Genomic DNA, 57,671 nt, shown 5'->3' with positions numbered 1-57,671 from the left:
GGACCAAGCTCGGACAGCATCGGCAGCTTGCCCAGCGCCGTCTCGACCTCATCCGGATAGACGATCACGCCGATATCCGGCAGCCCCGGTCCGGCTTTGCCGAGCGTGACGCGAATTGGTTCGACGGTTGCCGCAGCCGCCGGCACTTTCCCGCGACCCTCTATCCGCAAGCTGATGGTCTGACGGAAGGTCTTGCCGGCGGGCAGCACATAGGGCCACGGCAGCGCCAGCGGCCGAACATAGGTCTTGTAGGAGGCATCCGACCAGTTGCGCTGGTCCTCCATCTCGAAAGTATCGCCTTGCATACGGCATTCGGCGGTGACGCCCGGCCGGACCTCATGGGTGATCGACCGCAGATCCTTGAAAGGCTGCCAGGGATCGATCAGCTCTGGAAGCCGCGTCGCGACCACGCTGCCATCGGTATGCTCGACCGTGACCGGGCTGCCGGCCAGGCCGGCAATCGGATGCAGGATGCAGAAGCCGCAGCGATTGGTCTCGAAATCGTTGTCGGGAAGAGCGCTCACGTCGAAGATCAGCTGGCCATCGGCCGAGCCCTTGATGGTCGCACGGAAGTCGAGCCGGCTTCCCTCTGGTCCGAAACAACCTGCCGAATAGCTGACGAAGAAAGCGTCATCGCCCTGGTCGATGATTAAATCGGTGAGCGTCGGCTCGTAGGTGCCCCAGTCGCGATCCCTGACGATGTAGGCGATGGCACGCAGAACTTCGGTGTCGCCGTGCCGGATGGTGCGCAGATTGCCGTTGACGAAGTCCGCCGTCAGCGCGCCGGCGCGCAGCCTGACCGGTTCGGCTTCAACGGCACGTGTGCCGTAGAGGAGGAAGGCGTCGGCTGTCATTTCAGCAAGGCGTCGAGTTGCACCGGCTCCCGGCTTGCGGCGCCGGCGTAGGCTGCCTCGACCAGCGCTAATGTCTTGAGGTTGTCCGCGCCCGAGGTCGCGGGCTCGGTTCCGTTGGTCAGGCAATCGACCCAGTGCTTTTGAATGGCGACGACGCTTTCCTGGATGTTGTGCCACGGCCGTGATGCCCAGGCCAGCAGCGGTGGCGAGACGTTGCTCACGGCTGTCCCGCTCCTGCCGGTGACGGTGAGCCGGTAGCCCTGCGCCAGCCGGATCGTGCCGTCGCTGCCGTCGATCTCGATCAGCGTCTCCGGAAACGGCTCGGTAGCGAGCTTGCTCGCGTAGCTGCAGTCGACCACGGAAGTGGCGCCGCTCGTGTGGTCCAACAGCATCGTCGCAACGTCCTCGCCGGCAATGCCGGGATTGATGCGCGCCGTTCGCGCAGTGACGGTCGAGACGTCGCCCAGCAGGAAGCGGGCGATGTCGAGGATGTGGATACCCAGATCCTCGATGATGAAGCGCTTTCCCGTCGACAGATAAGGCTGGCCGGAAAACACGTCATAGGCAGAGCGGAACGAGATCCGTCCGAAAAAGGGGGTGCCGATTTCGCCGCTGTCGAGCACGGTACGCACCGCCTGGATCGGCGACTGCCAGCGAAAATTCTCATGCACCATCAGCGGCACGCCGGCGTCAGCACAGGCCTTTACCATCGCCTTGGCATCGGCAAGCGTCGGCGCAAACGGTTTTTGGCAGATTGCCGGAACGCCGTGCTGCGCTGCCATCTCCACGAGCATTCTGTGGCTTGGTGCGGTGGTGGCGATGTCGACGAAATCCAGCCTTTCGCCGGCAAACAGCGCGGCCGCATCGGTATAGCGCCGCGCGACCCCGAACTGGTCACCGACGACCCTCAACCGGTCCGGATTGCGGTCGCAGATGGCGGCGATCGAGGCGCCCTCTATGTCGCGCCAGGCATGCATTTGGTTGACGGCGAAGAAGCCGCAGCCGATCAGCGCTCCCCGCAGCTCCGCCATGTCAGCCGGCCTTTGCCATCTGCATCAGCGTGACACGGCTCTGCAGCCGGCGCTGTGCCTGATCGACGACGACGGCGACGATGATGACGAGGCCCTTGATCACCATCTGCCAGAACGAGCTCACTCCCATCATCACCAGCCCGTCGGAAAGGATGCCGATTACGAAGGCGCCGACAATGGTACCGCCGATGGTACCGCGTCCGCCCGACATCGAGGTGCCGCCGAGCACTGCCGCGGCAATGGCGTTGAGCTCGAAGCTCTCTCCGGTCGCCGGATGCGAGGCCATCAGTTCGGACGAGATGATCAGCCCGACGATCGCCGCGCAGAAGCCGGAGAACATGTAGACGAACATCTTCACCATGTTGACGCGGACGCCTGAAATCCGCGCCGCCCGCTCATTGCCGCCGACGGCGAAGATGTGGCGGCCGAGCGGGGTGTATTTGGCGAGATAGGCCGCCCCTACCGCAACAACGAACAGAATCCAGAGCGCGACCGGCAGGCCGAGCAACCGGCCGGCGCCGAGAAAGCCGAATCCGGTGGTGCCGAGCTCCGGCTTGCCGACGAGATTGGGGAAAGTACGGCCGTCCGACGACAGCAGCGCCAGGCCGCGTGCGACATAGAGCACGCCGAGCGTGGCAATGAAAGGCGCAACATTAAGCCTGGTGATCAGCAAGCCGTTGACGGCGCCGATCAATATGCCGACGGCAAGCGTGATCAGCGCGATCTCCAAGACGTTGAAATAGATGGTGTAGCCGACCTGCAGGTCGATGCCGTTGAGCACGAGGTAGCCGGCCACCATGCCGCACAGGCCGACGATCGAGCCGACCGACAGGTCGATCCCGCCGGTGATGATGACGAAGGTCATGCCCATTGCGAGGAATGCGTTCAGCGCCACGTGCTTCGACATCAGGATAAGATTGGCGGCCGATAGGAAATTGGGGGCGGCTATCGAGAAGAATAACAGCACGGCGATCAGCGCGATGAACGTCCTCGCCTTCATCAGCGTCAGCAGGACCGAGCCGCCCGACATGGAGTCGACCGCCGCCTTGGCTGGGATGTCAGTCATGCGCCTTGCTCTCCGTGCGGGACCGGTCCGTGGCCGAAGGCCGAGGCAGCGACGAGCGCGGCCTCCGTCGCCTCGGCGCGATCGAACATGCCGGTCAGTTTTCCATTGCTCATCACTGCGATACGGTCGGACAACGCCATCACTTCGTCGAGATCGGAGGTGGCAAACAGAATCCCCAGGCCGTCGCGCGACAGCTTGCGCATCGTGCGGAACACGTCGGCCTTGGCGCCGACGTCGATGCCGCGGCTGGGCTCGTCCATCAACAGCACCTTCGGGCCGGTGAGCAGCGCCTTGCCGATCACCACCTTCTGCTGGTTGCCGCCTGACAGCGACGAGACTTCCTGCGCCGGATCGGCGACCTTGATGGCCAGTTCGCGCACCGTCTGGGTCACCGCCTGTCGTTCGGCGGCACCACGAATGTGGAACAGGCGCACGAACCGCGACAGGCTGGCCAGCGTCAGATTGCTGGCGACGGAGAGGATCGACACCAGCCCTTCGCGCTGGCGGTCTTCGGGGATCAGCGCCAGGCCGCGCCGGATGCGCCGCGTCGTGTCGCGCTCGTGCACTTTTTTGCCGGCAATGAATATCGTGCCCGTCGAATGGCCGTGGCGGCCCATGATGCAGTCGAACAGCTCGCTGCGTCCGGCGCCCATCAGGCCATAGATGCCGAGAATTTCGCCGGCGCGCAGCGACAGCGAGACGTGATCGACCGCAAGCCCGCCGGTGACGCGCGGCAGGCAGATGTCCTCGGCGCGGAATATTTCCTCGCCCGGCACATGGCCGTCGGCCTTGGCGAAGTCCTTGGCGTCCGAGCCGATCATCTGCCGCACGATCCACTGGGTGTCGACGTCTTTCATCTCCGCCTGGCCGGTGATGCGGCCGTCGCGCAGCACCGTGATGGTGTCGCCGATGCGGATCAGTTCCTCGAGCCGGTGCGAGATGTAGACGATTGCCACGCCGCGTGCCTTGAGGTCGGCAATCACCTTGAACAGGATCTCGACTTCCGCCGCGCTGAGCGCCGAGGTCGGTTCATCCATGATCAGGATGCGCGCATCGAGCGAAACCGCCTTGGCGATCTCGACCAGCTGCTGCTGGCCGATGCGCAGATCCTCGACCAGCATGTCGGGCCGGATGCCGGCTTCCAGCCGTTCAAGGAACTCCGCCGCGCGGCGCTCCTGCTCCTTGCGGTCGATCTTGCGGAAGCGGTTGGTGATCTCGCGGGTGGCGAAAATATTTTCGGCGACAGTCAGATTGCCGAACAGATTCAGCTCCTGGAAAACCATGCCGATGCCGCGATTTACCGCGTCCCCGGATGACGAGAAGGAGACCTCCTCGCCGTCCAGCAGAATGCGCCCGAGCGTCGGCTGCTCGACACCGGCGATGATCTTCATCAGCGTCGATTTGCCGGCTCCGTTTTCGCCGACCAGCACGTTGACCGCGCCTATGCGCACCTCGAAATTCGCCCGCTTGACCGCGACGGTGCCGGAATAGACTTTCGAGACGTCCTCCAGCTTCAGGATGACATCTTGATCGCCGCTCATGGCTTCGGCCCGATCTTTGCCTCCGCCGGCGTCACCAGCGGCAGGTCCTGGCCACTGCCCGGCGTATAGGCGCCAAGTACCTCGACGCTGCGGCCCTCGAGTGCCTCGCGCGGCAGCTTGGAAAGCACGGTCTTGTCGGCATAGGCGTTGAAAGCCTTGCCGAACTGGGCGAAGTCGATCTGGTTGGTGAAATCATTGAACTGGATGAAGTCGAGGCTGTCGCGCAGCGCGGTTCCGCGCATGGCGGGTCCGATCTGCACCCGCGCGTCCGCCTTGCCGTCGCCGTCGGCATCGACGTCCATCGTCGCCGCGCGTGACTGTGTGTTGGCTGAAACGACCTTGCCCTCGAGCCGAACCGCGAAGGTCCATGGCGAATTCGCCTGCTTCTTCGGGTTGCCGTATTTGGCGCCGGCAGCGGCGGGATCGGTCTTGGCCAAGGTGTGAACCTCGGCAAACGGCCCGGCCTTCTGCTGCAGATAGGGTATGACTTTCGCCGCCCAGATGTCCTCGACCATCTTGTCGGGATTGAACGCGGAACCAGTGCCGCCGTTTTCCGCCGACGGCGTCGGCAGGATCTTGCAGGCGGTCAGGCTGCCTATTGCTGCGAGGAACAACGCGACAAAGATCGGCCGGGTCAGCGTGTTGAACATGTCGGCTCGTTCGGCATGGCAGTCAGGAGCACCCAAAGAAATGGAAGCAAGGGCGAAATGGAAGCAAGGGACGAACCGGAGGCTCATCCCTTGCTGCTGATGTTACACCTGCTCAGTTGGTGAGCGCGAACGTCTCCAGCTTGGCGGCATTGTCGCCATTGACCAGGACGCAATCCATCAATTGCTTTTCCTCGGCCGGAGACTTCTTGTTTTTGATGAAGTCGTTGGCCTGCTCGACCGCCATCTGCGCCTGCGCGAAGGCCGGCTGCAGGACTGTCGCCTTGATGCCGCCGGAGGTGATCGAGTCGCGCACGTCGTTCGATCCGTCGAAGCCGACGACGATGACGTCCTTGCGGCCGGCAGCGGCAAGTGCCGCATAAGCGCCCATCGCCATCGTGTCGTTGCCGGAGATCACGCCCTTGATATCGGGATTGGCCTGGAGGATCGATTCCATCTTTGAATAGGCCTCGGTCTGGCTCCAATTGGCCGACTGCTGCGCCACCATCTTCAGGTCCGGATAGTCGTCGATGACGTCGTGGTAACCCTTGGAGCGGATGCCGGCATTGGTGTCGGATTCCTTGCCGACGAGCTCGACGAAATTACCCTTCTCGCCCATCAGCTTGACGAATTCCTGCGCGCCGAGCTGGGCGCCCTGATAATTGTTGGAGACGATCTGCGCGACGGCAACGCCGGTGGCATTGATCTCGCGATCGATCAGGAAGGAAGGAACGCCTGCGTCCTTGGCTTTCTGCACCGCGGCGACGGTGGCGTCGGCGCCGGCATTATCGAGGATGATCGCCTTGGCGCCGCGGCCAATCGCCGTGTCGATCAATTCGGACTGCTTGTTGGCGTCGTCGTCATGGACGAGCACCAACGCCTCGTAACCGAGTTCCTTGGCCTTGGCCTCCGCGCCGACAGCTTCCGCCTTGAAGAACGGATTGTCATGCGAGGGCGTGATGATGGCGATCAAATCCGCCGCATAGGCGGGTGCGGCGGTGCCAAGCGCCAGCATGCCGGCAAAAGCCGCAAGCGTCATTCTGCGTGTCAGTTTCATGTATTCCTCCCGTTGAAAATCCGTGCCTTATCCCAAGGCTATATGCATTCGATTTCGTTAGCCGGCCGTAGGCGGCGGGTCGCGTCAGATTCACAAGCCCTTGGCCGGCTTCACCTCGACGGATCGCTCCCCCTATCCTCCACTCATCCAGCTCCTGATCCTGCTGCGAAGCTTGACGGTCCGATCCATCGAACAGCTAAGCCAACTGGTATAATGAGTCAATGACAATTTCAGGTGACATGTTCCGGAGAACGCGTCGCTGCCCTCAAGTGATGCGCTGAATGCTCGCGGCAATCTCCTCCGGCTCGAACACCCGCTTCCAGTCGTCGCGCATCAGCACCGGCTTGCCGAACTCTATCGCCTTGTTGCAGGCGTCGGAGAACACGCCTTTGGTCTCGCCGAAGATGACGGCGCCAAGCACGTTCATATGACCAAGCAGGAAGTCGAGCGCCGCCTGCTTGTCGACCCCGCGCGCCACCACCTCGTCGACCGCCTCTTTCATGACGACGAGCAGCGAGGCGCATACCGTTTCAGAAAGGCCGGGCTCGAGCAGGGCCATCTGATCGACCGTGACGCGATGCGAGCGCATGACCGGCGCCCAGATGATTTTTGCGATCGCCTCACCCTTGGCGAAATCCTCCTCCGGTCCCTGCATCAAGGCGCTGACCATATGCTGCTTGGCCTTGACGCCGCCGAAATAATCCTTCTTGGCCGCCATGTCGGTCTCGTCGTTGAAGATCGGCGGATGGCACGGGTGGGTGACGAAATAGGTCAGGTCCGGCCGCTTCGGCAAATGCCCGGCGAAAGGTGCCGCGGCGTCGAGCACGACGACCATGGTGCCTGATGCAAGCTTGCTCTCGATACTCGCCGCGACCTTGCCGATGTGCGTGTCCGGCACCGCCAGGATCACCACATCGGCGCCATCAAGCGCCTCATCGGCGCTGACGGCATCGATGCCGAGGCCCGACTTAAGCCGCTCGCGGCCGGCGTCGCTGACCTCGACATGGCGTATCGTATAGGGAGATCCGCGAAAATTGGTCGACAGACGGTAACCCATTTTGCCGCCCGCACCAAACAGCGCAATCGTTGTCATGTGTCCGTTACTCCTGAATTCCAACGACGGCCCTGCCGATCGTCATCCCATTGACTTGTATGCACATTGCCGCCGGTTGGCGGATTAGAAAACGCAGGGGAGCCGCCGCTCAAATGACGATGCCATGGACGATATCTCGGGCGCCCGGATGTCCAGCACAGCGCAGCTACGCGGAGCATGCTACCTTAGGTACACATTATACCAGCATACCAAATTGGCAAGCGGCCATGGCACGGCTCTGACCACTTGCTCGGCCGTCGTTTACCTCCTGTTCAACGGCAAGGAGCGATCATCGCGCTGAACCGCCGATCGGCGGGATGATTCGCAGCCGACAAAGGCCCATGCTCGAAACGTCACTCTACAGCCCGGTCAAGGCCTTCCTCGAAGGCCTGGGATTTATAGTCAAGGGCGAGATCGGCGGCTGCGATCTGCTGGCGCTGAGTGCCGACTCTCCACCGATCGTCGTCATCTGCGAGCTGAAGCTGAAGTTCAATCTCGAGCTCATCCTCCAGGGCATCGACCGTATGGCGGCGAGCGACGAGGTCTGGCTAGCGGCATGCATGTCGGCCCGTGGCAAGGGCCGTGAGAGCGATGTGAGATACCGCAATCTCTGCCGTCGGCTCGGCTTTGGCCTGCTTGGCGTGCGACCGAACGGCGAGGTTCAGGTGCTGCTCAGCCCGACGGCATTGGCTCCGCGTCGCGATCCCCGGCGCCGCTCGAAGCTAATTGACGAACATCGGCGTCGGCAGGGCGATCCTGTCGCCGGCGGCGGCTCGCGTGCGCCGATCATGACCGCTTATCGCCAGCAGGCGCTGGCATGCGCCGCAGCCCTCGCCGACGGCCCAAAGCGGCCGCGTGACTTGAAGCCCAACCTGCCGAACGCGCCTAAGATCCTGCTGCACAATGTGTATCGCTGGTTCGCACGCACCGATCGCGGGATCTACGAACTGACCGCTCAGGGCCGTGAGGCGTTGCAGCGCTGGCCGCAGCCCGATCGCAGCCACACCGCTGCCTGAGACAGGCAACGCCGGATTTCGCGCCCTGCTTTCCGCGACAATCACGGCTTTCGGCAAGACATCACCTCGGTCACGGAACCATATTTCGACACGATGGTTTTGTCGTCACCGAATTGATCGTCCGCTGAGCAAACGGAAGGAACGGCCATGCGCCTATCGACGACAATTGCCACACTTTCGGCACTGGCCCTTGCCTCGCCGGTCTATGCGCAATCCGTGGGACCAGAGCTTGCCCCTGTCCCGCCGACGGCCCCGCAAACCCTGCCGGAGCAAGCCACCCCCGAAGGGACCACTCCCGACCAGGCTACACCTGACCAAGCCTTCTCCGCCCAGAATTTCACCGCAGTGACAATCGTGGCGATGGAGGATCTGCCTCCTGACATCAAGGCACAGGCGGAGGCCGTCGTCACGCAGACCAGCGCCGAGGATTTGCGCATCCTGCAAAGTTCGATCGACGCATCGCCGCAGGCGGCATCGGCGCTGGCGGCGAACGGGCTTAATTCCACGCAGGTCGTGGCGGCCAATATCGACGGCGACGGCACGCTGACGCTGATCATCCAGACGACGACGTGAGCGGCTGAAAGCGGACAAGCCGGCTCCGGCACGGAAACGAAGGCCGCCCGATCGCGGAGGACTGTCATGGCCGAGGCTGCAGTTCGCAACTTCACCATCAATTTCGGGCCACAACATCCCTCCGCTCACGGCGTCCTGCGGCTGGTGCTCGAACTCGACGGCGAGATCGTGGAACGCGCCGATCCCCACATCGGCCTGCTGCATCGCGGCACCGAAAAGCTCATCGAGTACAAGAACTACCTGCAGGCCTTGCCCTATTTCGACCGGCTCGACTACGTCGCGCCGATGAACCAGGAGCATGCATTCTGTCTCGCCGCCGAGAAGCTCCTCGAAATATCGGTTACGAAACGCGGACAGCTCATCCGCGTGCTTTTCTGCGAAATAGGCCGGCTGTTATCGCACCTCCTCAACGTCACCACGCAAGCCATGGACATCGGCGCGTTGACGCCGCCGCTCTGGGGTTTCGCCGAGCGCGAGAAGCTGATGGTCTTTTATGAGCGCGCGTCCGGCGCCCGCATGCACGCGAATTATTTCAGGGTCGGCGGCGTGCATCAGGATCTGCCGCCGGAACTCCTCGACGACATCTGGAAGTTCTGCGATCCGTTCCTCAAGGTCTGCCACAATCTCGAAGAGCTGTTGACCGAGAACCGCATCTTCAAGCAGCGCAATGTCGATGTCGGGGTGATCGGCCTCGATGATGCCTGGGCCTGGGGCTTTTCCGGGGTGATGGTACGCGGATCGGGCGCGTCCTGGGACCTGCGCAAGGCGCAGCCATACGAATGCTATTCGGAGATGGATTTCGATATTCCGGTCGGCAAGCATGGCGACTGCTACGACCGCTATCTCGTACGCATGGAGGAAATGCGCCAGTCGGTCCGGATCATGCGGCAATGCCTGGAAAAGTTGCGCTCACCCGAAGGCCAGGGACCGGTCGCGATTCCGAACCACAAGATCACGCCGCCGCCGCGTGCCACGATGAAGCGCTCGATGGAAGCGACGATCCACCACTTCAAACTTTATACCGAAGGCATTCGCGTGCCGAGCGGTGAAGTCTATGCCGCCGTCGAGGCGCCGAAGGGTGAATTCGGCGTCTACCTCGTGTCCGACGGGGGCAACGTTCCCTACCGATGCAAGATCCGCGCACCTTCCTTCGCCCACCTGCAGGCGATGGATTTCCTGTCCCGAGGCCATATGATCGCCGATGTTGCCGCGATCATCGGCTCGCTCGACATCGTGTTCGGAGAAATCGATCGCTAGTTTAGCCAGGTCGCAGGATCTTCCCCGATCGCAGGATCATTTGTGTCGTTAGTAGCCGCGCAGGCAGGCCTGGACGGCGCTCGGCCGCCGGCCAGACGAAGGCCCTCACCTGCGGCGGGCCAGCTCAAATTCTCACATCAAAGACGGACGCATGGCCGCGACAAGGCGCAGCCAAGCGTCGAGGAGTTTCACAATCTGCGCGGCCCGACGGCGCACGAGCCCTTCCAAGTTCGGAAGCGCTCTCCACGGCGCGGAAAGAACGCGTGTTCCGCCGTTCCTCGTACCGCCTCAATGCACGATCAAGCCCTTCATCCAGGCAACAAATCTGTTGCCGCGAACTATCCCGCGCACCCTGGCAGCGGCCCATCTCGCTTGCATCGTAGCGCCGACATGGCAATGGCAGACGATTTGGTGCAACTGCCGGTCGCTCAGTTCGAAGAAGCGCTTTGCCTCACCATAGGTATCATCGCTGAGGCCCATGGCACGCAGAACCGGATCCTCGAAGGCGACAGTGAGCGGCGTGCCAGCGCCACGCGATCTGTCGCGCGCTTCCCTGTTCATATATTCGGTGCCTGGAAGCGCCCCAAGGCATCGCGTCGGGTTTTGTTCGAGAAGTTCCGCCCAACGTTCAATCCGCTGGGTTCGAGTCATCGCCGGATACGCCGCGAAGGACTCAACTTCCGCGACGGCCTGCAGTTGGTCGAGTGTTTGATGTTTCATGGTCGGCTCCTGTCGACAGGTGAATTCGCCCACGCCTACATGAGCAATTATCGCGCCATGGAGCGCTGACAAGGCCGGACCGCCGCAACATGAGGCGTACGGATCACCTGCCACGTCGAAGCGGCGCTCGAATTCCGACGCGCCCCCGCCTGTGTTCGATGTCGACCCGTTAACCGAACCCGTTTCCGGACAGGAACTTTTGCGGAAGCTTGCCGTTTGGCTTTGCGTCCGCTTCGGCGGCTGCAATATCAATCTTGAAAGCAATTCCGTTGGACACGAAGCCTCAACGCGTCGAGCAAGACGTCGAGCCTGTAAATAAAACCCGGGAGCAACCGGCCCCGGTTCGAGAATCTCATGAGCGATCGGCAGAGCCCCGGCAGGAAAAACCCGACGGGAATGCCTCGCAACGAAAGGCCGGTCTGCTCGGCTTTCCCAGGCGCCATCCCTATGCGGCCGCAGCCATCGCGCTTGCGCTGTTGCTCGTCGCGGCAGGCATCGCGATCTGGTGGCTGAACGCTCGCCAGTACGAATCGACCGACGACGCCTTCCTAGATGCGCGCACAGTGACGATCGGTGCGCAAATAGCCGGCCGCATTACCGAGCTGGCGGTTACCGACAATCAGCATGTACAGGCGGGCGATGTCCTCCTGCGTATCGACGACAGCGACTATCAGGCAAACCTGAAGCAGGCCGACGCCGGCGTCGCCGCGGCCGAGGCCGAAATCGTCAATGTCGCCGCCCAGATCGAGGCTCAAAACGCAAAGGTAAACGCTGCCCAGAGGCAGGTTGCACAGGCCAAGGCAGCGCTGGACTTCGCCAAGGCCGAGGATCAACGCAATCGCGAACTCCTGGCCAGGGGCACAGCAACGCAGCAGCAGGCGCAGCAGGCGGCATCGACGTTGCGTCAGGATCAGGCCGCGCTGGACAGCGCCGAGGCCAATGTAGCCTCCGCAAAAAGCCAGGTTTCGGTCTTGCAGGCACAGGCCAGGAGCGTCGAGGCGCAGCTCGAGCAGGCAAAGGCCAGCCAGGAGCAAGCCCGCACGACGCTGTCGCGCACGACTATCACAGCACCCGCAGCCGGGCGGGCAACGAGCATTTCCGCCGCGAACGGCACCTACGCCCAACCCGGCCAGGTATTGATGATGTTCGTTCCCGACGAGGTCTGGGTGAAGGCCAATTTCAAGGAGACGCAGCTCGATCTGATGCGGCAGGGACAGCCGGTCGACATCGACATCGACGCCTACCCGGACAAGTCCTTTCACGGCCGCGTCGACAGTATTCAGGCCGGCAGCGGCACCGCCTTCAGCCTCCTGCCGGCCGAAAATGCCACCGGCAATTATGTCAAGGTGGTGCAGCGCGTGCCGGTCAAGATCGTCTTCGACAAGCCGCCGGATGTGCTTCTCGGGCCAGGCCTGTCGGTGGTGCCGACGGTCAAGGTGCGATGAACGGCGAAACCGCCAGAAATCAGGGCGAAAGCCGATCCGCCGCCGGGACACACAATCCGTGGCTCATCGCCGTCGTCGTCTCCATAGCCACTTTCATGCTGGTGCTGGACACCTCGATCGCCAATGTCGCCCTGCGCAACATCGCTGGCAGCCTGGCGGCCGGAATGGACGAAAGCACCTGGGTGATTACCACCTATCTCGTTGCCAACTCGGTGATCATTCCGGTCAGCGGCTGGCTGGCAAGCGTCATCGGCCGCAAGCGCTACTACATGCTCTGCGTTGCGACCTTCACCGTCGCGTCGCTGCTGTGCGGACTGGCACCCAACCTGGAACTGCTCATCCTGTTCAGGGTCCTTCAGGGCCTCGGCGGCGGCGGCATGGCGCCAAGCGAGCAATCGATCCTTGCCGACACCTTTCCGCCTGAAAAGCGCTCGCAGGCCTTCGCGCTTTACGGCATTGCCGTCATCGTCGCACCGACGGTCGGGCCGACGATCGGCGGCTGGCTGACCGACCATTTCTCCTGGCACTGGATCTTCTTCATCAACGTGCCGTTCGGCATCCTGTCGCTGGCCCTGGTGCAATGGCTGTTGGTCGAACCGGACGTACTCGAACGCGAACGCAAGGAACGGCTGAAGGGCGGCCTGAAGATCGACGGGATCGGGTTCGTCCTGGTGGCGACGGCCTTGGGGTGCCTGGAGATTTTTCTCGACCGGGGCCAGCGCTACGATTGGTTCGCCTCGGATTTCATCACCACTTTCGCAGTGATTTCCGCGATCGCGTTCCTGCTGCTTATCCCATGGGAGCTCAGTCGCAGCGATCCGGTCGTCGACATGCGTCTGTTGTTCACGCGCCAGTTCGGCACGGCCTTCCTGGTCATGATGGCGGTCGGTGCTATCCTGTTCAGCACCACCCAGATCGTGCCGCAGCTGCAGCAGACGACATTTGCCTACACCGCGACGCTCTCGGGCCTTTCGATGATGCCGGGCGGCATCGCCATGCTGATCTTGATGCCGGTGTCCGGATTTGTAGGCAGCATCGTGCAGCCCAAATACCTGATCATGATGGGCATGTCGGTGGTCGCAGTGGCCCTCTGGCATATGACCTCGCTTACTCCGGACGCCAGCTTCCGCTTCTTTGCCTTTGCCCGTGTTTTCCTGATGGTCGGGCTGCCGTTCCTGTTCATTCCCATCTCGACCGCGGCCTATGTCGGCCTGCCCCCGCAGAAGACCAACCAGGCATCGGCGCTGATCAACGTTGCACGCAATATCGGCGGCAGCATCGGCGTCTCGCTGTCCAACACCGTCATTGCGCAAAGCTCCCAGATCCATCAATCGTATCTGGTCGGCCACACCGTGCAGTCGTCGCCCGCGTATCAGCAGGCGCTTCGGCAGGCGACCGAGCATTTCGTCGCCCAGGGTTCGCCGATGGTCGAGGCGAAGCAGCAGGCGATCGGCTGGCTTGGCCAGTTGATCGCCCGCCAGGCCACGCTGCTCGCCTATGTCGATGTCTTCCGCTACTGCGCGGTGGCAACCGCCCTGCTCGTTCCGCTTGCTCTGCTGCTGCGATCAAGCAAGTCGGGCAGCAGACAGGCGAATCCGGAGATGGGCTGACCAGAAGGCGGGAACCAGCTGACCCATTGCGTTGTTCTGCGCCAAGAGGAGATGATCACGATGGCCACTATTCCCACACCCGAGCCAATGCCGACCCCGGTGCCGCCGCCTCCCATCCCCGATCCCAAGCCCGTGCGTGAGCCGGACCCCGACAGGCTCCCCGACGAGGACCCCATTCCCAATCCGGATGAAAACGATATTCCGCCGAAGCGGGCGTTCAACATCTAGCCTATTAGATTTCGAGCACAGCGTAGGGGCGGCCGGTCGGCTTGGCGACATGCATGGCAACGTTATAGACCGTCGCCCCGCCCGGTGTGCGGCCCTCGTAGGCGCCGCGATGCGCATGGCCATGCACCACCGCGCTGACCTGGAACCGGTCTATTGTCTCGGCCAGGCGTGACGAACCGAGAAACGGGAAGATCTCCAGCGGCTCGCCTTCGACCGTCTCGACGACAGGCGCGTAGTGCAGAACGACAAGCGTGCGTTTGGCGCGGACCTGCCGCATTGCGTTTTCAAGCCGCATCGCTTCGTTCACGCTTTCCGCCACCATTGACTTGATCGCCGGTTCGCCGAAGGAGCCGAGCATGCGCGATCCAAAACCGCCAACGAAACCCTTGACCCCAACGAACCCGACCTCGTGAATCTCCGTCGCCTCGCCGTCGAGCAGGTGAACGCCCGCCTGACGCAGAATGTCGGTGACCTGCTCGACGGCGCCTGACTCATAGTCGTGATTGCCAAGTACGGCGACGACCGGGATCGTGCAGGCACGCAGTTCCTCGGCAAGGATTTCGGCCTCCCGAGGCTTGCCGAGATTGGTAAGGTCGCCCGTCAGCACGAGAACCTGGGCTGCACGCGACATCTCGCCGAAAAGATCGCGGTACGAGGCCTGGTCCTCCTTGCCGACATGCAGATCGCCAATGGCGGCGACTTTGAGTGCGCTGCCGTTTTCCGCCTTCGGCGAAGCAGTTTCGAGCTCGTCAGCCATTGCTATGTTCTCCTTCACCGCCGACGTCGGCAAAACCCCAGTCGTTGACGTCGATCTCATAGTCAGTTCGTGAAAGCATGCGCCCACGGCAGATTTTCATCCGGGAAGGTGGCAATTCGCGCTGCTTGGCCAGCCGGTCAAGCAGCTCGTCGAGCAGCCAGGCGGGCACGCGGCCCCGCTCCGTCGGATAGATCCATCGGAAGTTCAAGAGATGCATCAGCAGAACTTCCCAATGAACTTCCATGTAGGAAAGCAGCCTTTGCCAGTCGATCTGGTCGTGGGCCTTGAGGATGGTGTGCGAGATGTCGGCACCATCGTGGCGACCGCGGTCCTGGATGAAACTTTTGGACCAGATAAGCTCGGTGGGCCCGATGATCCGCACCTGGCTGCCCAGCAATTCGCCCTGACGGGCGTGCTCCAGCCACTGGTCGTCGACAGGCATGGTGCCGTTCATCGAGGCGAAAATGACGTCGAAAAAATGGGTGCCCTTGAACACTTTACCGAGCCACCGGTCGTCCTCGACCACGACGGCGTAGCCGATCTGCTTGAAATGGGCGAGGATGCGCGGGCAGTCGCCGGCCTTGCAGAAAATGTCGAGATCCTTGGTCTGGCGGATGATCCCGGTATAGGCGCTTACGGCATAGGTGCCGGCGACGAGAAAGGGGATGCCGGTCGCGACAAGTTCGCGGATCGCTTCGATATAAAAGACCTCCGCTTCGGCATTGCGAAGCGTCGGGGCGGCTTTTGGATCGACCGACGGAACGGATGCCGGGATCGCGCTTTCCGGTGGGGGATTAATGATCATAGCAATAGCTCCTGGCCCGGCAGACCAGCAGCCGCCTGTATCTAATAGCCAAGCATGCCCGATGGTTCCCGCCGTTACGCGGCACTGCCGCTCTCGCCTGCTGCATCAGGCGGACACGCCGCCGTGGGAGGCCTTCGAAGCGGTCATGGTTGTCGGCTGCGGCGCGGCCCTAAAATGATATGTGAGCGGTCATTTTTGACGTCAAGATCGCAGCGCGGTCAGCCTCAAGCACGTCGAGGCGGAGTGGGCCCGCTATCATCCTCGGGTCCGGAGAGGATTGGCTTCAACATGGTTCCCGAACTGTCGGAGGCGCTGCGCACTCGGCGCAACAGCCACTTGAGCGCCCGTGGCCAGACCGACTCTGTTTGCCGGAAAGCTGCAGGCGGCGTGGCGAAAAGGCCATTCTCCATTTTGTAGTCCCTCACTGTCTCAGTCCAATCAGCGTTCTTCAACGAGCAAAGCTTGTGTTGGTTCCGCGTCGCCATTGGCGGGAGCACGGGCTGGACAGGCGAAGTCATCGTTGGTGGGTTCGAGCGGGCTAGCCCTCTGCAGCGAAATCAGTGGCCTCGGCGATCAAGTCGCGGAATTCAGCCCACTAGCCGGCGGGATTCAGCTCGTATCGTAATGCGCCGGCTCTGGACACGACCCGCGAAGGCTGAAATTGTGATCGGCATTTTCCAGTTGCAAATTTGGTTGGGCTCGGCGGGGATGGCGCTGGTTTCTGAAGACATTGCCAGCCATCCGGCACTGCGTCGCCATGTCCAGGCTCAGTCGCGGACGCTTCTCCAGACCTATGAAGCGAACCCGCGGCTGGCTTCCGTATTCGCCACGCAACAGCGTTGGCTGATGGCCCATATCGGCCTTGGCTTGTATTTCAATCGAGAGCCGGACGATCATCGCAAGGGCCTTACGTCCGCACGGTTCATGGACGACATCTGCCGGCATTCGGTGGCCAGCCGCAACACCGCCGACGCCTTCCTGAAGGAGATGCTGCATTACGGTTTCATCCGGCATCTGCCGATTAAATATGGGCGCGTCCGCCCGTTTGAGCCGGCCGCGGGCACTCTGGAGACGGTTGCCGGCTGGGTCATGGCTCATCTGAAAACGCTGGACAGCCTGGACGGTGGATTTCGACTGCCTGCATTCGTCGCACAACCGGATGTGCTCGCCAAACTGCAGCCACTGGTGGCCGACGGACTGCTTTCGTCGCATGCCGTGCGCGAGCCAAGACAGACTTTTTCCTTGTTCACCTGGCTCGACAATGGCGGCATCGTCATGGATTGGCTGATGTCCGGCGTCGACCCCGATCATGCCGACCTGGACCGAATCCCGACCGGTGTCGTCTCAATCGGGGATTTCGCGAACTGGCTCAAGCTTTCCCCCACTCACCTGTCACGCAAATTGCGCGATGCCGAGGAACTCGGCAGCATCGGCTGGCTGGGCCAGCGCGGTCACTCGGTCATGTGGGTGTCGAGCGAGTTCTATCAGGAATACATGACCGCCCAGGCGGTCAAGCTCGCCATCATCGATGCAGCCTTCGACAATTGTGTTGTAACTTCCGAAGCCAGCTGAACCGCGAGCCGACCGCCGTCGTGGCGGCTTTCGCGCCGCCGCGACGGAGGTCTGGCTTTTCAATCGATGTCGAACGACACGCCCTGCGCAAGCGGCAGCGCCTTGGAATAATTCACCGTATTGGTGGCGCGCCGCATATAGGCCTTCCAGGCATCGGACCCCGACTCGCGGCCGCCGCCGGTCTCCTTCTCGCCACCGAAGGCACCGCCGATCTCGGCCCCTGACGTGCCTATATTGACGTTGGCGATGCCGCAGTCCGATCCGTCGACGCTAAGAAAGCGCTCGGATTCCTGCAGGTCGCGGGTAAAGATCGAGGATGACAGCCCCGCTCCCACCGCATTGTGTTCTTCTAGCACGATGTCGAAGTCCGAATATTTCATCACATAGAGGATGGGCGCGAAGGTTTCCTCCGTCACCGGCGAAACCTGCCGCGGCATTTCGACCAGCGCCGGACGCACATAGTGGGCCTCGGGGTGACCGTTCTCGACCCGCATTCCGCCGGTTATCTTACCGCCATGCGAAGCCGCCTCCTCCAGCGCCTTCTGCATATTCTCGTAGGCAGCCTTGTCGATCAGCGGGCCAACCAGAGCGCTTGTCTCCAGCGGATTACCGACCGAGACGCTCTCATAAGCCTTCTTCAGGCGCGGAACGAGCTGGTCATAGACGCTCTCATGCACGAACAGGCGCCTGAGCGTCGTGCAGCGCTGGCCGGCCGTGCCCATGGCGCCGAAGGCGATAGCGCGGAGCGCCATGTCCAGATCGGCCGTCGGGCAGACGATGCCGGCATTGTTGCCGCCGAGCTCCAGCACCGCACGGGCAAAGCGCTTCGCCAGCCGTGGGCCGACATCCCTGCCCATGCGCGTCGAGCCGGTGGCCGAGACCAGCGGCACCTTCGGATGGTCAACCAGGATCTCGCCGACGGCACGGTCGCCGATCAGCACCGGCGCCAGGCCCTGCGGCGCGTCCGTGCCAAAACGCTTTACCGCGCGTGCAAAAATCGCTTCGCAGGCGAGCGCCGTCAGCGGGGTCTTCTCGGACGGTTTCCACACCACCGCGTCGCCGCAGACCAGCGCAAGTGCCGCGTTCCACGACCATACCGCCACCGGAAAGTTGAAGGCCGAGATGACGCCGACGACGCCCAGCGGATGCCAGGTCTCCATCATGCGATGGCCGGGACGCTCGGTGGCGATGGTCAGGCCGTACAATTGCCGGGAAAGACCGACGGCGAAATCGCAGATGTCGATCATCTCCTGCACTTCGCCAAGACCTTCGGATGGGATCTTGCCGACTTCGATCGATACCAACCGGCCAAGCTCGGCCTTGTGTGTGCGCAATTCCTCGCCGAGCAGCCGCACCAGTTCGCCACGCTTGGGAGCTGGCACCTGCCGCCACGCCAGGAAAGCTTTGTGGGCATTGTCGATGGTCGTTGCCGCATCGGCCGGCGAGATGGTCTTCAGCGCGGCGATCTGCTCGCCGGTTACCGGGCTGCGCACGATGAGGTCGCCGCCCGTAAGCGCGCCCTCGGCAACGCCCAGTTTCGCCAGAAGCCCGGCCGTTTCCTTCGCAATCGTCATTTCGTTCGTCCCTTTCAGATCCCGTCGCTCATATGGCGTCGGTCCAAGCTTTTCGCCATACCGGTTCCCTGCCGGTCGGCATACCAGGCGCTGTCATGGCGTGGCATTACGCGTTTCAGGGAGAAATCGCCACCCCGGCATGGTCCAAGCCGGCGTCCGACTGTTGAACCAGCCAGATAGAGCGAATCAGTGTGCCGTCTTGGCGGTTTCCCGCACGGCGCTTTCTTTCATCAGCTGGTCGATATGCATGCGGATATGCGCTGCCTCGGCGGCCGTATTGGCGAGCGCGATGGCGCGGTCGAAAGCGACACGCGCCTCCTCGCCGCGGCCAAGCTGCATCAGCAGTCCGCCCTTGAGGCCGAAGAAATGGAAATAGCCGGAAAGCCTTCCCTCCAGCGGCTCGATCATGGCGAGTGCGGCTTCCGGTCCACGCACCTTGGAGACCGCGACGGCGCGGTTGAGCGTCACCACCGGCGACGGCTGCATCTGCTCGAGCAGCCCGTAGAGCAGGTCGATCTCGTTCCAGTCCGTATCCTCGGGTTTTTTCGCCCGCGCATGCAGTGCGGCGATCGCCGCTTGCACCTGGTAGGGACCGGGCTTGCGATGGCGCAACGCCTTATCGACCAGCGCCAGGCCTTCATCGATCATCTTGCGGCTCCACAGACTGCGGTCCTGGTCTTCGAGCAGCACGATCTCGCCGTTCTCGTCGAAGCGAGCCGGCGAGCGTGCATGCTGCAGCAGCAACAGCGCCGTCAGCCCCATGATCTCCGGCTCGGTCTGGAACAGCCTGAGCAGCAGCCGGGCCAGCCGGATCGCCTCTTCGCAAAGCGGCGCTCGCGCCGAAGCCTCGCCGCTGTTGCTGGAATAGCCTTCGTTGAAGATCAAGTAGACCATGGCGGCGACGGCGGCGAGCCGTTCGGAGCGCTCGACCGCTCCCGGCGTCTCGAACGGCACCCCGGCGTCGGCGATACGCGCCTTGGCGCGCGTGATACGCTGCTCCATGGCGCTTTCACCGACGAGGAAGGCGCGGGCGATCTGCTTGACCGTCAGGCCGGAGACGATGCGTAACGCCACCGCGATCTGCTGTGTGGCCGGCAGGTCGGGATGGCAGCAGATAAACAGCAGCCGCAAAATATCGTCGCGGTAATGCGCCCCGTCCAGCCGCTCGGCGACGTCGCTCTCGGCATCCTCCAGATCGGAGATCTGGTCCTCCTCCGGCAGCGGCGCCTGCTTGGCGCGCTTGCGCACCGCATCGATGCCGCTGTTGCGGCCGACGAAAATCAGCCAGGCTGCCGGATCGCGCGGAGGACCGTTTTTCGGCCAGTTGTTCAGTGCCCTCAGGCAGGCGTCCTGGAATGCTTCCTCCGCCGCGTCGAGGTCGCGGAAGTAGCGCAGCAATGCCCCCATCGCCTGCGGGCGAGCGGTGCTGATTGCCGTGCTGATCCAGGCGAGTTCGGTCATGCGGAAACCTTGGCGGGATTGAAGAGCGAGACCGGCCGGATTTCATAGGAGCCGCCGCTCGGATTGACCTCGGAAAGCTCGCGCGCGAAGTCGACGGCCTCATCGAGATCGGCGCATTCGAGCGTGTAGAAGCCGAGGAACTGTTCCTTGGTTTCGGCAAACGGGCCGTCGATGACGATCGATTCGCCCTTGACCTTCCTCAGCGTCGTCGCCGCGGTCGTCGGCAAGAGCCGCGCCACCGGACCAAGCCGGCCCGCCTGGGCATATTTTTCCTGCACACCGATAAGCTTTTCCATGACTGCGTCGTCCTGCTCCTTGCTCCAGGAGCAGACGACGTCTTCAGAGGCATAGCAGAGGATCGCGTAGAGCATGGGTCGTCCTTTTCTCTGTCAAAGGACGAAACACTAGGACCGATGCCGACATGGCGTCGACAAAAAAATACGCCCCCGGTCTGGCGTCATTCCCTCGCCTTCAGCCATCTCAAGACCAAGGCCTCCTCGTCGTCGAGCCCGGCGATCGAGCGCTTGCCTTTGTTGGCATCCGCCATTTCGTCCAGCAGCCGTCCTTCGGACCAGGCGCGAAACACTTCCGGATGGATGTAGCATTGGCGACAAACCGCGCGTGTGTTGCCAAGCCGATCGGCAACCTTGTCGATGACACTGTTCATCACCCTCTTTTGCTGCGCCTGGCTTTCCGGACGTTCGGTTTGCGCAAACAGCGACGCTGCATGGATGGTGCCACCCCAGGTTCTGAAGTGCTTGGAGCTGAACTCCGCTCCGGCATTTTCCCTGATATAGCGGTTGACGTCGTCTGAGCGCACCGGATGCCTGTTTCCGTCCTCGTCGAGATACTGGAACAGTTTTTGGCCCGGCAGGTCCTGCGCTCCACGCACGACCTTGGCAATCCGGCGATCGACAAGCTTCAATCTCCATTCCTTGCCGGATTTGCCGATGAAGGCAAAGCGCAGGCTCGAGCCCTTGATGTCGACATGGCGGTCACGCAGCGTGGTCAGCCCAAAACTCTTGTTGTCGCGGGCATAGGCGGCATTGCCGACACGGATCATCGTGTTGTCGAGCAGCCAGACGATAGCCGCAACGACGCGTTCCAGCGGTAGGCCGTGACGGCGCAAATCGACGTCGATCTGCCGCCGCAGTTCGGGCAGGCTTTCGGCGAAGGCGACCAGGCTCGAATATTTGACGCCGTCACGCTCCTCCGCCCAGTACGGGTGATAGCGGTATTGTTTGCGTCCGCGCTGGTCCCGACCGGTCGCCTGGATGTGACCGTCGGCATCCGGCGAGATCCACACATCCGTCCAGGCCGGTGGAATGGCGAGCGCCTTGATGCGTACCAGCGCCTCCCCGTCGACAATCCGCCCGTCGGGTCCTTTGTACGAGAACCCCTTGCCCGAACGCAGCCGGCGAATACCGGGTTCAGTGTCGGTGACATAGTTGAGCGAGGCCCGAACGGCCGAGGCTTGCGCGCCGTTCTCCAGTGCCCCGTTCTGCGGCACCGCGTTTTTTGGTGCAGCTTTCCTTACAGCCGATCGGCCAGACGACCCGGATTTGTCCAGCATGTCCTCTCCACGGAATTTCCGTAGATAAGCCGCTTGCCGGCTGCGGGTTCCAACGCCTCTTGATCTCTTGGTTTCAGAACAGCCTATCGACGTCGCCGTGCAACGAAGACGTGAGTCGTCACGCCTTTTCGAGCACGACCGGAATGACGTCGACCGCCTGCTCGCCGACCTGCCCGCCCGTGGTTTTCAGCACGCCGACGATCGGCGCCACGTCGGAGTAGTCGCGGCCATAGCCGACCGTGATATGGTCGTTGCTTGCCCGCATGCCATTGGTCGGATCGAATTCCTGCCAGCCGGCATCGCGCCCGCACCACACCTTGACCCAGGCGTGCATGGCGTCGGCGCCTTCGAGCCGCGGCTTCCCGCGCGGCGGGATGGTGCGCAGGAACCCGCTGACATAGCCCGCGGGAATACCGAGGCCGCGCAGGCCGGCGATCATGATGTGGGAAAAATCCTGGCAGACGCCGCGCTTCAGGCCGAAGGCGTCGCTGGCCCGCGTCTGCACGGTGGTCGCCTCGCCGTCATAGGTGAAATCGCGGTGAATGCGGTTGCACAGAGCCATGGCCGTGCCGACTGTCGAACTGCCGGCACTGCCTTTCGCATAGGCAGTGATTGCCGCGTCGATGCCGGCATGATCGCTGGCGGCCAGAAAGTGATGCGGCGAAGCCGGCGCCAGCGAGTGCACTGCGCCGAGTTCTTCCCTCAGCCGGCGTATGTCCGGCGATACGTCGAGCCCGGGTTCGGGCCGCGATACCGACACACGCGCGCTCATCCTGATGTCGAGCGCATCATGCGCGTCACGAAAGGCGATCGAGGTGACACTGTTGCCGAAAAAGTCGGAAAAGTCGGAACGTTCGCTGGGCGCCGGCACAAAAGACAGTGAAGCGGCGATGACGCGTTGCACGCCAGGGATGGTCGGCGGCAGCACGCGCACCTGATGGCGGCCACCGCCGGCCGCCGCATCATAGTCGTAACGCAGGTGAAGCCTGATGTCGTAGAGCATGCTGTCTCTACCCGAAATAGGCTTTGGCGAGGCTGTTGTAGAGCCCGCCGATTTCATTGGCGAGATCGCCGAGGGCGTTGGCCGTCATGTCCGAGGGCTCCTTGATGGCGATCGACGTGTTGAGCTGCAGGATTTCCTTGGCCGCCGGCGACATATGGCCTTCAGCGCCGACAGCGGGCAGCAGCGCGATTTCGGCCTTCAGCCGTTCGAGCTGGAAAAGGATTGAGCGCGGGTTGAGCGGATCGAGCGCCAGAAGGTCGACCACCGTGCGCCGTCCCGCTTGCACCGGATATTGCCGACGGTGGGTCATGACGCTGTCGCCGATCTCCAGCATCATGTCGAGCGCACCTTCCGGCGCCTGGGCTCTGGTCAGCCGGGCGAGCGTGCGGGCTATCTGGATGCCGCGTTCGAGCCTGCGGCCGATTTCCAGGAAACGCCAGCCGGCAAAGCGGTACATATTCTCGTGCAGCAGGCCGGAAAACCCGGCCAGCTTGCGCAGGATGACCGTCATTGCCCTTGTCGCGTCGTCGCCCGGCGCCACTGTCGCGGCAAATTGGTGGATGGTCTTCGATAGATCCTTCAATGCCAGCCAGCCATCGGGCGAGAAACGGTCGCGGATCTGCCCGGCGCTGTAAACGGCGCTGTCCAGCGTGCCGATGAGCCCCAATGGGATTGCCGTCTCGACGTCGATGCCGAACGGCGCGAGATAGTCGCTGATATCGGCGAGCAGCGGCATCTCGGGATCGGATGTCTCGGCCAGCCGCACATGGTAGGCGCGCAGGATGCGCACCGTGTCTTCCGATCGCTCGATATAGCGGCCGAGCCATGTCAGGTTCTCAGCCGCGCGGCTCGGCAGGCTGCCCGGCAAGGTTCGGGTGAAGCTGTCGTGCTCCTGCGGCAGCAGCGTCTCGCGCTCGACCGGCCTGTCGCTGACCACCCAGACATCCGCCGCCTGGCCGCCGCGCTGCATGGCGATGGCCGTCGGGTCGAGCGAAAAGCCGACACGGGCAAAACCGCCCGGCATCACCGTCCAGCCTTCCGGCGTCCGCGCCAGATAGACGCGCAGGCTTGCCGGCCGCGGCTCCAGCCAACCGCCGACATAGACAGGCGTGGTCGACAGCGTCACCGCTTCCTGGCCGACGAAGTCGCCGCCGTCCCGTTCGATCCTGGCGACGAGTTCGGCCCGTTCCTCGACCGACAGCGCTGACCCGAGCTTGGTCGAGCCGTCGTCCTCGAAGGCAAGCCGCGTCGACAGCGCCGGGCCGATCACCATGCTATCGATATTGGCGAGCACATGCTCGCGCTCCGCCTCCTGCCCGCACCACCATGTCGCGACCGTCGGCAGCAGCAGTTCCTCGTTGCGCAGGGCGCGCGAAATCTTCGGCAGGAAGGCGAGCAGCGCGCGCGTCTCCATCAGGCCGGAGCCCAGTGCATTGACGGCCGAAACCGCTCCTTGCCGAACCGCCTCGACCAGCCCCGGCGTGCCGATCTGCGAGTCCGGCCGCAATTCAAGCGGATCGGCGAAGGCGGCGTCGAGCCGCCGCCACAAGACGCTCACCGGCATCAGCCCCGAAACCGTGCGCACCATTAGCCTGCCGCCGGAGACGGTCAGGTCCTCGCCCTCGAGCAGCATGATGCCGAGATAGCGGGCGATATAGGCATGTTCGTAATAGGTTTCGTTCAGCGGTCCCGGCGTCAGGATGGCGACACGGCCGCCGGCTTGCCTGGCCATGCCGATCAGCGCGTCGCGGAAGCGACGGAAGAAGCCGGCCAGGCGGTGCACATGCATCTCGCCGTAGATGTCGGACAGCGCCCTCGTGGTGGCGACGCGGTTTTCCAGCGCAAAGCCGGCGCCCGACGGCGCCTGTGTGCGGTCGCCAAGCACCCACCAGCGGCCGTCCGGGCCACGACCGAGCTCGAAGGCGCAGAAATGCAGGAAATGGCCGCTGGCCGGCCTGGTGCCGACGACCGGCCGCAAATATTCCGGGCTGGCCGCGATCAATCCGGCCGGCAGAATGCCTTTCTCGACCAGCCGGTTCGGCCCGTAAATGTCGGCGATGGTCTCCTCGAACAGATCGGCGCGCTGGACCAGGCCGGCGCTGATGTCAGCCCATTCCTGCTCCTCGATCAGCAGCGGCACATGCGCCAGCGGCCATTCCCGCTCGTTGGCGCCGGCCTTGTCATAGACGCGGTAGTAGACGCCGGCGTCGCGCAGGTATTGGTCGGCGCGGGCGAAGCGCTGGGCAAGCTTTTCCGGCCCCAGGTCCTCCAGCGCCTCGATGAAGTGCCGCCAGGCCGGCCGCGGATTGCCCGACGCATCGACCATCTCGTCGACGACGCCGTCGATCGGCTGATAGTGCTCCAGCAGACTGTGAGTCTGCGGCTTGCTGCGCAGCCTTTTGTGATTCCCCTTCGCCATGGCTGATCAGAGTCTTTGCGGCCGCCGAAGGTCAAGGGTCATCGGGAAATCTTCAGAGGCTTCTTCGTTGCGCAGCACATAGCTGGACGGCGTATGGCCACGCGGCTCGAAGCGGGCGAGCCGCCGCGCCTCCGCTTCGTTGCCATTGACCGGGAAGGTGTCATAGCTGCGCCCGCCGGGATGTGCCACATGGTAGACGCAGCCGCCGACTGCGCGGCCCGACCAGCGGTCATAGATGTCGAAGACCAGCGGGGTGTTGACCGGCAGCGCCGGATGCAGGCCCGACGCCGGCTGCCAGGCCTTGAAGCGCACGCCGGCCACCGCGATCTCGCGGTTGTCGGTCACCTTCATCGGCACGACGCGGCTGTTGCAGACGACGGCGTGACGCTCCGGGTTGAGCCCCTCGGTCTTCACCTGCAGCCTTTCGACGGAGGAATCGACAAAGCGTACGGTGCCGCCGATCGCGCCTTGCTCGCCCATCACGTGCCACGGCTCGAGCGCCTGCCTGAGCTCCAGCTTGACGCCGGCATGCTGGACCTCGCCGCAGAACGGGAAGCGGAATTCGAGCTGGGCGTCGAACCATTCCGGACGGAACGCAAAGCCGTTCAGCTTGAGGTCGTCCAGCACATCGAGAAAGTCAGCCCAGACATAATGCGGCAGCATGAAACGGTCGTGCAGCGAAGTGCCCCAGCGCACGAAGCGGCCGTCGAGCGGGTTCTTCCAGGCCCGGGCGATGATGGCGCGCACCAGCAATTGCTGCGCTAGGCTCATGCGCGCGTTGGGCGGCATCTCGAAGCCGCGGAATTCGACCAGCCCGAGCCGGCCGGTCGGCCCGTCCGGCGAAAACAATTTGTCGATGCAAATTTCCGAGCGATGGGTATTGCCGGTCACGTCGGTCAGAAGATTGCGGAACAGCCGGTCGACCAGCCACGGCAGGGGTGCCGCGCCCTTGTCCGGATGCGGCACCTGCGCCATCGCGATTTCGAGTTCGTAAAGCGAATCGTGGCGCGCCTCGTCGAAGCGCGGCGCCTGGCTGGTCGGGCCGATGAACAGGCCGGAGAAAAGGTAGGACAGCGACGGATGCCGCTGCCATTGCAGCACCAGGCTCTTCAACAGGTCGGGGCGGCGCAGGAACGGACTGTCATTGGGCGTTGCGCCGCCGACGACGACATGGTTGCCGCCGCCGGTGCCGGTATGGCGGCCGTCGATCATGAACTTGTCGGCGCCAAGCCGCGTCTGCCGCGCCTCTTCGTAGATCGCCGTGGTCGTCGCCACGCAATCCTGCCAATTCGCGGCGGGGTGGATGTTGACCTCGATGACGCCGGGATCGGGTGCGACACGGATGACGTTGAGGCGCGGATCGTGCGGCGGGCCGTAGCCCTCGATATGCACAGGCAGTCCGATCGCCCTGGCAGCGTTCTCCGCCGCCGCCACCAGTTCGAGATAATCCTCCAGCGCCTCGACCGGCGGCATGAACACACAAAGCCGTCCGTCGCGCGGCTCGACCGAAAGCGCTGTGCGCACGGCGCCGCCGATCTCGGTAATCTCCTGTTCAACGCGGTCCTGCTGGCCGGTAACGGCCGTGAAGGAGACCGCCTGCTGGCGTCGCGCCATTTCGTCGGCGCCTTCCAGTTCGGCCGCAGCCGGCGAAGAAGCAGAACCGGGCAAGATCGCCTCGCGCGCCGGCAATGGTCCGCGCGGCAGCGATGGATCGACCGGGACTATGTAGGGGAACTGCGCCGGCGGCACATAGGGCAGCGTGCCGAGCGGCAGGCGGTAGCCGACCGGCGAATCGCCGGGCACCAGGAACAGCCTGCCGCGCCGCGTCTTCCATTTCTCCGAGCGCCAGCGCGGTCCGGAAGCCTGGCTGTTCCAGCGCTGGACGGGCAGCACATAGCCCGACGGCTTGGTCAGCCCGCGTTCGAACACCCGCGCCATGCGGCTGCGCTCCTCAGGGTCCTCCAGCTTCGAATTGGAAGGATCGACGTTGTCAGGCAGCTTGCCTTCCTTGAGCAGCCATTCGGCGGGATCCTCATAGGCTTCGCTGACCATCGTCTTGTCGATGCCGAGTTCGTCGGCAATCGCCGTCAGCAGGCTTTCGGCCTGCTTCGGTCCGACATCCGCCTCGCTCTTTTCATGTGCGATCAGCGACGGGTCGCTCCACACCGGCTCGCCGTCGGTGCGCCAGTAGAGCGAGAAGGTCCAGCGCGGCAGGCTTTCGCCGGGATACCATTTGCCCTGTCCGTAATGCAGGAAGCCGCCCGGCGCGAAGCGCTCGCGCAACCGGCGGATCAGGGCATCGGCCTTTTCCCGCTTGGTCGGCCCGACGGCTGCCGTGTTCCACTCGGCCGCCTCGAAATCGTCGATCGAGACAAAGGTCGGCTCGCCGCCCATGGTCAGCCGCACGTCGCCGGCCTGAAGCGCTGCATCGACCTCGACGCCCAGCGCGTCGAGCGCCTGCCAGCTCTCGTCGGAGAACGGCTTGGTGATGCGCGGATGCTCGGCGATGCGGTCGACCCGCATGTCGAAACCGAACTCGACATTGGCGAAGCTCGCCATGCCGGAAATCGGCGCGGCATTGCGGAAATGCGGCGTTGCCGCGAGCGGCACATGGCTTTCGCCGGTGAGCAGGCCGGAGGTCGGGTCGAAGCCGATCCAGCCGGCGCCCGGCAGATACACCTCGCACCAGGCATGGAGGTCAGTGAAATCGGTCGCCGTGCCGGGCGGCCCGTCAAGAGCGACGAGGTCGGGCTTCAGCTGGATCAAATAGCCGGAGACGAAGCGCGCAGCGATGCCGAGGTTCCTCAGTATCTGAACCAGGAGCCAGCTCGAATCCCGGCACGACCCCTTGCCGGCGGCCAGCGTTTCCTCGGGCGAGAAGACGCCGGTTTCCATGCGCACGATATACGCGATCTCGCGCTGCAGCCGCGCATTGAGGTCGACGACAAAATTGACGGTGTTGGTCGGGTGGCGCGGGATGGTTTTCAGGAATCCCTCCAACAGCGGCCCCGCCGGTTCCGGCGTTCGATAGATGGTCAGATCGTCCCGGATCTCTTCGGGGTATTCGAATGGAAACGTCTCGGCCAACGGTTCGACGAAGAAATCGAACGGATTGTAGACCGTCATGTCGGCAACGAGATCGACCTCGATCTTCAACTCCGTCACCGGCTCGGGAAAGACGAAGCGGGCAAGGAAATTGCCGTAAGGGTCCTGCTGCAGATTGACGAAGTGATTTGCCGGCCCGACCTTCAGCGAATGGCTGAGCACCTTGGTGCGGGAATGCGGCGCAGGCTGCAACCTTATGACTTGCGGGCCTAATACGACCGGCCGGTCGTATTTGTAATGGGTCAGGTGATAGACGGCTGCCAGAATTGCCATGGTGCCCCTGAAGTCGGCGTTTCAAAAGGAGTTCGCTGAACCCTGACACGAATGCTGACCATTCTCCAAGCAGAGATGTTGCGCTGCACCTAAATTAAGCAGCTTTCACAGCTTCACGAAACGGAGCGCCGACCCTGGAATTCCGGGGCGTGGCGGCAAGACGTTGCAACGGTGCAGAGCCGCAGGCCGGCGGGTCAGCACCGGGCGCTTCCCGCCGACATTGATGTCAGCAGCACGCGCGATGCTTGGTCGAAAAGAGCTGAAAAGAAAAACCCGCCTCGGTGAGCGGGTCGTCGATGCCAATTAGCACCATAGCGAAATTAGTAGCATAGCTGCCGGCACAAAGCAAGAACAAAATGTGGCGCCGGAGGCGAAAATTGCCGATCTCGCGCCTTGCGAGGGGAGATGCCAGGCAGTGGCGCCCTGGCAGCGGAGGGTACCTGCCAATGCTAAAAGAACGCCTGCAACCCCGTCTGCGCCCGTCCGAGGATCAGCGCATGCACGTCATGCGTGCCCTCGTAGGTGTTGACGGTTTCCAGGTTCTGGGCGTGGCGCATGACGTGATAACCGATCTGGATGCCATTGCCGCCATGCATGTCGCGGGCCTGGCGGGCGATGTCGAGCGCCTTGCCGCAATTGTTGCGCTTGACGAGCGAGATCATCTCCGGCGCCATCTTGCCTTCGTCCATCAGCCGCCCGACGCGCAGGCTGCCCTGCAGGCCGAGCGCGATCTCGGTCTGCATGTCGGCGAGCTTCTTCTGGAAAAGCTGCGTACCGGCCAGCGGCTTGCCGAACTGCTTGCGGTCGAGGCCATACTGGCGGGCGCGGTGCCAGCAATCCTCGGCGGCGCCCATGGCGCCCCAGGAAATTCCGTAGCGCGCCCGGTTGAGGCAGCCGAACGGTCCCTTGAGACCCGAGACATTGGGCAGCAACGCGTCCTCGCCGACCTCGACGCCTTCCATCACCACTTCGCCGGTAATCGAGGCTCGCAGCGACAGCTTGCCACCGATCTTCGGCGCCGACAGCCCGTTCATGCCCTTTTCCAGGACAAAGCCGCGAATCTGGTTGTCATGCGCGCCCCCACTTTCGTCGGACAACTTTGCCCAGACGACGAACACGTCTGCGATCGGCGCGTTGGAAATCCACATTTTCGAGCCGGAGATCCTGTAGCCGCTCGCGGTCTTCTCGGCCCGCGTCTTCATGCCGCCCGGATCGGAGCCGGCATCCGGCTCGGTCAGGCCGAAGCAGCCGATCCATTCGCCCGACGCCAGCTTCGGCAGGTATTTCCTGCGCTGCTCTTCCGAGCCATAGGCATGGATCGGATACATCACCAGCGACGACTGCACGCTCATCATCGAGCGATAGCCCGAGTCGATCCGCTCCACTTCCCGCGCGACCAGCCCGTAGGTGACGTAGTTGGCGCCGAGCCCGCCATATTCCTCGGGGATGGTGATGCCGAGCAGACCGGCCTCGCCCATTTCGCGGAAGATCCCGGCGTCGGTCTTCTCCTCGAGATAGGCTTCCTCGATCTTAGGAGCGAGCTTGTCGGCGGCAAACGCCGCGGCGCCATCGCGCACCATGCGCTCGTCCTCCGAAAGCTGGTCCTCGATCAGGAAAGGATCATCCCAGACGAATGCGTTCTTGTCGGCGGCCATGGCTCTCGGTCTCCCAAACTCATGCATGTCGCCCAAAGCTTGCCCGCGGGCCTGACCCGAGGGTGTTCCGCAGCTTGGGGATAACGACATGCATCGAAACAGAAATCTTGAAACGCGCGGCTTATCGGCTCCCGTCCTGAAAAAATCAAACGAAATAGCTTCGCCGATCCATGAGCATTGGTGATGGATCATCAATGTCGAGCGCCGCCGTCTGACCTGCCACAGCCGGCTCGCGAAATTATTTCCGCTTCAACGCATCGGCCAAAGCGGCGCCGAACGCGCCCTGCTGCACCGGCCGCTCCGGCTGGCGTTGGGGCGCGGGCGCGCGCGGCACCGACCTGCCGCCATTGTCGCGCGGCTTCGGTGCGCCACCGTCACCATCCTTGCGCATCGACAGGCCGATGCGCTTGCGCTTGATATCGACGTCGACGACACGCACCTTGACCACGTCGCCGGCCTTGACCACCTCATGCGCGTCCTTGATGAACCGATCGGCCAGTTGCGAGACGTGCACCAGCCCATCCTGGTGCACGCCGATATCGACGAAGGCGCCGAAAGCCGCGACATTGGTGACAGTGCCTTCAAGCTGCATGCCGGGCTTCAGATCCTTGATGTCGTCGATGCCATCGGCAAAGGTCGCGGTCTTGAAGCCGGGGCGCGGATCGCGGCCGGGCTTTTCCAGCTCCGCCAGGATGTCGCGCACCGTCGGCACGCCGAAGCGCTCATCGACGAAGACGCGCGGATCGAGCGCCTTGAGTGCGGCGCTGTCGCCCATCAGCGAGCGGACGTCGCGCCCGCAGGCCGCGACGATCTTCTTGGCAACGCCATAGGCTTCCGGATGCACGGCCGAGGCATCGAGGGGTTCGCTGCCGTTTGGAATGCGCAGGAAGCCGGCGCATTGCTCGAACGCGCGGGGTCCAAGGCGGGAGACCTTCAACAGTTCGCGGCGGCTGGCGAACGGGCCGGAGGCATCGCGATGCGCAACGATCGCCTCGGCCAGCGATGCGCCGAGACCCGAAACCCGCGCCAGAAGCGGTGCGGACGCCGTGTTGAGATCGACGCCGACGGCGTTTACCGCATCCTCGACCACCGCTTCCAGCGAGCGGCCGAGGCGGTACTGATCGACGTCGTGCTGGTACTGGCCGACGCCGATCGACTTGGGCTCTATCTTGACCAATTCGGCGAGCGGATCCTGCAGGCGCCGCGCGATGGACACCGCCCCGCGCAGCGACACGTCGAGGCCGGGAAATTCCGCCGCCGCCGTTGCCGAGGCGGAATAGACCGAGGCGCCGGCCTCGCTGACGATCACCTTGAGCGGCTTCGGCCCGGACCCGGCAGGCATGTCAGCCAGCATGTCGGCCACCAGCCTTTCGGTCTCGCGGCTGCCGGTGCCGTTGCCGATCGAGATCAGCTCGACCTTGTGCAGCCGGATGAGCTTGGCCAGTTCGGCCTGCGTGCCGCGCACGTCGTTCTTCGGCGGGAACGGATAGACCGTTGTCGTCGCCAGCAGCTTGCCGGTGCCGTCCACCACCGCCACCTTGACGCCGGTGCGAATGCCCGGATCGAGCCCCATCGTCGGCCGTGAGCCGGCAGGGGCGGCAAGCAGCAAATCCTTGAGATTGCGGGCGAAGACATGGATGGCTCCTTCTTCGGCCCGCTCGCGCAGATCGCGCATCAGATCGAGCGTCAGGTGCAGCGACAGCTTTATGCGCCAGGTCCAGCCGGCGACGTCCATCAGCCAGCGGTCTCCCGGCAACTGGCGGCCGATGGCGTAGGCGTCGGCAATCATCCGCTCAACCGGTTTCACCGGAGAGGCGTCATCGGCATCGACTTCGATGTCGAGCGACAGAACTTCCTCGTTGCGGCCGCGCAACATGGCCAGCGCGCGATGGCTCGGCACGTTGGCCCAGCGCTCGACATGGTCGAAATAGTCGGAAAATTTCGCGCCGGCCTCCTGCTTGCCGTCGACGACGCGCGAGCGCAGGAAGGCGCGTTCCTTCATGTAGGTCCGCAATCTGCCGACCAGATCGGCATTCTCGGCGAACTGTTCGGACAGGATGTCGCGCGCACCCTCGAGCGCTGCCTTGGCGTCGGCCACGTTTTCGCTGATGTAGGCCAGCGCCAGCTCGGCGGGTACAGCCGTACGGTCGGCGAGAATAGCTTCCGCCAGAGGCCCGAGCCCGCGCTCGCGTGCGATCTCGGCCTTGGTCCGGCGCTTCGGCTTGTAAGGCAGGTAGATGTCTTCGAGTTCGGCCTTGGTGCCGGCCGCAGCGATCTTTGCTTCGAGCTCCTCGGTCAGCTTGCCCTGCTCGCGGATCGAACCAAGGATGGTGTCGCGGCGCGCGTCGAGTTCGCGCAGATAGGCCAGCCGCTCGGCGAGGTCGCGCAGCTGCGTGTCGTCGAGGCCGCCGGTGACCTCCTTGCGGTAGCGCGCCACGAACGGCACGGTCGCACCGTCATCGAGCAAGCCGATCGCTGCCGCGGCCTGCTCGGGCCGGGCGGCGATCTCGGCGGCTATGATAGTTGCGATGCGCTTGATGTCGGATGCCATGTCGTACCTGTCGCTAGTCGAAACGAGCAGCGACCATAGGCGCAGAGCACTGCCGCGCCAACTGCGCCATTTTCAACCCGGCGAGAGGTCCACAGGAAAGGTCGGGGTGTCTGGATGGATCAGACCATCCGGCTCAGCGCCTCGAAGAAAGAAATCATATCCAGATCGAGCGGATCGTCGACCGGTACCGGCTGCGACGACATCTTTGCGATCACAATTTCGGCCTTCGGATTGACGTAAAGCCACTGGCCGTGGATGCCGATGCCGCAGAAGGCGCCGCTTGCCGCGCCCGTCTGGTACCATTTGTTGCGATAACGGCCACGCGGAAACAGGAACGCCATCGTGCCGCGCCGCCAGGCCTCGGCGTCACCGCCAGTTTCGGTCGTGTCGCGCATCCAGGCTTCCGGCACGACGCGGCGGCCATTGGCCACGCCGCCTTGCCGCATCATCTCGCCGACGCGTGCAAGGTCGCGCGGCGTCACCGAAATGCCGCCGGCAGTGCGCGCCGTGCCTTCCACGTCGACTGTCACCGAGGCGTCGCCGACGGCGCCGAGCGGCTCCCATAATTTTTCGCGCATCAGATCGTCGAAGCGCCGGCCCGACGCACGTTCGAGCAGGATGCCAAGCAGGTCGGAATTGGGCGAACGGTAGCGGAACGTCCGGCCATGCGGCTCGGCCAGGCCCTGCAGCGTCGTGAGGAAAGTGGCCAGGCTCTCGATGCCCCCGCCTGGATTCCACAGCATGGCGCGGCGGTAGCGGGCGAAGGCGCTTTCCGGATCGAGATAGGCCTCTTCGAAATCGAGGCTGACACTCATGTCGAGCACGTGCCGCACACGCGCATCGCCATAGGCCGAGCCGGCGGCTTCGGGCAGATAGCGGCTTACCGGAGCCTGCGGATCGAAAATCCCCTCGCCTTCCAATATGCCGGCAACAATGGCGGTCAGCGACTTGCTGATCGAAAAGACGATGTGGCGCGCCCCAAACTCCATATGCGGCGCGAACCAGTCGCCGACGAATTTGCCGCGTTTCATGATCGTCAGCGCGTCGGTATCGGAGCGCGCGAGAAACGCCGCGACAGTCTCCGCGCCGCCTGCAAGAGCGACCTTTTCGCCAAGTAGCCCGCCGAAATCCTGGGCCGACGCTTCGCTGCTGCCCGGCTGTGCCGCCACGGCAGCGCTCGGCACCAGCTCGCCGACATTCTGGAACGACCACCGGCTGAACGGGCTTTCCCGCCAATTGCCGAGCAGCACCTCCTTGCGGGCAAAGCCATACCTGGTCTCGAACGCGGTCTTGCCGGCCATAGCCGCTTCCTTCCGGGTCTTTGGCGTTCTAGGCGAGCGCCGCGGCGATGGCGTGCACGGCTTTCAGTGTCGCCACCGATAGGCGACGTTAAAAAAATGCGGACAAAACGGACCCGGCCGGCGCCTGCCGCCGGGTCCATCACGATGCGGTCACTTCTGCAGTTCGGTCCAGATCTTGCTGTAGATTGCCTGCACGTCCTCGGAACACAATTTTTGCAGCTCGCCATGCGCCTTGACGTCTTCCGGGATGATGACTTCCGGCGCATCCTTCATATCGGCCGGCATGTACTTGTCGGAACCGGCAATGCCGTTGGCGTAGCGGTGGAAGGCGGATAGGCCGGCGGCGTTTTCCGGATCCATGATGAAGTTCTGGAACAGCTTGGCGTTCTCGACGTTCTTGGCTTCCTTCAGGACCATGACGTTGTCGCTCCAGAGGCCAAAACCTTCCTTGGGATAGAAATAGTGGATCTTGGGGTTCGCCAGCCGCTGGCGAAAGGCCGAGCCGTTCCAGTCGCTGGTCGCCTTGAAATCGCCGGCGCCCATTTTCTCGATGGTATTGTATTCCATCGCGATCCAGTTCGGCTTGGCAGCAACCAGCGTGTCACGCACCTTCTTCAGCGTTTCCTTGTCGCTGGCGCATTGCGCGCCGCCGACATATTTGGTCGCCGCGAACATGACGTCGTTCATTTCCGGCACGACGTTGACCTTGCCCTTCAGTTCGTCGGGTGTGTTGAAGATGATGCCCCAACTGTCCGACGGCCCCTTGTAGACATCGGTGTTCACCACGATGCCCACCGTGCCCCAGGCCCATGGCACGGAATATTTGCGGCCCGGATCGAAATCTGGATTGGCCCATTCCGGCGCCACGTTCTTGAAATTCTCCATCTTGCCGGGATCGGTCTCCTGAACGAGGCCTTCCTTGATCCAGATCGGCACGAAGGTTTGCGAAGGCACCGCGATGTCGAAGCCGGTGCCGCCCTGGCGAACCTTGGCCAGCGCCGTATCGTTCGAATCGTAATCGGTGATGGTCACCTTGACGTTGTATTTCTGCTCGAACTTCTTGATCACGTCGGGGCTGGTGTAGTTGCCCCAATTGTAGATGTTGAGTTCACCGTCGGCGCGAGCAAGGCTCGTCGAGGCGAGCAGCGCCAGCCCGATGGCGGTCGCCGATGTCTTCCAGTTCATGGTTTTAGCTCCCATTTTCATGTCTAGTCCCGTTTCCTGCTGATGAAGAAAAACAACGTCACGATGGCGACCGACAAGAGCAGGAACACGGTCGATATCGCGTTGATCTCCGGCGTTATCCCTCGACGTATCTGGCCAAGCATGTAGGTCGGCAGCGTGTCCTGGCCGCCCGATTTCACGAACTCGGTGATGACGACATCGTCGAGCGAGATAACGAAGGCCAGCATCAGTCCGGCCAGAATGCCGGGCCAAAGCAGCGGCAAGGTGATGCGGCGGAACGTCTTCCACGGCGTCGCATAGAGATCGGCGGCGGCCCGTTCCAGCGTCAGGTCCATGTTCTCCAGCCGCGCCCGGATCGGCAGGTAGGCGAACGGAATGCAAAAGGCCGTATGTGCCGCGATCAGGTAGCCGAGCCCGGAATAGCCGGTGAAGATCTTGATGCGCGAGAAAAAGATCAGCAGCGCCACGCCGGTGACGATCTCCGGCACCATCAGAGGCTGGTTGATGGCGGCATATTTGAAGGTCAGGCCGGGATAGGGCGGCGTGCGCGTGGTGGCGAGCGCCGCCATGGTGGCGAAGATCGTGGCCAGGATCGCCGCGATGGCGCCGATCTGAAAGGAGCGCAAGGTGGCGTCGATGACTTGCGTGTTCTGCCACGCCGACTGGAACCATTTGAGCGAGATGCCGCCCCATTCTGACGTCGAGGTCGCGGCGTTGAAGGCATAGACGACCAGCACGACGATGGGCAGATAGAGCACGACAAAGCAGGTCGCGGCGATTGCGGTGAATCCCGGCTGATGCTTGATTGCGAAGCTGCTAGCCATGACGCATCTCCGACCGGCCGGTGTTACGAACATAGGCGAGCAGCGCCACCATGACGATGATCATGACGGCGATGGACAGGGCCGAGCCGAGCGGCCAGTTGCGGCCTTGCCCGAACTGCAGCTCGATCAGGTTGGAGAGCATCATGTTCTTGCCGCCGCCCAATAGGCTCGGTGTGACGTAGGCGCCGAGCGCCGGAATGAATACCAGGATGGAGCCGGCGATGACGCCCGGCTTGACCAGCGGGAAAATGATGCGCCTGAGCACCTGGAAGCGTGTCGCATAAAGATCGTAGCCGGCTTCGACCAGCCGGAAATCGAGTTTTTCCATGCTGGCGTAGATCGGCAGCACCATCAGCGGCAGATAGACATAGGCCATGCCGATCAGGATCGCCGTATCGGTGAACAATATCTGGATCGGCGCCGAGATGATGCCGAGCTTGAGCAGCACCGTGTTGATCAAACCCTCGTTGCGGATAATCTGCAGCACGGCGAAGGTGCGGATCAGCAAGTTGGTCCAGAACGGTATGGTGATCAGGAACAGCCAGAGATCGCGCGTCTTCTCGCTGCGCGTCGCCATGAAATAGGCAGTAGGAAAACCAAGCGCCAAAGTGGCGATCGTGGTCACGATGGCAAGCTTGATCGAGCGCCAGAAAATTGTGACATGGGCGGCAGCAATGGAAAGCGTGTCGTCGAAGATGTCGCGTTCCATGAACACCGATGTCCAGGCCTCGGGCGAGATTTGCCACTTCACGTCGCCATAGGGGCCGGGCGTCAGGAACGAATAGACCAGCACGATCAGCAATGGGCCGGTTGCTGCCAGTAAGATGATCAGCAGGGCCGGCGCCGACAGCAGCCAGCGGTCGCGGATGTCGCGCCGCTCGGCCGCCTTGGCGACTTCTTCCGCGCTCGTCATCAATCCCTCAGCACTTGCGCGGCGTCGTTGCCGATCGAGACACCGACCTTGTCGCCTCGCTCGAAACCGCAGCCTGCGCTGCGCGTGTTCTGCTGGCGCACGGTGAAGGCTTCGCCGCTGTCCAGTTGGACGTGGATATGCGTATCGGTGCCGAAATAGACGATGTTTTCGACGGTTCCCGAAAGGTCGCCCTTGCCGCCGGTCAGCTTTGCGTGTTCCGGCCTGACCACCAGGGTGGCATTCGCCTTCGGCTGGAAGCCCTCAGCCACGGTCGCCTCGATCGTTGCGCCGGATTTGAGGGTCGCGCGAGCCTTGCCGTTGCCGATGTCGGTGATGGCTGCGGTCAGGAAATTGGTTTCGCCGATGAAGTCGGCAACGAAGCGCTCCGCCGGCTTGTCGTAGATGTCCCAGGGCGTGCCGACCTGCAGGATCTTGCCGGCCGACATCACGGCGATGCGGTCGGACATGGTCAGCGCTTCCTCCTGGTCATGGGTGACGAAGATGAAGGTGATGCCGGTCTGGTGCTGCAGCCGTTTCAATTCGATCTGCATTTCCTTGCGCAGCTTGTAGTCGAGTGCCGACAGCGGCTCGTCGAGCAACAGCACTTTCGGCTGCGGCGCCAGCGCGCGCGCCAGTGCGACGCGCTGCTGCTGGCCGCCGGAGATCTGGTTGGTGCGGCGGCCGCTCAGCGCCTCCATCTTGACCAGCTTCAGCATCTCGGCGACGCGCGCCTTGATTTCGGCTTTCGGCTTGCCCAGCATCTCCAGCCCAAAGCCGATATTCTCGGCCACGGTCATGTGCGGGAACAGCGCATAGGACTGGAAGACGGTGTTGACCGGCCGCTTGAACGGCGGCAGCGGCGCGATGTCGTGGCCGTGCAGCAGGATTTCGCCTTCGCTGGGGAAGTCAAAGCCGGCGATCAGCCGCAGCAGCGTCGTCTTTCCGCAACCCGACGGCCCCAGCAGCGTGAAGAACTCGTTCTCGCGGATCGACACCGAAACCGTGTCGAGAGCGGCGACTTGTGCGTCCCCGGTACCGAACACCTTGCGGACGCTGCGGACCTCGATTGCACTCTTACCCGGTTGATCCGGCACGCATTACCCCATTTTCATGTCCGCTCTTAAAGGCGGATCCAGTTCCCATTCGATTGTCAGCATATGCCGGTCGGCTTGGCAACCATGCATCTGGGCCTCGGTTCAGAACGCAAGCTCCGTGCCATGGTCAGCGCCACCATCAACCCTGGTAAGTGATCTTGCCGCCACAGATGGTGCTGACCGGATGCACCTTGTGCAGCAAACCCGGTTCAGTTGCTTCGATATCGGCCGACAGCACCACCAGATCGGCCAGATAGCCTGGTTTCAGCCGGCCCTTACGGTGTTCCATGAATTCGGCATAAGCGCCTTCGACTGTATAGCCGGCAAGCGCTTCCAACAGCGAGAAGCTCTGGTCGGGATTGCCCTCTGCCCAAGGTTTGCGCAGCACCGCCGCCTGAATGCCCAGGATCGGGTCGACCCGCGACACCGGCCAGTCGGAAGCGAAGACGACATGCGCACCCGCCTGCTTCAGCGTCCGCCAGGCATAGCTCAGCGGCCATCTTTCGCGGCCGATGCGCGAGAGCGTCGGCTCCAGCGGGAAGTCCATGGCGCCGGGCGGGTGCGGCGGCTGCATCGAGGCGATGACGCCGAGTTCGGCAAAGCGCGGCACGTCGGCGGCAGTGGTGACCTCGATGTGCTCGACCCGGTGACGGCTGTCGCGCCTGCCGTTCTTCCGCTGCGCCGCCTCGTAACCGTCCAGAACCGCGCGCACCGCGCCGTCGCCTATCGAATGCACGGCGACCTGCAGGCCGCGCCGGTCGGCCTCCAGCGCTACCTCGGCGAGATGCTGCGGCGTAAACAGCGGCTCACCGCGCCAGCCCGGCCGGTCGGCATAGTCGTCGACCATGACCGCGGTCCAGCCTTCCAGCACGCCGTCGTAAAACATCTTGACCATGCCGGACGACAGCCATTCCGATCGGTAGGAGCTGGCCATGCTCGATGCCTTTTCCAGCTTGTCGAGCGTCATGAAGTTTTTGAAATGAAAAGGTATCTTGGTGCGGCAGAGCAGCCGCCCTTCCTGCTCCAGCCCGGCAAGCAGTTCGAGCTGGTAGAGATTGCCGTCCATGTTCTGGATCGAGGTGATGCCGTGGCGGGCGCACCATTGCAGTCCGCGATGCATCAGGTCGCGATCGGCCGCGACTTCGGCTGCGGAAGGGTACGGCTCGGGCTCGCCGCCTGTCGCAAGGCCGAGCCGCACGCGGTTCTGCCCGGAAAGCTCGAGGATCGGCCCAAACGCCTCGCCCTCGCGCAATTCGCCGGCCGCGAGGCCGTCGGCGCCCATGACGATCTCGTTGCCGGGGCCGAGTTGCTTGCCGTGCAGGATGCCAGCCAGCTTCAGCGCCTTGGTGTTGGCCCACATCGTGTGGTGATCGGAAGCCGACATCGCGAACGGCCGGTCGGCGATGATGCGGTCGAGATGATGGCGGGTGACCGGCTCTTCCTTGGAGAGGATAGTGTAGTCGACGCCGGCCCCAAGCAGCAATTTGGCGTTCGGCCGTGCCGCAGCATAGGCGCGGATCGCGTCGCTCAGCGCATCGAAGCCATGCACGCCCTGAAGGTGCAGATTGTCGAGTTCGGCCGCGCCGCCGAAAAGATGCATATGCGCTTCGATGAAGCCCGGCACCACCGAACCGCCTTGCGCATCGATGATCTTCGTGGCCGGCCCTTTCAGCGCCTCTATGGTCCGGCGATCGCCAACCGCCAGGATATTGCCGTCCTTTATCGCCACCGCCTCGGCAGCCGGATTGCCTTCATCCATGGTCAGCACACGGGCATTGGTGACGATCAGGTCGGCATTTGAACTCATGATTACCCGCGGGTCGGTTGCGCTGCCGGCAGGCTAGACGACCGGCTGCCGGGCCAGCAAGCCATGGCTGGTTGGCCCAGCGCCTTGTGAAAGGCAGTGCAGGACGGTTAGGGTCGCCGCGTCTCACCACGGAACAATTTCATGAAGACTGTTTTTTCGCCTTTCCATGCCGGCCATTCCGGCAATGTCGAATTGATCGCCGGCGCCATCGTGCCGGCCTTTGAAAAGCCGTCGCGCGCCGAGTTCATCAGGGCGCGGGTGGAGAGCGAGAAGCTCGGTCCGATCCTGCCGCCGGAAAGCCACGACCTCGCCGCCGCCAGGAAGGTGCATGCCAGCGACTACATCGATTTCCTGCCGACCGTGTGGCCGCTCTGGGAAGCATCGGGCCGCAGCGGTTCGGCCATTCCCTTCACCTGGCCGACGCGCGGCCTGCGCGGCGACGTGCGCCCGAAAGGCATCGATGCGCTGCTCGGCTTCTACTCCTTCGACGGTGGCGCGACGTTCGTCAAAGGCACATGGGATGCGATCAAGTCGTCCTATGATGTCGCGCTGACCGCCGCCGCGCTGGTCAAGGCCGGTGAGCCTTCCGCCTTCGCCCTCTGCCGCCCGCCGGGGCACCATGCAGGGGCGGCCTTCATGGGCGGCTATTGCTTCATCAACAACGCCGCCGTCGCCGCGCAATGGTTCCGCGACCATGGCGCCGGGCGCGTTTCGATCCTCGACGTCGATTATCACCACGGCAACGGCACCCAGGAGATCTTCTATCGCCGCGGTGACGTTCAGGTGCTGAACCTGCATGGCGATCCGATGACCGAATATCCCTTCTTCCTCGGCCATGCCGACGAACGCGGCGAGGGCGACGGCGAAGGCTTCAACGACAATTACCCGATGCCCTTCGGCACCGGCTGGGACGTGTGGAACGCCTCACTCGAGGACGCTTGCACGAGGCTTTCGGCTTATGCTCCTGACGTCGTCGTGGTTTCACTCGGCGTCGACACTTTCGAGAAGGACCCGATCAGCCAGTTCAAGCTGAAGACCCCCGACTATCCCAGGATCGGCCGCCGCATCGCCAGGCTCGGCCTGCCGACGCTGTTCGTCATGGAAGGCGGCTACGCGGTCGAGGAGATCGGCATCAACGCCGTCGGCGTGCTGACCGGCTTCGAGGACCGCTAGAAGCAATTCCAGGAAATAGGGCGGTTCGTCGTTTCCGTGAAACGATGAACCGCTAGAACCGCCGGCGCCTGCAAATCATGTGGCCGCGCTCGGCGCCGCAACCGGCGGAGCCGGCCTGCGCGAGCGGCCGAGGTAATAGACCGCCGCCGCTGCGATGACGCCCGCTGCCAGGATGCCCGCCGCCAGCACCGGCCGGTACCAGAACCAGGCGATGGCCATCGTCGTCGCCCCGACCAGGATCGCCAGGAAGAACGCGATGATGCCGGTACCCATCCGCGCCATGCTGCCGAGCAAAGGAATGACGTCGAGGATGACGCCGATCGGCCCGAGCAGCAGGGCAAAGCCGATGGCCAGGAGCAGCACGCCGGCGGCGCGCAGCAGCCAGGTGATCAGCGTGTTCGCGCTGACCGCTTCGGCGAACATCTTTTCCGCCGGAACATTGCCGGTGTCGACCATCAGCAACTGGTCGCCGGCGATTGTCTGGTATGGCTCGAAGCCGCCCCCCGTCTGGCGCGCGACGACGCTGACCACGCCGAGCGGCGCCAGTTCGTAGCCGATGCGGTAGTCGCCCAGCGCCGGCGACGTGGTGTTGAAACCGAGATAGATTTTTCCGTCGACGATGTTGACCCGCTTGGTGCCGGTATAGGCGGCGTCTATGGCGGCCGACTGATCGGCAGACAGTGAGAACGTCTTGTCGCCGCCGATCAGGTCCAGCACGGGCCGGTCGAGCGTGAAAGCACCAAGCTTGCCGTCCGGAATCTGGAATTGCTTGCTGTGGATCTCCATCGGCGGATTCTCGTGGCCGTCCGGCTTCTTGAACTCCGACGAATTGATCTGGCTGTCGTCCCACACCTTCGAATAGCTGTAGGTCGTCACCGTCTCCTCGCCGCCGCCCAGCTTCTTCGTCGTCTCGGATTTCTCCTCTTCTTTCCACTGGTACATCTCGGCGCCGCGCGACAGCCGCAACCCCTGCGCCGAAATGCCGAAGTCCGGATCGGCAAGGCCGCTGCTCGCCGTCACCGCCCCGGTGACATGGACGAGCTTGCCGTCATTGGCGGCATCGACGCTGTCGGCGCCGACCGAGACCACCGCGCCCGATCCCTCGGCCAGCGAGCGCGCCGTCTGCACGGCCCGGCCCTCGTTCCAGAACAGGCCGATCACCATCAGCACGATCAGGAGCAGCCCGAAGACGACCCCGCCGACCGCGCGTTTGATCCGCCCGAACCACGAGACGGACGTCACTTCCTGAAATGAATCGCTCACTATTTCCCCATCCCCCGAAACCAGTCTCGCGAAATCCGCGCTCTGCCGCGCAGTGGCAAGCAACCGGCGTCACCCCAAACCGGCGGACGCCCATCCGTCCCGGCACCGGGAGCTTATCGCAATCGGCGAGCCGCCGATACGGCACAGTTGCGATCCGACCCGGTTTCGCGGCCGTAAAGCCCATCGCTCACCGCCAATTCATTGAATTCGTTTCCGTCAAATCGCGTTGATGTCAGATTCGTCTGCAGTTGGATTGTAGCCGAATCAGCCGTTCCTTGGGGGGCGCGGCAATCACCAAAGCTTGATGGTCCGCCACTATTCCGGAATCAGATCGGCTAGTGGGCAATGCTCCACCAGCAGGCTCTTGCAGAGTGCGTAGTCTTCGTACGCGAAAACACCTTGGTGCGCCCGTAACCCCGTTGCGTGACGTGGTGCGGCAGACGGCGAACGACAATGCGGGCAAGGCGAGGCATGCGATCAATCCGAACGCAGAGCCTGTCGGTTGGGCAGCAAAAAGTGCACCATCATCGTAGTTCGATTCGGACGGATCTCAGTATAAAAAGGAGAGATATAGGAAAAATAAATAGGACAATAAATCCATATATGCTGCCGGCTATCAAAAATACGTTCTCATATGGGTAAAATGTAGTTATTAGACAAGCGATAATATACAATACTACGTTCTTTTCGTACAATTTGTCACCAAGTATGTTCAACACAAGATATGTGTACAAAATAGCACATGTAAATATTTGTATTAAAGCCAGGTCGCTCATGCTCGCAAGCGGTCTAAAAAATACGTGAGGTATAGCCACTATGAGAATGGCAATCGACATCACCTTGAGAGCTCGCGCTTTCATTTCAGTCCCTCGGTAATTTCCTTCTGGCAATTTTCCTACGTACGGACCGCAGTCAAGTCCGAGCTGTGGAGCCTGAAGGGCCGAATTACCTTCATGCCAGCATCTGAATCGGCGCACGCAGTGGCGTGCGCTGACCGGCTCCGCGATCGCTATCTTGTTGTTGGACCATGATGTTTTTCCAGAATGCGTTCGCCCTTTGCGAAATGATGTTCTATTTTTTGAACCCACGGCTTGCGGGGCCGATGGATCGGAAGAACAAACGCATTTGAGCCCGGGAAAGCATTTATGAACGACGACACACCGGAAAGCGAAAGCGCCTCGGCGCTGGCGCCGTTCCGGCACGGCATCTTCCGGGCGGTGTGGTCCGCCAGCCTCGTCTCCAATTTCGGTGGCCTCATCCAGGGCGTTGGCGCCGCCTGGATGATGACGACGATCGCCACCTCGTCCTACCAGGTGGCATTGGTCCAGGCCTCGACCACCTTGCCAATCATGCTCTTCGCGCTGCTGGCCGGCGCCATCGCCGACAGCTTCAACCGGCGCAAAATCATGCTGATCGCGCAGATCTTCATGCTGGTTGTTTCGGCTCTTCTCACCGTCTTCACCTATCTCGACCTGATGACACCGTGGACGCTGCTCGCCTTCACCTTCCTGATCGACAGCGGCACCGCGCTCAACAGCCCGTCCTGGCAGGCTTCGGTCGGCGACATGGTGCCTCGCACCAAGGTGCCGGCGGCGATCGCGCTCAACTCGATGGGCTTCAACCTGACGCGCAGCGTCGGCCCGGCGATCGGTGGCATCATCGTTGCCGCAGCAGGTGCCGCCGCGGCCTTCGCCGTCAACACGCTGAGCTATGTCGGCCTCATCGTCGTGCTGGCCCGCTGGAAGCCGGAACTGCCGGCATCGACCTTGCCGCGCGAGACGCTGGGCGCCGCAATGGGCGCCGGCCTGCGCTACGTCGCCATGTCGCCTAACATCGGCAAGGTGCTGGTCAGGAGCTCGGCTTTCGGCTTCAGCGCCGGCGCGGTCCTGGCATTGCTGCCGCTGGTCGCGCGTGACGTCGTCAAGGGTGATGCCTTGAGCTACGGCATCATGCTCGGCGCCTTCGGCATCGGGGCCGTCGGCGGCGCGCTGATCAGCGTCAGGCTGCGGCAGCTGCTGTCCAGCGAAACCATGGTGCGCATGGCATTCGCCGGCTTCGCCGTCTGCGCCTTCAACGCCGCCGTCAGCAATCATGCCTGGCAGACGTCGCTCGGCCTGCTGCTCGGCGGCGCCTGCTGGGTGACGGCGCTTTCGCACTTCAACGTCACCGTGCAGATGTCGACGCCGCGCTGGGTGGTCGGCCGCGTGCTTTCGGTCTATCAGACCGCGACCTTCGGCGGCATCGCGCTCGGCAGCTGGGTCTGGGGTGTCGTTGCCGACGCGCATGGCGCCGAAGTCGCCCTGATGGCGGCCAGCGTCGCCATGCTGGCGGGAGGCGCAATCGGCCTGCTGCTGCCGCTGCCGCAGCAGGCGGTGCTCAACCTCGACCCGCTCAACCGTTTTCAGGAGCCGCATCTGGCGCTTGATCTCAAGCCGCGCAGCGGTCCCATCGCCATCATGATCGAATATGTCATCCGCAACGAGGACGTACCGGAATTCCTCGCCACCATGGCCGAGCGCGGCCGCGTCCGCCGCCGTGACGGCGCCCGCAACTGGACATTGGCGCGCGATCTCGAAAATCCGTCGATATGGATCGAGCACTACCACACGCCGACCTGGGTAGAATATATCCGCCACAATCGGCGCGCCACCTACGCCGACGCGGTCATCGGCGAGCGTATAAGGGCGCTGCACAGCGGCAACGAGCCACCGCGCGTCCGCCGCATGATCGAGCGCCCGACGACTGCCGGCACGGCGCTGGTCATGCCGAAGGGACCGATCGAGCATTAAAGCATTTTGCAGCCAAGGGAATCACTTGACGTCGCAGAAATGTGGTTAAAACAAATAGATAAAGCGGGATGCACCGTTCAATTTGAACGCATCCCGCTCCAGCGCAATTCCAGGAAAAGTGTGAAACGGTTTTCCGTCCGGAAGAGACAGAGCGGTTCGCCGTTTCCGTGAAACGATGAACCGCTCCAGCCACCCTGACGCCCTTCCGCTGGCGATTCGACTACATGAGCTCTATGACGAAATAATCGCCCTGCTGTATCCACTTTACCAGGAAGTTGATCGTCAGGTCGGTACCGCTCCAATGCATCTCGACGGTTGATGGAGACGGCTTTATGAGGCCTCCCTCGATAAAGTCACTCGACCTCGTCCCAGATACGCCTGAGATGAAATTGAAATCCTGGAACTGGAATGTGACCTCGCAGCTGAGAGTGAACGGCGTGAACCCGCCGCCGGCCGGCTTGGGCAACGCGAACTGAACCAACGCCGGCTCTGCGTTCGGCTTTTCGGTCTTTGAAAAGCTGCCGGATGGCCCCTGCAGGTGCCAGGTGATTTCAGTGATTTCTTTCTTGCTGGCGTTGAACCAGAGACCCGTTGCTATCGTCAGCATCGCCGGCTTGACGACCGGCGCCGCGGTAAGGGGAATACTGATGGTCTCGGTCTTGTAGCCAACGGCTGCAACTTGCAAGCTGACCGATGCTTGGCCGGTCGGCGGAGATAGCGTGAACGCTGTGTTGGTGGCCCCGACCACCGCGCCCCCTTGCGATATGGTCCCTCCAACCGATTGGGACTTGTTATCGGCGTCGACTGCTTTGATGGTTATCGTCGCCGGCTGGCCCGCTATCAGGGACGGGGGAGCCGCGGAGAGCAGCATTTCCCCGAGGGTGACATTGACGGGAACTCTGGTGAGCGGAGACATCTTCGTGCACAATGTCTGCATCACCGTAATTTGGTCTTCTACCTTGAGCTCGCCCACGTAAATCCCGAAGAAGAGCGTCGTCCAACCAAGTGGCGTATCGCTGGCGCGCCACTTCCCGTTCACGAATACATGCACGCGCGCCCCGGGAATCACGCCTGATATGTAAATTAACCGCTGGAAGACCCGGACGGGCTGTTGAATATCCGGGGTCTTGAGTGGGGTCAGGTCGGACACTTTGATCGGGCCCCCGACCCGAAGCGCGAGGGGCTGACAAGTAAGCTCCAGCTCGGCGTGAATGTGCTCGCCGGCGCGCAACGGCCGAAATGTCTCGACCCAGACGAGGCCGCCAAAACTGAATACGGGCTTGCTGATTACAGGAGAATCTGGCGCATCCGAGTACAAACGTACGACCGCGTTGTCGACGCTGTTGACGAAAGCGCCGCTTGCACATTCAAATGCAGGCTCCATGACGGTCGGCGGAAATACGCTGCCCTGGTAAGACCCTACCACCAGCAACTTATCCGATGTGGCTGTCTTGCCGCATAGCTCCTGGATGACGACGAGCGATGGAAACGGCGGCGAGGCCGGGATCAGGGCCGACACGTCGGGAATCCAGTATTGGCCGGAACTCACATCCTCGCCGACTCCGATTCTCCCGAGCACGGTAGCTGCACCCGAAGTCGGATCGACAAGTTGGATCGTCAATGTCGCGCCGGGCTCGAGATTGGAGATAGGCAAAGCACGGGCTGCCGGGCAGTTGTACTGTGAGGTCCCGATCCCGATTACGGGCTTTCTAACCGGCAAGGTTTCGTCGACGATCACCGGAGGGGCAGATGACGGACTTGATGCATTGCAGCGCTCGAAGTGCTGCGTGGCGCTGAAGACATCCGGATTGTGCGCGGCACGGCCAAGCAGCGCCAGGAGGTTGGCACCGACGAAAGGATATTCCAGCACGTCGCCATTGAAGTGGACCTTCGTGGTGGCGCCTTTAGCCAACCCCCTGACGGGTACTGCTTGCGCGCACCCAGGAACCGGGCCGACTGCTGGTGCCGGCATGGTATTTTCCCGATACGGCGTCTGTTCGGCGGGCAAGCTCGGGGTCTGACTGCTCTTCACCTGTCCGGCAGGCGTCTGAACGGACTGCACTGCGCTAAGCACATCGTTGGCCTGGATCGCCCCGCGAATGCGCACTGGTACGACATTTCCGCGTGCAGTATCGCTGCCAATCAATGCGCCGCCGTTGAAAATCTCGACCGTGGCGCCAGGATAGGCTGCGCCTATCAGCACCCAGTCGACGCACTCGTGCACCTGACTCAAATACACCAATGGGCTTAGCGTCGAGGGATACCCGAGCACGACGATCGGGACCGGGCTTGGATCACTGGTTTCGGCGCCGAGCGTCCAGCGTGCGGTCAATGCATCCCCCACGTTGAGGGAGCCTGCGGCGACCGGCACAAAGGTACTGGTTGTGGCGCCGGCATTTACCGCAGGGACGGGTACGCCATTTACCAGGAGGGAAATGCTCGAGCCGGGAAGCGGCCCATCGATACGGACCGAGGTACTCAAGACCGATACGGGGCCAATCACAATTGGTGCAAGGAGCGTGCTCATGTTCGTTTCCCTCTCTGTACGGCGCAGACATGTCGCCTGGTTCGAAACAGGACATAGAGGGAGCGCACTTACGGATGACTTACGGATGGGTCGGCGCGGTGCTGGACTGCGCGCGCGTCCGCCGCATGATCGAGCGCCCGACGACTGCTGGCACGGCGCTGGTCATGCCGAAGGGACCGATCGAGCATTAGTGGCTGGCGGTGCGTCCAGTGGACGAGCAAAATGAAATTGCGGCGCCTGGCCTAATCCGCGAATGCACGAACAGGATGGCCATTGTGAAGAGACGGTTATATCAGTTGATGTGACTATGACCACTAAGGGGAGACGATGCGCTACATACGTCCGCTTTCAATGGAAGATGCCGTTGGCCAGTTGGCCGGATCAGTCGGCACGGCCGCCATCCTCGCCGGAGGCAGCGACCTCTTGGTGCGAATGAAAGGCGGCTTTATCGAACCCGACCTGATCGTCGACATCAAGGCGATCGACGGGCTTGGCGAGATCAGGGAAACAGCCGAGGGCTTCAGCATCGGCGCGGCGGTCTCCTGCGCATTGCTGGGCGAGAACACGGCCCTGCAGAAGGCATGGCCTGGCGTCGTCGAAGCGGCCAAGCTGATCGGCTCGAAGCAGGTGCAGGGACGCTGCACCATCGTCGGCAATCTGTGCAACGCCTCGCCGGCCGCTGACAGCGTGCCGGCGCTGGTGGCTGCTGGCGCCAAGGCGGTGGTCGTCGGCCCGGGAACCAGGCGCACGATTGCCGTCGAAGCGGTGCCGACCGGGCCGGGCAAGACGTCGCTGGCCAAGGGCGAGATCATCGAGGCAATCCTGCTCGACCAACGTCTGCCGCATTCGAGCGATGCCTATCTGCGTTTCATTCCGCGCACAGAGATGGACATCGCGGTGGTAAGCGCCGGCGTGAACTTGATGCTCGATGAGCAAGGTCGCGTCAAATCCGCCCGTCTGGCATTGGGCGCCGTGGCGCCGACGGTGATTCTGGTCGAGGAGGCCGCCGAGGTTCTCATCGGCTCCAAGCTGGACGAAGCCACGCTGGAGAGGCTCGCCAAGGTCTGCTCGGGCGCCTGCCGTCCGATCGACGACAAGCGCGGCACTATCGAATTCAGACGCAAAGTCGCGGGTGTGCTGGCCAAGCGGGCCGCCACGACCGCCTATGCACGCGCAGGAGGCAAATGATGGCTGGTGTGGCAGTATCAACGACAATCAACGGCGACAATGTCGAGTTCCTTTGCCAGCCGGACGAGACGCTGCTTGATGTCCTGCGCGATCGCCTGGGGCTGACGGGCGCCAAGGAAGGCTGCGGCACCGGCGACTGCGGGGCCTGCAGCATCATCCTCGACGATCGGCTGGTGTGCTCGTGCCTGGTGCTCGGCGCGGAGGCCGAGGGCCGGCACGTCGAGACCATCGAGGGCATGGCGCATGGCGACAGGCTGCATCCGCTGCAGCAGAAATTTCTGGAACACGCCGCACTCCAATGCGGCGTCTGCACGCCGGGCTTCCTCATGGCTGCCAAGGACCTTTTGGCCAAGAATCCCGATCCGACCGAGGAGGAGATCCGCTTCGGCCTCGCCGGGAACCTCTGCCGCTGCACCGGCTATGACAAGATCGTGCGTGCCGTTCAGGACGCCGCCAGCGTGATGAAGGGATCATGACGATGAATTTCGATCCGCGTTACTCCGGACGCAATTTCACCTCTGTCGGCACGCGTCCCATCCGTCCAGACGGCGTCGACAAGGTGACGGGCCGCGCACGCTATGGCGCCGACTTCAACATGGCCGGGCAACTGGTCGGGCGCGTTCTCAGAAGCCCCCATGCGCATGCCACGATCAGGAAGATCGACACGTCGAAGGCGGAGAGGCTCGCCGGCGTCAAGGCCGTGATCACCGCGGCCGACCTGCCCGACCTCACCGACGGCGATGCCGCCATGTACGACATCCTCGACAACTGCATGGCGCGCAAGAAAGCGCTCTATGACGGCCATGCCGTGGCCGCGGTGGCTGCGGTCGATGCCCGCACGGCGAGGCAGGCACTGAAGCTGATCGAGGTCGACTACGAGGTGCTGCCGCATGTCACCGACGTCGACGAGGCGATGAAGCACTCCGCACCTCTGGTCAACGACGCCATCTTCACCGAGGGCCTCGAGCAAAAGCCGGTCAAGCCTTCCAATGTCACCAAGCGCACCCAGTACGGCCATGGCGACATCCATGTAGGTTTCGGCCAGGCCGATTTCGTTGTCGAACGCTCCTTCAAGACCGAGCAGACGCACCAGGGCTATATCGAGCCGCATGCCTGCGTGGCCAATGTCAGCTCCGACGGCACCGCCGACCTGTGGGTCTGTACGCAAGGCCATTTTGTCTACCGCCAACACTGCGCCCAGCTGCTTGGCATGGAAGCCTCGAAGCTGCGCGTCACCTCGTCGGAGATCGGCGGCGGTTTCGGTGGCAAGACCCATGTCTGGGCCGAGCCGGTGGCGCTGGCGCTGTCGCGCAAGGCCGGCCGGCCGGTCAAGCTGGTCATGACGCGCGACGAGGTGTTCCGCGCCTCTGGCCCGACCAGCGCCACCTCGATCGACGTCAGGATCGGCGCCCGCAAGGACGGCACGATCACGGCGGCCGAGGCGACACTGCGCTATAGCTGCGGCCCCTATGCCGGCATGTGGGCCGAGATCGGCGCCATGACCGCCTTTGCTTGCTACAAGCTCGAGAACGTCAAGACGGTCGGCTACGAAGTGCTGGTCAACCGGCCCAAGACCGCGGCCTATCGCGCGCCGTCGGCTCCGATGGCGGCGTTTGCGGTGGAAAGCGCGGTCGACGAGCTGGCCAAGGAGATCGGCATGGACCCGGTCGAGTTCCGGATCAGGAACGCGGCGCAGGAAGGCACCAGATCCTCCTACGGCCCGGTATACGGCCCGATCGGCATCGGGCCGACGCTGGAGGCGGTGAAGAACCACCCGCACATGAAGGCGCCGCTCGGCAAGAATCAGGGCCGCGGAATGGCCTGCGGCTTCTGGTTCAATTTCGGTGGCCAGACCTGCACCGACCTCAACATCGGCATGGACGGTTCGGTCTCGCTTGCCGTCGGAACCGTTGACGTGGGTGGTTCGCGCGCGTCGCTGTCGCTGGTGGCGGCGGAGGAGCTCGGTATCCCCTATGAGCAGATCAAGGCGGTGGTCGCCGATACCTCCAGCCTCGGCTACAACGATATGACGGACGGCAGCCGCGGCACCTTCTCGTCTTCGATGGCGACGATCTCCGCCGCTCGCAACGCCATCAAGGTGTTGCGGGAACGCGCCGCACAGATGTGGGATATTCCCGTCGACGACGTGGTCTGGGAAAAAGGTCACGCGATTGCCAAGGGCGAGAAATACGGCAACCTTGCAGCATTGTCGCTGAAGGAGATCGCAGCCGCGTCAGGGAAGACGGGGGGACCGATCGCAGGCCACAGTGAGCTCGTCGCCGACGGCGCCGGCGTCTCCTTCGCCACCCATATCTGCGATATCGAGGTGGATCCCGAGACAGGCTCCACCAGGGTGCTGCGCTACACCGTCGTCCAGGACGCCGGCAAGGCGGTGCATCCGACCTATGTCGAGGGGCAATACCAGGGGGGTGCCGCGCAAGGCATCGGCTGGGCGCTCAACGAGGAGTATATTTACGGCAAGGACGGGCGGCTGCAGAACCCTGGCTTCCTCGATTACCGGATCCCGGTCTGCTCGGACCTGCCGATGATCGACACGCAGATCCTCGAAATCCCCAATCCCAACCATCCCTACGGGGTGCGCGGCGTCGGCGAGACCTCGATCGTGCCGCCGCTGGCGGCGATCGCCAATGCGGTGTCGAACGCCGCGGGCGTGCGCATGACGCACATCCCGATGTCGCCGCCGCGCATCCTGGCGGCGCTCGAGGCAGAACGGGAGGGCTGATGGTCGAAGTGACGCTCTGGGGATCGCTTAGCGCGATCGCCGGAGGCAAGAGCAAGGTCGAGATCGAGGCGAAGGATATTCGGGAGCTGTTCAGGAAGCTGGCTGAACAGTATCCCGGCCTCGAGCCGTACATCGATCGCGGCATCGCCGTCGCCATCGACGGGACGATCTATCGCGACACGTGGTCGAAGGAACTGCCGGAAGGGGCGGAGATTTTCCTGCTGCCGCGTCTTGCCGGGGGATAACTGGACAACCCTGTCCTACCCATTGACGACCAAGACATGGCCTAGGCTCGAGAAAAACCTCGGCTATCCACGAGAATTCTTGGCCAGTTCAGCCTGCGAGTTTGGCTCCTTTTCGATGACTGCTTCTGTGTCAATCACAGACATAGAGGCGAGCGAGCTACACGTCTGCTTTGAGGCGAAAGCAGCCGCCCGCAGCGTAGAAGTCAAATGGCTTGGGTCAGAACCTACCATTTACCAATGTCAGCTTCATGATCCATAGGCGCAGTCTTGGGGTCAGATGCGATGGCGGAGCGCCTCAACGATCACCGCCATCGCAGGCGAGAGCTGTCGCCTGCTCGGGTAGTAGAGGTGATAGCCCGCAAATGGCGGACTCCAGTCGTCAAGCACGAGCCTAAGGCATCCCTTGGCGATGTGGTGGCTGACGAGGTTTTCCGGGACATAGGCGATTCCGAAACCGCTTATCGCAGCCTCGATCATGGGAATGGACGAATTGAAGGTCAGTTGGCCTTCCACCCGCACACGAAGGTCGCGGCCATCCCTGGCAAATTCCCAGGCATATAATCCGCCGAACGTCGCCTGCCGCATATTGATGCAGTCATGATCGACCAGATCTTGGGGTGCGGTCGGAACCGGATGGCGGGAAAAGTACTCCGGCGAAGCCACGGCCACGAGCCTCCAATCCGGCCCGATGCGCACTGCGATCATATCCCTGTCAATGCTCTCACCAAGCCGCACGCCTGCGTCGAAACGCTCCTCCACAATGTTCTTCATGCCGTTGTCGCTGTAGAGTTCGACGCACACGTCAGGATAGTCGCTGAGCAAGGGCTGCAGCTTCGGCCAGACGGTCGTCTGGAGCGCATGGTCGGACAGCGTGATGCGGACCGTTCCGGAGGGCTTGTCGCGAAAGGCCACCAGACTTGCAAGGTCGGCTTCGATTTCCTCGAAGCGGGGAACAAGAGATTGGAAAAGTCGCTCGCCGGCCTCGGTCGGAGCGACGCTCCGGGTCGTACGCGTCAGCAGGCGGACGCCAAGACGAGCTTCAAGCTCCTTGATTGTCGAGCTCAGGGTCGACTGCGAGGTTCCGAGCTTGGCCGCCGCCTTGGTGAAGCTGCGCTCCCGGGCGACCGCCACGAACCAGAGCAGATCCTTCATCCCATCGCGCTGCATAGGGCACCTCCCGTCTGACATTTATATCATAAGCAGATAAGTCCATGCGAATTACTCAGTCTAATAGAATGGGTTCCTCTGCAATATCTTCCAGCATGGTGACGGGGATGGGCGGCTGATCCACCCCCGTCGCCTTGCAAGGATGCCAATTATGGAAACGACCTACGACACAAGGCTTGTCGAAGACCGCGCCGCATGGGACGCGGTGCTGTCGATGGCTCTGTGTGTTTCCGTGCTCATCGCGTCGGAATTCATGCCGGTCAGCCTGCTGTCGCCGCTAGCGGCCGATCTCGGCATCACCGAGGGCCGCACGGGACAGGCGATCTCGATTTCGGGCGCTTTCGCCGTCGTGACCAGCCTGCTGGTCGCCGGCCTCACGCGCCGGATCGACCGCCGACTGGTCGTGACCGGCTTCACCCTTCTCCTGATCGTGTCCGGGCTCGCTGTCACCTTCGCGCCGAACTACGCGTTCCTCATGGTCGGCCGAGCGCTGCTCGGCATCGCGATCGGCGGGTTCTGGTCGATGTCGACCGCGATCGTCATGCGCCTCGTGCCGCAAGACATGGTTCCGAAGGGTCTCGCCATGCTAAACGCTGGCAATGCCATTGCGGCCACCATCGCCGCGCCGCTGGGCAGTTTTCTTGGCGCCTATGTCGGCTGGCGCGGCGCTTTCTTCCTCGTCGTGCCGCTTGGGCTCCTGGCGCTGGTCTGGCAGTGGACTAGCCTGCCGGCGCTGCCCCCGCGCCGGAGGAAGCGTCCAGGCAATCCGCTGGCGCTCCTCGGCCGTCTTCCTGTCGCCACCGGCATGGCGTCGATCATGATGCTGTTCATGGGCCAGTTCGCGCTCTTCACCTATCTGCGGCCCTTCCTCGAGAGCGTCACTAGGCTCGACATCGCCGCGCTTTCGGCGATCCTGCTGGCGATGGGGCTGGCCGGGGTGCTCGGCACCCTCTGCATAGGCCCGCTTTTGCGCACGCGCCTGTTCAGCATCCTCGTCGTCATCCCGCTGGTCATGGCCGCGCTGGCCGTAGCGCTCATCGCCTTCGGTACGATGCCAATTCCTACAGCGCCGCTGCTCGTTGCCTGGGGCTTTTTCGGCACGGCCGCGCCCGTTGGCTGGGGCACGTGGCTCAGCCGCACGTTGCCGGACGACGCGGAGGCCGGCGGCGGGCTGCAGGTGGCAGTTATCCAGCTCGCCATTACAGGCGGCGCCGCGATCGGCGGCACGCTCTTCGATACGGTCGGCTGGTGGGGAGCGTTCACTTTCGGCGCGGTGCTGCTCTGTGGATCGGCGCTCGCCGCCTTTGCAGCATCGCATTTGGCCCGGAGGTCGCAGCCATGACGGCAGCCATGACGATCGACCGTCCGGACCTCAGCCGCCGCGCGTTGCTCGGCGGCGCGCTCGCGGCAACGGTCCTGCCGCGGGCCGCCCGCAGCCAGCAGGGCAGCGACCCAGGCAGCCAGGAGCCCACCGACATGAAGATCAAGATGATTTTCAATGGCCGGACCATGACCGCCACGCTCTACGACAATCCGTCGGCGCGCGACTTCTTCACCATGCTGCCGCTCGATCTCACCATCGACGACTACGCGCATAACGAGAAGATTGCCTATCTGCCGCGCAAGCTGACCGAGGAGGGCAGCGGCCCGTTCGGCAACGAGCGGCCATACGACCTTTGCTACTTCATGCCCTGGGGCAATCTGGCCATGTTCTACGCCGACTACCGCCATCCCGGGCTGATCAGGCTCGGCCGCTTCGACGCGGGCAAAGAGGCCCTACACGTAAGCGGCAAGTTCCCGCTTCGCATCGAACGCATCTGACAGGAGATCACCATGGATATTCTTCGCGCAGGCACCAGGCCGTCTGGCAAGGGGCCTTCCGACTGGTTCACCGGCACGGTCCGGATCGATCCGCTGTTCAACCCGTTCGACGCCGCGCGCGTGCAGGGCGCGCAGGTGACGTTCGAGCCGGGCGCCCGCACCGCCTGGCACACGCATCCGCTTGGACAGACGTTGATCGTCGTCTCCGGCCTCGGCCTCGTTCAGAGCGAGGGCGGGCCGGTCGAGGAGATCCGTCTCGGTGACGTTGTCTGGTTCGCACCCGGCGAGAAGCATTGGCACGGTGCCTCACCCGAGACGGCCATGATCCACATTGCCCTCCAGGAGGTCAAAGACGGCAAGGTGGTGGACTGGCTGGAACACGTCAGCGACGCCGACTACGGCGCCTGACATCGATTGAACGAAAGGAAAGCAAAATGCTCGCAACCGTTCTTCATAAGCCCGGCGACATCCGCTGCGAGGAAGTCGAAGACCCAAGGATCCTTCGCCCGACGGATGCTATCATCAAGCTCTCGGCGAGCTGCATCTGCGGCTCGGACCTGTGGCCCTATCGCGGGCTGCAGCCGGTCAACGGCCTGATGCATATGGGCCACGAATATTGTGGCATCGTCGTCGAGGTCGGCGCAGAGGTGCGCACGGTCCGTCCCGGCCAGTTCGTCGTCGGCTCGTTCTGCCTCTCCGACAATACCTGCCCGCATTGCCGCTTCGGCTTCCAGTCGTCTTGTGTGCAGCGCGAGTTCATGTCGGGCGCGCAGGCGCCTTACGCCCGCGTGCCGTTGGCCGATGGCACACTGGTCGCCACCGCCGAGGTGCCGCCGGCCGAACTCATCCCTGACCTGCTGGCTGTGTCCGATGTGCTCGGCACCGGCTGGTATGCGGCCGACGCAGCCGAGGTCCGAGAAGGATCGACGGTGGTGGTGGTCGGCGACGGTGCGGTCGGCCTGATGGGCGTCCTCGCGGCCAAGGAGATGGGCGCCGAGCGCATCATCGCCATGAGCCGGCACGCCAGCCGCCAAAAACTCGCCCGCGAATTCGGCGCGACCGACATCGTCGCTGAGCGCGGCGAGGAAGGTGTGGCCCGGATCAAAGGGCTCACTAAGGACGTCGGCGCGGACTCGGTGCTGGAATGCGTTGGCACGGCGGAATCCTTCGACCAGGCGCTGGCCTGCTCTCGCCCCGGCGGCACCATCGGCTATGTCGGCGTGCCGCATGGCGTGAGCTTCGATGGCCAGAATCTCTTCTTCGGCCAGAAGCGCATGCTGGGCGGCCCCGCGCCGGTGCGCCGCTTCCTGCCCGACCTCATGGACCGTGTGCTCAAGGGCAGGATCAAGCCCGGCAAGGTCTTCGACCTCAAGCTGCCGCTGGCCGAGGTCGCTGAAGGCTACCGCGCCATGGACGAGCGGCGCGCCATCAAGGTCATGCTTTCGGTGTAAGCGAAGATTGGGCGGACGGCCTGTCCGCACCCACAAACCAGAAAAAGGACAACGACATATGACGATGAGATTGAAGATCGCTGCCCTTGCGCTTGCGCTTTCGGTCGCCACGCCGGCTTTCTCCCAAGAGTCCCCGATCATTGGCGCATGGCGCATGAGGTCGCTCGAGGCCGGTGCCGAGGGAAACCTCAAGCCCGTGACATATTCCGGCCAGGTCATCTTCACCGAGGCCGGCACCCTCTCGGTGCAGGCCCAGAACCCCGACGCTAAGGCGCCGGACACGCCTTACACGGCGAATGGCTACGAAGCCTATTACGGGCCGGTCGCCATCAACGACCAGGACAAGACCTTCGTCATCACGATCGAGTCCTCCCTGGTCCGCAACCTTGTCGGGAAGAGCATGAAACGCAAATTCGAAGTCTCGGACAACAAACTGGTCCTGACGCCGGACAATCCGGCCGAAGGCTGGCGCGTGACCTACGAACGTTACTGATCGGAACAGCCCGACTGTCAACGTGTTATCGGTGGCCACAATGGCCCGGACTTCTGACCGAAATGGCGCGATGGCGGAACTGGTGCCAATCATGGCGGCTGTCTTCGCCGGCTTCCTCCTGATCGGCTTGGCGCTACCCGTCCTGCCGCTGCATCTTCACCAGCAGCTCGGCTTCGGCCCCTTCGCAGTCGGGCTGGTGACGGGCAGCCAGTTCGTTGCCTCGATGCTGTCGCGCATTGGAGCCGGAAATTATGCCGACGGGCGCGGCGGCAAGCGGGCCGTCGTCGTCGGCCTCATTGCCGCTGCCCTGGCGGGGTTCATTTACCTCGGCTCGCTGGCATTGCTCGACCGGCCGGCAGCGTCCGCATCGGCGCTCTTCGCCGGCCGGGCGGTACTAGGCGCGTCTGAGAGCTTCATCATCACCGGCGGCGTCGCCTGGGGCCTCTCCCTTGCGGGCGGACAGAACTCCGGAAAGGTCATAGCCTGGGTGGGCACGGCGATGTTCGCGGCGCTCGCGCTAGGCGCGCCGATCGGATCTGCGCTTTACGCGGCGAGCGGCTTCGCCGCGATCGCACTCGCGACGGTCAGCCTGCCGCTTGCGACGCTGCTTGCCATCCTGCCTATGCGTGGCACCAGCCTCGCCGCGAGCGCCGCGCGACAGTCATGGACGAGCGTGGCGCAAGCGGTCTGGCTTCCCGGCGTCGGAGCTGCTTTCAGCAGCCTTGGCTATGGCGCAATCCTGTCCTTTGGCGCGCTGCTCTTTGCCGAACGCGGCTGGCAGCCGGTCTGGCTTCCCTTCAC

General features: G+C 63.2%; 47 protein-coding genes (2 of these 47 only partly in view). 19 read left to right on the top strand and 28 right to left on the bottom strand.

The features are described from left to right. From apnL to NKI97_RS02550, 7 genes are all read right to left on the bottom strand, one after another. Positions 1 to 854 carry the start of a D-apionate lactonase gene (gene apnL, locus NKI97_RS02580; RefSeq protein ID WP_352832517.1) on the bottom strand. The gene continues 1,054 nt to the left of window position 1, outside the view, so only the first 854 of its 1,908 coding nucleotides appear in the window; its start codon is at positions 852 to 854; its stop codon lies off the left edge, out of view. Further along, positions 851 to 1,885 carry a Gfo/Idh/MocA family protein gene (locus tag NKI97_RS02575; protein ID WP_352832514.1) on the bottom strand — a complete coding sequence of 345 codons (1,035 nt, stop codon included), beginning with the start codon at positions 1,883 to 1,885 and terminating at the stop codon, positions 851 to 853. Before NKI97_RS02575 ends, apnL begins: the two co-directional genes overlap by 4 nt. Before the next feature lies 1 nt (position 1,886). Beyond that, complete coding sequence (locus NKI97_RS02570) at positions 1,887 to 2,951, bottom strand: ABC transporter permease (protein ID WP_352832512.1); 1,065 nt, start codon at positions 2,949 to 2,951, stop codon at positions 1,887 to 1,889. Continuing rightward, entirely contained in the window at positions 2,948 to 4,492 is a 1,545-nt protein-coding gene (locus NKI97_RS02565) for a sugar ABC transporter ATP-binding protein (protein ID WP_352832509.1), read from the bottom strand. Before NKI97_RS02565 ends, NKI97_RS02570 begins: the two co-directional genes overlap by 4 nt. Continuing rightward, entirely contained in the window at positions 4,489 to 5,142 is a 654-nt protein-coding gene (locus tag NKI97_RS02560) for a DUF2291 family protein (RefSeq protein ID WP_352832507.1), read from the bottom strand. The genes NKI97_RS02565 and NKI97_RS02560 overlap by 4 nt, the downstream gene beginning before the upstream one ends. A gap of 112 nt (positions 5,143 to 5,254) precedes the next feature. Next, positions 5,255 to 6,196 carry a D-ribose ABC transporter substrate-binding protein gene (locus tag NKI97_RS02555; protein WP_023675475.1) on the bottom strand — a complete coding sequence of 314 codons (942 nt, stop codon included), beginning with the start codon at positions 6,194 to 6,196 and terminating at the stop codon, positions 5,255 to 5,257. Positions 6,197 to 6,461: 265 nt separating this feature from the next. Next, a complete protein-coding gene (locus NKI97_RS02550) occupies positions 6,462 to 7,289 on the bottom strand; it encodes a phosphogluconate dehydrogenase C-terminal domain-containing protein (protein ID WP_352568083.1) in 828 nt (275 codons plus the stop codon). A 341-nt stretch (positions 7,290 to 7,630) separates the two neighbouring features. Between NKI97_RS02550 and NKI97_RS02545 the strand changes: the two genes are divergently transcribed. From NKI97_RS02545 to NKI97_RS02535, 3 genes are all read left to right on the top strand, one after another. Next, positions 7,631 to 8,305: a DUF2161 domain-containing phosphodiesterase gene (locus NKI97_RS02545; protein WP_352448155.1), complete on the top strand. Its 675-nt coding sequence runs from the start codon at positions 7,631 to 7,633 to the stop codon at positions 8,303 to 8,305. 147 nt (positions 8,306 to 8,452) lie between these two features. After that, positions 8,453 to 8,878: a hypothetical protein gene (locus tag NKI97_RS02540; RefSeq protein ID WP_352448156.1), complete on the top strand. Its 426-nt coding sequence runs from the start codon at positions 8,453 to 8,455 to the stop codon at positions 8,876 to 8,878. 66 nt (positions 8,879 to 8,944) lie between these two features. Continuing rightward, positions 8,945 to 10,135 carry an NADH-quinone oxidoreductase subunit D gene (locus tag NKI97_RS02535; protein WP_352702790.1) on the top strand — a complete coding sequence of 397 codons (1,191 nt, stop codon included), beginning with the start codon at positions 8,945 to 8,947 and terminating at the stop codon, positions 10,133 to 10,135. Positions 10,136 to 10,423: 288 nt separating this feature from the next. On the opposite strand, the gene NKI97_RS02530 is transcribed toward NKI97_RS02535, so the two are convergent. Further along, positions 10,424 to 10,855, bottom strand: a complete 432-nt coding sequence (locus NKI97_RS02530; protein ID WP_023675469.1) for a hypothetical protein — start codon at positions 10,853 to 10,855, stop codon at positions 10,424 to 10,426. 476 nt (positions 10,856 to 11,331) lie between these two features. Between NKI97_RS02530 and NKI97_RS02525 the strand changes: the two genes are divergently transcribed. From NKI97_RS02525 to NKI97_RS02515, 3 genes are read left to right on the top strand one after another with little or no spacing between them, the layout of a single operon-like run. Further along, positions 11,332 to 12,300 carry an HlyD family secretion protein gene (locus NKI97_RS02525; protein ID WP_352832505.1) on the top strand — a complete coding sequence of 323 codons (969 nt, stop codon included), beginning with the start codon at positions 11,332 to 11,334 and terminating at the stop codon, positions 12,298 to 12,300. Further along, entirely contained in the window at positions 12,297 to 13,910 is a 1,614-nt protein-coding gene (locus tag NKI97_RS02520; RefSeq protein ID WP_352448159.1) for a DHA2 family efflux MFS transporter permease subunit, read from the top strand. Before NKI97_RS02525 ends, NKI97_RS02520 begins: the two co-directional genes overlap by 4 nt. A gap of 60 nt (positions 13,911 to 13,970) precedes the next feature. Beyond that, the gene (locus NKI97_RS02515; RefSeq protein ID WP_352448160.1) at positions 13,971 to 14,138 is read left to right on the top strand and encodes a hypothetical protein; all 168 of its coding nucleotides are present in this window, start codon (positions 13,971 to 13,973) and stop codon (positions 14,136 to 14,138) included. 4 nt (positions 14,139 to 14,142) lie between these two features. Here the strand turns inward: NKI97_RS02515 and NKI97_RS02510 are convergent, their stop codons facing one another. Together NKI97_RS02510 and NKI97_RS02505 are read right to left on the bottom strand one after the other, a co-directional pair. Next, positions 14,143 to 14,895, bottom strand: a complete 753-nt coding sequence (locus NKI97_RS02510) for a metallophosphoesterase family protein (RefSeq protein WP_352448161.1) — start codon at positions 14,893 to 14,895, stop codon at positions 14,143 to 14,145. Then, entirely contained in the window at positions 14,888 to 15,700 is an 813-nt protein-coding gene (locus tag NKI97_RS02505; RefSeq protein WP_352448162.1) for a nucleotidyltransferase family protein, read from the bottom strand. Before NKI97_RS02505 ends, NKI97_RS02510 begins: the two co-directional genes overlap by 8 nt. Before the next feature lie 708 nt (positions 15,701 to 16,408). Between NKI97_RS02505 and NKI97_RS02500 the strand changes: the two genes are divergently transcribed. Further along, on the top strand, positions 16,409 to 17,272 hold the full coding sequence (locus NKI97_RS02500) for a hypothetical protein (protein ID WP_352832575.1): 864 nt from the start codon (positions 16,409 to 16,411) through the stop codon (positions 17,270 to 17,272). A gap of 59 nt (positions 17,273 to 17,331) precedes the next feature. Here NKI97_RS02500 and amaB read toward each other — a convergent pair whose 3' ends face one another. The 15 genes from amaB to NKI97_RS02425 form a co-directional block, all read right to left on the bottom strand. Next, on the bottom strand, positions 17,332 to 18,846 hold the full coding sequence (gene amaB, locus NKI97_RS02495; RefSeq protein ID WP_352702798.1) for an L-piperidine-6-carboxylate dehydrogenase: 1,515 nt from the start codon (positions 18,844 to 18,846) through the stop codon (positions 17,332 to 17,334). Between the two features lie 186 nt (positions 18,847 to 19,032). Continuing rightward, positions 19,033 to 20,307: an RNA polymerase sigma factor gene (locus tag NKI97_RS02490; protein ID WP_352832502.1), complete on the bottom strand. Its 1,275-nt coding sequence runs from the start codon at positions 20,305 to 20,307 to the stop codon at positions 19,033 to 19,035. Next, positions 20,304 to 20,678: a YciI family protein gene (locus NKI97_RS02485; RefSeq protein WP_292663532.1), complete on the bottom strand. Its 375-nt coding sequence runs from the start codon at positions 20,676 to 20,678 to the stop codon at positions 20,304 to 20,306. The genes NKI97_RS02490 and NKI97_RS02485 overlap by 4 nt, the downstream gene beginning before the upstream one ends. A gap of 86 nt (positions 20,679 to 20,764) precedes the next feature. Continuing rightward, the gene (locus NKI97_RS02480; protein ID WP_352448165.1) at positions 20,765 to 21,880 is read right to left on the bottom strand and encodes a DNA topoisomerase IB; all 1,116 of its coding nucleotides are present in this window, start codon (positions 21,878 to 21,880) and stop codon (positions 20,765 to 20,767) included. Between the two features lie 118 nt (positions 21,881 to 21,998). Further along, positions 21,999 to 22,883, bottom strand: a complete 885-nt coding sequence (locus NKI97_RS02475) for a transglutaminase family protein (protein WP_352448166.1) — start codon at positions 22,881 to 22,883, stop codon at positions 21,999 to 22,001. A 7-nt stretch (positions 22,884 to 22,890) separates the two neighbouring features. Beyond that, positions 22,891 to 25,302 (bottom strand): circularly permuted type 2 ATP-grasp protein, encoded by a 2,412-nt coding sequence (locus tag NKI97_RS02470; protein WP_352832499.1) that lies wholly within the window; start codon positions 25,300 to 25,302, stop codon positions 22,891 to 22,893. A 6-nt stretch (positions 25,303 to 25,308) separates the two neighbouring features. Continuing rightward, a complete protein-coding gene (locus NKI97_RS02465; RefSeq protein ID WP_352832497.1) occupies positions 25,309 to 28,680 on the bottom strand; it encodes a transglutaminase family protein in 3,372 nt (1,123 codons plus the stop codon). Between the two features lie 449 nt (positions 28,681 to 29,129). Then, complete coding sequence (locus NKI97_RS02460) at positions 29,130 to 30,335, bottom strand: acyl-CoA dehydrogenase (RefSeq protein ID WP_352832494.1); 1,206 nt, start codon at positions 30,333 to 30,335, stop codon at positions 29,130 to 29,132. A 238-nt stretch (positions 30,336 to 30,573) separates the two neighbouring features. After that, entirely contained in the window at positions 30,574 to 32,886 is a 2,313-nt protein-coding gene (locus NKI97_RS02455) for a Tex family protein (RefSeq protein WP_352832491.1), read from the bottom strand. Positions 32,887 to 33,005: 119 nt separating this feature from the next. Then, the gene (locus NKI97_RS02450; RefSeq protein WP_352832489.1) at positions 33,006 to 34,187 is read right to left on the bottom strand and encodes a serine hydrolase domain-containing protein; all 1,182 of its coding nucleotides are present in this window, start codon (positions 34,185 to 34,187) and stop codon (positions 33,006 to 33,008) included. 150 nt (positions 34,188 to 34,337) lie between these two features. Further along, a complete protein-coding gene (locus tag NKI97_RS02445) occupies positions 34,338 to 35,372 on the bottom strand; it encodes an ABC transporter substrate-binding protein (protein ID WP_352832486.1) in 1,035 nt (344 codons plus the stop codon). A gap of 23 nt (positions 35,373 to 35,395) precedes the next feature. Next, complete coding sequence (locus NKI97_RS02440) at positions 35,396 to 36,196, bottom strand: ABC transporter permease (protein ID WP_352832484.1); 801 nt, start codon at positions 36,194 to 36,196, stop codon at positions 35,396 to 35,398. After that, positions 36,189 to 37,109, bottom strand: coding sequence for an ABC transporter permease (locus NKI97_RS02435; protein WP_352832481.1), 921 nt, complete (start codon positions 37,107 to 37,109; stop codon positions 36,189 to 36,191). Before NKI97_RS02435 ends, NKI97_RS02440 begins: the two co-directional genes overlap by 8 nt. Further along, entirely contained in the window at positions 37,109 to 38,203 is a 1,095-nt protein-coding gene (locus tag NKI97_RS02430) for an ABC transporter ATP-binding protein (RefSeq protein ID WP_352832479.1), read from the bottom strand. Before NKI97_RS02430 ends, NKI97_RS02435 begins: the two co-directional genes overlap by 1 nt. Positions 38,204 to 38,342: 139 nt before the next feature. Continuing rightward, entirely contained in the window at positions 38,343 to 40,010 is a 1,668-nt protein-coding gene (locus NKI97_RS02425; protein ID WP_352832476.1) for an amidohydrolase, read from the bottom strand. 141 nt (positions 40,011 to 40,151) lie between these two features. On the opposite strand from NKI97_RS02425, the gene NKI97_RS02420 reads away from it, so the two are divergent. After that, positions 40,152 to 41,183 carry a histone deacetylase family protein gene (locus NKI97_RS02420; protein WP_352448177.1) on the top strand — a complete coding sequence of 344 codons (1,032 nt, stop codon included), beginning with the start codon at positions 40,152 to 40,154 and terminating at the stop codon, positions 41,181 to 41,183. 75 nt (positions 41,184 to 41,258) lie between these two features. On the opposite strand, the gene NKI97_RS02415 is transcribed toward NKI97_RS02420, so the two are convergent. Beyond that, entirely contained in the window at positions 41,259 to 42,446 is a 1,188-nt protein-coding gene (locus NKI97_RS02415; RefSeq protein WP_352832473.1) for a TMEM43 family protein, read from the bottom strand. A 1,145-nt stretch (positions 42,447 to 43,591) separates the two neighbouring features. Between NKI97_RS02415 and NKI97_RS02410 the strand changes: the two genes are divergently transcribed. Continuing rightward, a complete protein-coding gene (locus tag NKI97_RS02410) occupies positions 43,592 to 45,235 on the top strand; it encodes an MFS transporter (protein ID WP_352742003.1) in 1,644 nt (547 codons plus the stop codon). A 220-nt stretch (positions 45,236 to 45,455) separates the two neighbouring features. Here the strand turns inward: NKI97_RS02410 and NKI97_RS02405 are convergent, their stop codons facing one another. Next, positions 45,456 to 47,762 carry a hypothetical protein gene (locus tag NKI97_RS02405; RefSeq protein ID WP_352832470.1) on the bottom strand — a complete coding sequence of 769 codons (2,307 nt, stop codon included), beginning with the start codon at positions 47,760 to 47,762 and terminating at the stop codon, positions 45,456 to 45,458. A 327-nt stretch (positions 47,763 to 48,089) separates the two neighbouring features. Here NKI97_RS02405 and NKI97_RS02400 point away from each other — a divergent pair, with 327 nt between their 5' ends. Genes NKI97_RS02400 through NKI97_RS02385 form a run of 4 tightly spaced genes read left to right on the top strand, consistent with a single transcriptional unit; the run spans position 48,090 to position 51,938 of the window. After that, a complete protein-coding gene (locus tag NKI97_RS02400) occupies positions 48,090 to 48,950 on the top strand; it encodes an FAD binding domain-containing protein (protein ID WP_352832467.1) in 861 nt (286 codons plus the stop codon). Beyond that, positions 48,950 to 49,426 carry a (2Fe-2S)-binding protein gene (locus NKI97_RS02395; RefSeq protein ID WP_352832572.1) on the top strand — a complete coding sequence of 159 codons (477 nt, stop codon included), beginning with the start codon at positions 48,950 to 48,952 and terminating at the stop codon, positions 49,424 to 49,426. The genes NKI97_RS02400 and NKI97_RS02395 overlap by 1 nt, the downstream gene beginning before the upstream one ends. Before the next feature lie 2 nt (positions 49,427 to 49,428). Then, positions 49,429 to 51,693 carry a xanthine dehydrogenase family protein molybdopterin-binding subunit gene (locus NKI97_RS02390; protein ID WP_352832569.1) on the top strand — a complete coding sequence of 755 codons (2,265 nt, stop codon included), beginning with the start codon at positions 49,429 to 49,431 and terminating at the stop codon, positions 51,691 to 51,693. Beyond that, positions 51,693 to 51,938 (top strand): MoaD/ThiS family protein, encoded by a 246-nt coding sequence (locus NKI97_RS02385; protein ID WP_352702827.1) that lies wholly within the window; start codon positions 51,693 to 51,695, stop codon positions 51,936 to 51,938. The genes NKI97_RS02390 and NKI97_RS02385 overlap by 1 nt, the downstream gene beginning before the upstream one ends. Before the next feature lie 273 nt (positions 51,939 to 52,211). Here the strand turns inward: NKI97_RS02385 and NKI97_RS02380 are convergent, their stop codons facing one another. Beyond that, positions 52,212 to 53,105 carry a LysR family transcriptional regulator gene (locus tag NKI97_RS02380; RefSeq protein ID WP_352702829.1) on the bottom strand — a complete coding sequence of 298 codons (894 nt, stop codon included), beginning with the start codon at positions 53,103 to 53,105 and terminating at the stop codon, positions 52,212 to 52,214. Between the two features lie 151 nt (positions 53,106 to 53,256). On the opposite strand from NKI97_RS02380, the gene NKI97_RS02375 reads away from it, so the two are divergent. The 6 genes in view from NKI97_RS02375 to NKI97_RS02350 are tightly spaced (at most 58 nt apart) and all read left to right on the top strand, a layout consistent with a single transcriptional unit that may run on beyond the window. After that, complete coding sequence (locus NKI97_RS02375; RefSeq protein WP_352832463.1) at positions 53,257 to 54,447, top strand: MFS transporter; 1,191 nt, start codon at positions 53,257 to 53,259, stop codon at positions 54,445 to 54,447. Between the two features lie 8 nt (positions 54,448 to 54,455). Next, positions 54,456 to 54,926 carry a cyclophilin-like fold protein gene (locus NKI97_RS02370; RefSeq protein ID WP_352832462.1) on the top strand — a complete coding sequence of 157 codons (471 nt, stop codon included), beginning with the start codon at positions 54,456 to 54,458 and terminating at the stop codon, positions 54,924 to 54,926. 12 nt (positions 54,927 to 54,938) lie between these two features. After that, on the top strand, positions 54,939 to 55,334 hold the full coding sequence (locus NKI97_RS02365; protein WP_352448185.1) for a (R)-mandelonitrile lyase: 396 nt from the start codon (positions 54,939 to 54,941) through the stop codon (positions 55,332 to 55,334). A 26-nt stretch (positions 55,335 to 55,360) separates the two neighbouring features. Continuing rightward, positions 55,361 to 56,377: a zinc-dependent alcohol dehydrogenase family protein gene (locus NKI97_RS02360; protein WP_352448186.1), complete on the top strand. Its 1,017-nt coding sequence runs from the start codon at positions 55,361 to 55,363 to the stop codon at positions 56,375 to 56,377. 58 nt (positions 56,378 to 56,435) lie between these two features. Then, a complete protein-coding gene (locus NKI97_RS02355; RefSeq protein ID WP_352832459.1) occupies positions 56,436 to 56,870 on the top strand; it encodes a lipocalin-like domain-containing protein in 435 nt (144 codons plus the stop codon). 40 nt (positions 56,871 to 56,910) lie between these two features. Beyond that, positions 56,911 to 57,671 carry the 5' portion of an arabinose transporter gene (locus tag NKI97_RS02350; protein WP_352832457.1) on the top strand. Its footprint extends 421 nt past the window's final position, so only the first 761 of its 1,182 coding nucleotides appear in the window; the start codon lies at positions 56,911 to 56,913; its stop codon lies off the right edge, out of view.

The organism is Mesorhizobium sp. M0296, assembly GCF_040321675.1.
GTDB lineage: Bacteria > Pseudomonadota > Alphaproteobacteria > Rhizobiales > Rhizobiaceae > Mesorhizobium.
Note: the sequence above shows the minus strand (reverse complement) of the source record. Positions and strands in the feature narration are given on the sequence as shown.

Excerpts from the sequence above, each read along its gene's own strand:
- NKI97_RS02540 (WP_352448156.1), top strand. The coding sequence starts at position 8,453 with ATGCGCCTATCGACGACAATTGCCACACTTTCGGCACTGGCCCTTGCC.
- NKI97_RS02455 (WP_352832491.1), bottom strand. The coding sequence starts at position 32,886 with ATGGCATCCGACATCAAGCGCATCGCAACTATCATAGCCGCCGAGATC.
- NKI97_RS02505 (WP_352448162.1), bottom strand. The coding sequence starts at position 15,700 with ATGATCATTAATCCCCCACCGGAAAGCGCGATCCCGGCATCCGTTCCG.
- NKI97_RS02465 (WP_352832497.1), bottom strand. The coding sequence starts at position 28,680 with ATGGCAATTCTGGCAGCCGTCTATCACCTGACCCATTACAAATACGAC.
- NKI97_RS02475 (WP_352448166.1), bottom strand. The coding sequence starts at position 22,883 with ATGCTCTACGACATCAGGCTTCACCTGCGTTACGACTATGATGCGGCG.
- NKI97_RS02435 (WP_352832481.1), bottom strand. The coding sequence starts at position 37,109 with ATGACGAGCGCGGAAGAAGTCGCCAAGGCGGCCGAGCGGCGCGACATC.
- NKI97_RS02365 (WP_352448185.1), top strand. The coding sequence starts at position 54,939 with ATGGATATTCTTCGCGCAGGCACCAGGCCGTCTGGCAAGGGGCCTTCC.
- NKI97_RS02385 (WP_352702827.1), top strand. The coding sequence starts at position 51,693 with ATGGTCGAAGTGACGCTCTGGGGATCGCTTAGCGCGATCGCCGGAGGC.
- amaB (WP_352702798.1), bottom strand. The coding sequence starts at position 18,846 with ATGACGATTGCGAAGGAAACGGCCGGGCTTCTGGCGAAACTGGGCGTT.
- NKI97_RS02410 (WP_352742003.1), top strand. The coding sequence starts at position 43,592 with ATGAACGACGACACACCGGAAAGCGAAAGCGCCTCGGCGCTGGCGCCG.
- NKI97_RS02425 (WP_352832476.1), bottom strand. The coding sequence starts at position 40,010 with ATGAGTTCAAATGCCGACCTGATCGTCACCAATGCCCGTGTGCTGACC.
- NKI97_RS02440 (WP_352832484.1), bottom strand. The coding sequence starts at position 36,196 with ATGGCTAGCAGCTTCGCAATCAAGCATCAGCCGGGATTCACCGCAATC.
- NKI97_RS02400 (WP_352832467.1), top strand. The coding sequence starts at position 48,090 with ATGCGCTACATACGTCCGCTTTCAATGGAAGATGCCGTTGGCCAGTTG.
- NKI97_RS02510 (WP_352448161.1), bottom strand. The coding sequence starts at position 14,895 with ATGGCTGACGAGCTCGAAACTGCTTCGCCGAAGGCGGAAAACGGCAGC.
- NKI97_RS02490 (WP_352832502.1), bottom strand. The coding sequence starts at position 20,307 with ATGACCGAACTCGCCTGGATCAGCACGGCAATCAGCACCGCTCGCCCG.
- NKI97_RS02485 (WP_292663532.1), bottom strand. The coding sequence starts at position 20,678 with ATGCTCTACGCGATCCTCTGCTATGCCTCTGAAGACGTCGTCTGCTCC.
- NKI97_RS02390 (WP_352832569.1), top strand. The coding sequence starts at position 49,429 with ATGAATTTCGATCCGCGTTACTCCGGACGCAATTTCACCTCTGTCGGC.
- NKI97_RS02530 (WP_023675469.1), bottom strand. The coding sequence starts at position 10,855 with ATGAAACATCAAACACTCGACCAACTGCAGGCCGTCGCGGAAGTTGAG.
- NKI97_RS02570 (WP_352832512.1), bottom strand. The coding sequence starts at position 2,951 with ATGACTGACATCCCAGCCAAGGCGGCGGTCGACTCCATGTCGGGCGGC.
- NKI97_RS02545 (WP_352448155.1), top strand. The coding sequence starts at position 7,631 with ATGCTCGAAACGTCACTCTACAGCCCGGTCAAGGCCTTCCTCGAAGGC.
- NKI97_RS02480 (WP_352448165.1), bottom strand. The coding sequence starts at position 21,880 with ATGCTGGACAAATCCGGGTCGTCTGGCCGATCGGCTGTAAGGAAAGCT.
- NKI97_RS02470 (WP_352832499.1), bottom strand. The coding sequence starts at position 25,302 with ATGGCGAAGGGGAATCACAAAAGGCTGCGCAGCAAGCCGCAGACTCAC.
- NKI97_RS02355 (WP_352832459.1), top strand. The coding sequence starts at position 56,436 with ATGACGATGAGATTGAAGATCGCTGCCCTTGCGCTTGCGCTTTCGGTC.
- NKI97_RS02420 (WP_352448177.1), top strand. The coding sequence starts at position 40,152 with ATGAAGACTGTTTTTTCGCCTTTCCATGCCGGCCATTCCGGCAATGTC.
- NKI97_RS02405 (WP_352832470.1), bottom strand. The coding sequence starts at position 47,762 with ATGAGCACGCTCCTTGCACCAATTGTGATTGGCCCCGTATCGGTCTTG.
- NKI97_RS02515 (WP_352448160.1), top strand. The coding sequence starts at position 13,971 with ATGGCCACTATTCCCACACCCGAGCCAATGCCGACCCCGGTGCCGCCG.
- NKI97_RS02375 (WP_352832463.1), top strand. The coding sequence starts at position 53,257 with ATGGAAACGACCTACGACACAAGGCTTGTCGAAGACCGCGCCGCATGG.
- NKI97_RS02380 (WP_352702829.1), bottom strand. The coding sequence starts at position 53,105 with ATGCAGCGCGATGGGATGAAGGATCTGCTCTGGTTCGTGGCGGTCGCC.
- NKI97_RS02560 (WP_352832507.1), bottom strand. The coding sequence starts at position 5,142 with ATGTTCAACACGCTGACCCGGCCGATCTTTGTCGCGTTGTTCCTCGCA.
- NKI97_RS02565 (WP_352832509.1), bottom strand. The coding sequence starts at position 4,492 with ATGAGCGGCGATCAAGATGTCATCCTGAAGCTGGAGGACGTCTCGAAA.
- NKI97_RS02500 (WP_352832575.1), top strand. The coding sequence starts at position 16,409 with ATGGCGCTGGTTTCTGAAGACATTGCCAGCCATCCGGCACTGCGTCGC.
- NKI97_RS02550 (WP_352568083.1), bottom strand. The coding sequence starts at position 7,289 with ATGACAACGATTGCGCTGTTTGGTGCGGGCGGCAAAATGGGTTACCGT.
- NKI97_RS02575 (WP_352832514.1), bottom strand. The coding sequence starts at position 1,885 with ATGGCGGAGCTGCGGGGAGCGCTGATCGGCTGCGGCTTCTTCGCCGTC.
- NKI97_RS02450 (WP_352832489.1), bottom strand. The coding sequence starts at position 34,187 with ATGGCCGGCAAGACCGCGTTCGAGACCAGGTATGGCTTTGCCCGCAAG.
- NKI97_RS02360 (WP_352448186.1), top strand. The coding sequence starts at position 55,361 with ATGCTCGCAACCGTTCTTCATAAGCCCGGCGACATCCGCTGCGAGGAA.
- NKI97_RS02395 (WP_352832572.1), top strand. The coding sequence starts at position 48,950 with ATGGCTGGTGTGGCAGTATCAACGACAATCAACGGCGACAATGTCGAG.
- NKI97_RS02445 (WP_352832486.1), bottom strand. The coding sequence starts at position 35,372 with ATGAACTGGAAGACATCGGCGACCGCCATCGGGCTGGCGCTGCTCGCC.
- NKI97_RS02535 (WP_352702790.1), top strand. The coding sequence starts at position 8,945 with ATGGCCGAGGCTGCAGTTCGCAACTTCACCATCAATTTCGGGCCACAA.
- NKI97_RS02520 (WP_352448159.1), top strand. The coding sequence starts at position 12,297 with ATGAACGGCGAAACCGCCAGAAATCAGGGCGAAAGCCGATCCGCCGCC.
- NKI97_RS02555 (WP_023675475.1), bottom strand. The coding sequence starts at position 6,196 with ATGAAACTGACACGCAGAATGACGCTTGCGGCTTTTGCCGGCATGCTG.
- NKI97_RS02370 (WP_352832462.1), top strand. The coding sequence starts at position 54,456 with ATGACGATCGACCGTCCGGACCTCAGCCGCCGCGCGTTGCTCGGCGGC.
- NKI97_RS02460 (WP_352832494.1), bottom strand. The coding sequence starts at position 30,335 with ATGGCCGCCGACAAGAACGCATTCGTCTGGGATGATCCTTTCCTGATC.